The sequence below is a fragment of the Bacillus cereus group sp. BfR-BA-01309 genome (assembly GCF_022664315.1).
Taxonomy (GTDB): Bacteria; Bacillota; Bacilli; order Bacillales; family Bacillaceae_G; genus Bacillus_A; species Bacillus_A mobilis.
Genome location: NZ_JAKUHE010000013.1, coordinates 57,672 through 115,342, shown reverse-complemented (window position 1 = coordinate 115,342; position 57,671 = coordinate 57,672). Strand labels below are relative to the sequence as shown.

Here is a 57,671-nt window from a genome sequence, read left to right as displayed (position 1 = left end):
CTTACCTGGACGAGAAAGAGATGACCGAGATAAACGGTCTATTTATTTTACAGATCCAGATGGTCACAAGTTTGAGTTTCATACTGGTACTTTACAAGATCGTTTACAATATTATAAAGAAGATAAAAAGCATATGACTTTTTACTGATTAAAATAACTAGTAAAATACTAGCTTTTCACACTTCTGATAATGAAGATTATGTAAATGTATAAAGGTAAAATAATGATTAAACAGATATATAAGGTACCAATACATTGCTATAAAAATAAGGTTTTGCACTATCCATAAAGCCAAAAAGACGTTATCCTTTCTGTAGAATTATAGGAAAGGATGGCGTCTTTTATGAATCTCTTAATTCAAGATGAGTTACAATCATTTGCGAAAGAATTACAGCGATATGTTACACCTGTATTTTTTAGAAGAACTTGCAAGAAAAATCGGATTTATAAAGCGAAAACGTAAGTTTTCTGGTTCAGACTTAGCTACCATTTGTATTTGGATCAGTCAAAGAGTGGCAAGCGAGCCTTTAGTGCGATTATGCAGTAGACTTCATGCAACCGCAGGCACTTTACTCAGCCCTGAGGGCTTAAACAAACGGCTAAATCGAAAAGCGGTTTTGTATTGACAACATATTTTTTCTTTACTATTACAACAAAAAATATGCGAACAAACACAAATTTCTAACCAACTTTTCTCGTATTTTGAGCGAATTCGTATCCTAGATGCCACTGTATTTCAAGTACCAAATGTTTTAGAGAATGTATATCCAGGCTCTGGAGGCTGCGCCCAAAAAGCTGGAATCAAAATTCAATTAGAATATGATTTACATAGTGGGCAATTTCTTAATTTCCAAGTGGGACCGGGAAAAAATAATGATAAAACATTTGGTACGGAGTGTTTAGATACCTTACGACCAGGAGATTTATGTATTCGTGATTTGGGTTATTTTTCATTGGAGGACTTAGATCAAATGGATCAACGAGGTACATACTATATTTCTCGTTTAAAACTAAATACGAATGTATATGTGAAAAATCCAAAACCCGAATACTTTAAAAACGGTGCAATAAAGAAACAATCGGAATACATACAAATCGATGTGAAACAGATTTTGAAACAACTACAGCCTGGAGAAACATTTGAATTAAAACATGCGTATATTGGCGATAAACAACAACTGTTTGCACGTGTTATTTTTAATCGATTAACAGATAAGCAACTTCAAAAACGACGAGCGAAGATCGAGGAAAAAGAAAAATCTAAAAATAGAGCGTACTCAGAGAAAAGTAAAATGATAGCGGGATTAAACGTGTACGTGACGAATATACCTTGGGAATGGGTTCCGATGGAACAGGTACATGAGTTATATACTTTACGTTGGCAAATAGAGATTGTCTTTAAAACATGGAAATCACTCTTCAAAATAGACCATTATCGTAATGTAAAACAGGAGCGATTAGAGTGCCAACTATATGGGAAGCTAATCGCTATTTTCCTATGTTCCTCTACAATGTTTAAAATGCGTCAACTTCTTTTACAAAAGAAGAAAAAAGAGTTAAGTGAATATAAAGCGATTGGTATGATTCAGGATCATCTATCTCTTTTGTATCAAGCCATACAGAGAAACACCCACGAAATAACAAAGGTCCTAATCCGCCTGTTCCACCTCCTACAGAAGAATGGGCGCAAATCTCACAGATATGAGAAGAAGACTGTCCTTGATATCATGGGTGTTGTCTATGAGTATAATGGATTGAAAAAACAAAAGAAAGTTGCATAATTTAAAAAATGCAACCCGTTAGGGTTTATTTGGGATGCGTATTTTTAAGAGTATGCTTGTATTTTAGGAATGTTTTGATCCGATGAGCCGAAAGCTCAGGTTGTTTTCACCCTTAAGTTGATGGGCATGTATGGTGACCCCAATTAGATCTTTCTAATAAAAATTTGTTCTGTAAAAAGGTTTCAAGCTTACTAAAATCTGTAGAAGAATATAATAAACTCATTCCATTGATGAATTCATGTTCAACTCGTTTCTCTCCCTCATTGGGGAGACAATGATGTGAATCCTTATATAACTGAAACATATTCCACGGTACTGCATCGGAAACATCAAATTTACTTTGTAATTTTGAACAAAGACCTTTAGTTGCTCCATCCTGAACAGGAAAAGCGAAGTTTTTATAAAGTACAGCTGTTTCAGCAGAATAGTTATCCACTTTGGTTGAGAAGTAACTTACGCCATCAAAAAATTCATCATATCTTATAAACTGCAATAATAGTTGTGGGATAATATATTCTGGTTTGAATGTGTTAGTCGTATTTTTTACACGTACAGAACATGCTGCCATTAAAGGCCAAATAATTAGATAAGAAATTACTTCATTTGGTTCATTTAACCTATCCGCCAAAAAGCGTTTTTTCATAATTGTACCGTGGTCGTAGAATTTCTTAATTATCTTCTCTATAAAAACAACAGGTGGTGTAGATAAATCTATATAACTTATATCATCTGATTTAAATACTGAAGTCTGAACCGTATTTAAATCAGGTTTATTAAGTTCTTCCCAGCAGGTTAAAGGTGAGCTTCCTAAATAGATACAAGGTAACCCAGGAATACTGTATCTATTTGTGCTGACTATTCCCCGAAGTTCTAACGGAATATGAAACATTTCTTTACTTGTAAATACATGCTCGCATTTTATAGAGGAATTCATTGTCAAAGTTTTGGAGTGTTTTTATATCATTAAAATGATTTGGCTTAGATACATTATTTTTTAAAACCCTATAAAATCCATTAGAAGCCTTTGAAGGAAAACCTTTATAATATTCTTGTAAGGAATAAATAATTCCTTCACACAAATTCTTTGCATGTCTTAAATCCTTTTTGGTAATGACTGTTTCTAATGTTGCACTGCAAATATTCTCTAACCCAGAGATATAAGTATTAAAGCAATCTTTAAGATACTCTATAAAGTCTTCATTCTCCCTTGTTAGAGGTAATTTTCCAACCTGATTATACAAATCAATAATAGGTAGTACTTCTAAAACCCAGTTTCTTAAACTAATAATTTTTTTAGCGTCTTCCGAGAAATCTGCTAGTGAGAATTCACTGGCTTCCTTTTCATTAAAAGGATAAAATTTAAATTTCTTAGGTTCGTTTATTTTTTGTAATTCTTCATATAAATTAAATGCAATATTTACATCCTGTTTACTAATATTAGTGTCTTCTTTTATTTTTTTTAGTTTAACTGCTTTCTCTATTAAATCTGTTCTTAATTTCAAAATAGTAATCACATCACTTTTCAAACGAAAATAATTAATTTAGGTTTTACACTTTCTCAATATTACGGTATCAATTTTCTTATATAATTAAATTATTCTCTTTATTTATTTTATGTATCTGTTCCCTTTGAACCCTGCTATTATAGGGTTCCTTTTTTATAATCATATATTTATTAATTAATTTATCGATTTCCTGACTTAAATGGAGGACTTTCGTATGACTAAAACCATGTTTTTTTACCAGTTCAACTAATTGTAATTTTTTATTCTCTATTAGATCATTTAACATCGCCACTAACATAAACTTTTTTCTTTAACACTCCCCCTGAGCAAAATAAAAAGAGCTGCTCCCAGCTCTTGTATAATAAAACCTTTATTATTGCAGTGTAAAATTTTCCATATTCTATTATAAATGAATATACATAAACCCAACAACAATAATTTTAGTATATTTAGAAATAAAAAAGCAGCAATAATTCATTACTGCTACAACTTCTTTATAAATTCGTTATTAATAAAAACATATTCTTCTGGTTCATCAGCTTCACCATACCAAGCCTCCAGCTTTATAATATGTTCTGCTACTTCTTTTAATATCAAATTCATAAATAATGAAATAGGTGTCGCATTAAATTCTGTATCTCTGTAATTCTTTAAATTGGCTATAAAAGACCATTCATTACCTTTCAAATTTGTATAATAGTCATTCTCTTCTTCCCAGTTTCCTACGTGCCACCTCATATATAGAAAATCCTCTTCTGCTAATGCTTCATTTATCTGTTCCTTTGTAAATGGAATGTCTTTACTACGATTAACTTTTATATATTCTTTAACAAATGGAAACTTTAAGGCTGCTTCTTCCCAGCTTCCTGTATTTATTAATTCCACCAATTCTTTATATTCATCCTTTATAATTACTTTACCTCGAAAGGCTGTATACATTTCAAAAGACAATTTTATCACCTTCTTAAATTCATTATGAATTTAATTAACATATATACTTAACTACACAATAGATGGTTTTAGAAATCGTACTACGTTTCCTTTTTCACTAAATTCACTCTCATTGTTACAATTTTTCGAGGAGAGATCCACTATATAGCTCTCTGAAATTTTAAAAGTTCTTTCCTCATTAAACATTGTCAAAGGAACTGATACTCCAACATTATTATCTAAATGACTTAATACCATTACTGGTATAGTTTCTCCTTTTAATAAATCAACATATGAGGTCTTAACTTTATAATAATGCCCTTCTAAAAAATGCATTTTTCCGTTTATTAAATCCACTGCAACTCCATTATTACAGTATGCTAAGCTTTGATTTGAAAAATGGATGTCATCCGATACTTTAATAAATTTCATCGTTTTATTATCAAATATATAGTAACCCTCTCTTACTACAAAGAGATTATGCGGATTAATAAACTCTAGCAAATAATGCGTAATTTCAAAGCTAGTATCCCCCTCAATCATTTCTCTGTATTCTACATAAAGTTTCTCTAATTTTTTAAATGTACTTAATTTGATCCCCTGATTTGGTCTTGATGCAAGTGTTAAGTCATCTAATACCCATTTAGCCACGTATGTTGACGTTGGAATCATTTACAATATACCCCCTTCAAAATTCTATATATGAACATATAAACTATTTAAATTTAATAAATTGGGCTCTACTTAAAGTATAGGCAGAATCTATTTGATAACTAAGATAATTCTCTAACTTTTTCATATTTACTTCCTATAAATTATATTTATCAAACTCTAAAACGAATTCTTTATAATTAATTTACATTTTCAGAAATTTGAGATATTATTTGTTATATACACCTTTTTTATTTTTTAAATCAATTTCAATACACACAAGCCCTTCGGGTTACTTGAAAGAAGAATGTAATGCTAAATGCATTGGTTCTTACTATCCAGTATCCTTGAAGGGCTTTTTGTATTGTCTAAAAAGGAGAGAATAAATGAGTTTTAATGAATTCGTATTAGATCAATGCGGTAAAACATGGCCAGAATTAAAAAATGATGCTCTTACTGAAAATCAGGATCTAGCACATGAAGACATTCAAGAAGTCATTTCAAAACAATACCTACTTTTAAGAAATGACTACGAAGAATTCCAATTAGAAACACAGTAAGAAAATATTAAACGCATGTATGCGTAATGAACAGACTTCTCAATTTTGAGGAGTTTTTATTATGGAGGGAGTTAAGATGAATAATTTTATTGAGCCGCTAAATGAAACTTACTGGGACAGTTGTTCACTTCACGAAAATGCTGAAATTCAAAAGTTCTCTAATAACAAAATTGAATTTACAAAAACGATGCTTTTTTTAGATTCCTATAATCGAATCTAAAAGAAGAATCCAGAAGTTTTTACTTTTATGATGGAAATACTCTCTTCAAGTCTCATTAAAGCAATATATCGTTTTATCGCTCCGAAACTTGAAGAAAGAAATCTTCTCGAAAAAACAGAAGTACGTCATAAATTCCAAAATACGCAGCAAAAGTCAACTTTCTATTTCAACAGTAAGATAGGGCAATATGAATTGAGTATTAACTTTGAAAGTATTACATCAATTAGCATGTACTTTGGAAGTCATGTATTTGACGATATTATTCTGCTAGACAGACAAATTCACTTTCTGTTGGACCAATTTTCAAATTCAGCAGCAAGTCATTATGAAGATGATAGAAATATTATTAAAGATAATAAGGAGGAATTATAATATGTTTGAAAATAATAATGAGTTATTTAGTTTATATTTAAATGGTGAGTTTCAAGGGTATTTGAATAGCGAAGATTATCGTCAAATAGCTGCAGCAATTCGTGTTTATGGAATGAAAGGAGATCTGATTATTACTTCTTTCATGGATACTATGGTTATTTCGACAATAGGCATATTTTTAGATTATTGCTTACCCGAAATACGCCAACCATTAATGCAGGAACTAGTGCCAATGCAACAAAGTCCAGAGACTCCGGAACTAGTCCTTCTTGGAAATATTCAATTTTACGCTCAAGATGATGAAACAATTGAAGAGTTTGCTGAATTTTTATTAGAACGAGTTAAAGATACTCCGAATTATCCAGATGGGTTAATTCAGGGTGTTATATATGGAGTTGTTATTCCTGTCGGGATGGAATCAACTAAAGAATCCATAATAGAAGACTTAAATGAGCAACTAACTATCAGTAATTAGGACCTGGGTAAAAATCAAATTTTATAGTTTCAAAATGGGGTTATATTCAATTGGAATATTCCCCTTTTCTGCTTTAAAAAATAGTCAAGGGGGTACTTTTATGATAGTGGCATTTGCATCTAAGACAAGTAATGTTGAACGGTTTATAAAATCATTACCAAATATAAAGTCAGTAAAAATTACTGACAATTTACTCCTTGAAGAGGATTTTATACTCGTTACTTACACAACAGGTTTTGGTCAAGTGCCACAACTTGTAGAAGACTTCTTAACTAAGAATTCTAAGCACTTACGAGGCGTTGCAGCAAGTGGTAATCGCAATTGGGGAGACATGTTTGCAAAGAGTGCAGATGTTATCTCTAATAAATACAACGTACCCGTATTAATGAAATTTGAGTTATCTGGAACGATAAATGATCACAAGAAATTTGAATCTATTTATTCACAGATTGTATGACGGATATTTAAGAATTAAATCATGCAGACCAGGAGGAATAAAAATGGCAAGTATTAATGGAATCGAAATCAAGACTTACACAATTAAACGTGGACATGAGGGTGAACCACTTCAACAAGCAGTGGTATATATAGATGGAAAAAAAGCTGGGTATATATCTGATGGTGATTGGGGCGGCCCAATGGTATTGAATTTAGTAATTATGATTTAACCGTTATTAAGCAAAGATTATTTGCATATGCCAAACATGAAAATTTCATTTCCAGTATGTCTGGTGATATAGAAATGCTATTTGCACTACTACTCGAATATGTAAATTTAGAAAAGGTATATAAAAAAATTAGTAAAACGAATAAGGATTTACCTTTATTAGTAGTTGGTCTCCGAAAAAATTATTTAAAAGGCTGGTCGCTGAAGAATGAGTTAGTATATTGGCAATTAGAGAATAATGATCGAAAAAAATTAAATACCTTTATAAACAAAATAAAAAAGAGTAAAGGTTGTTCTGAAGTAATTATGTTTCAAAAATAAAAAGATTTCCATATAAACACTCATGACTTTATTCGTATTTAAGAAAATTTACTTTTACTTATTAAAAGTAAATATATCCTTTTTTAGTTTAACTTTGATGAGATTTGAATTTTAAATACTTGGATAAAACTTCTGATTCACCAAAATAATTGAGGTGAATCAGAATTATATTAAGGAGGTCCTTCATGTTTAATTTAGTTAATTTAAAATCCCAAACTCCTACTATGAACTTTCCAAAAATCAAAAAAGGTACGGAGTATATACAGATAGATATGGAGGTCTTAATGAACTCTCTTCAGCCAGGACAAACGTATGAAATATCCGACGCTTATGTAGGGATGACTGATAAAGTACCAACTCGTGTGATTGTTCATCGACTAACAAAAAAACAACAACAAAAACGATTACAAGATCAAGCTGTAAGAGAAAAAAAGAAAGGAATGAAGTATTCTCCTCGTAGTAAACGACTCAGTGGTATCAATGTATATATGACAAACACCCCTACAGATATTGTCCCGATGGGACAGGTACATGACTGGTATTCTTTACGTTGGTAAATCGAGATTTTATTTAAAACGTGGAAATCATTCTTTCAAATTCATCATTGTAAAAAGATAAAATCAGAACGATTGGAGTGCCATTTATATGGTCAATTGATTGCCATTCTACTCTGTTCTTCTATCATGTTTCAAATGCGCCAATTACTCCTCATGAAGAAAAAACGAGAGCTTAGTGAGTATAAAGCAATATATATGATTAAAGATTATTTTCTTCTTCTATTTCAAACTATTCAAAAAGACACCCAAGAGCTATCAAAGGTGTTACTTCGCCTGTTCAATCTCCTACAGCAAAACGGACGGAAATCTCATCGGTATGAGAAGAAAACAGTCTTTGATATATTAGGTGTCGTTTACAATTGTACCCTGTCTGATAATCAAGCGGCCTAATTCAAAAAATGAAACCCGATAGGGTTTATTTCGCATGCAAATCTTTAAATTCCTTACAGTTGGCCTTTAAAAAAAGAAACAAGCTCTACTATAATTGAAGTTGTATTTTCTTAGCTTGATAGCGATGTGGCGATACCCCTTAGTAAAATAAGTGCTTCAAAATAATACCATTTAAAATACCGGTTCTTATTAGAACCGGTATTTTTATTATGTATTCAGCTTTAGGATCCATTAATTATAGGATTGCCTATAGATATAATACACTCCCCTATAGTTAGGTTACTTAGATTTTTTCAATTCTTTGTTTGCTTTATCAATTAACTTAGAAGCAGTCTCTAATCTTTCAACCCCAGCATCAACTTCATTTTCTTTACCCTTATCTAAACCTTCTTGTATGATTGCCACTCCATCTTTTACATGAATCATCGCTACACCTACATTATGTTGTACTGGGTAATCTTTTTCTTCATACTCTAACTTACTTAATTTGTCCACTAACTCTAAATAAGGTTTAGATACTTCTTTTAACTTTTCTGACTTTTTCTTCATTGACTTGCTACTTTTTACAATACCGTCTATTTCTTCAGATTGTTCGGAGAAATCTTTCATTAAATATTCTAGGTTCTTACTGAAGTCTTCTTTTTTATTTTGTTTAACAGAAGCTTCCATTGCTTCATCTTTCTTAACCTTTGTCTCACATCCAACTCCAGTTAACATTAACATTGGAACTACTAAAAAAGATAAAATCTTACGTTTCATTGACATATACCCCTTCCCTAAAAAAATGTAAGTAATTAACATATGAAACCATAACATAAATTACGAAAATTGGATATAAAAAACAGCTATTTTCACGATAAATTTTGATTATTCTAATAATTATTATAAAATGTATTACAAATATAAAATATCTCGCTCTATATACTTTTTTAATTATCCTTTATTTAACTTCTAAAGTTTAGTATTTTGTTACTTTTTTATGCTCCATAGGATACCATCAGCTTTTTGCAAAATCACCTACGCTATGCGGAAAAATAAAATAAGCAGTCCATATGAACAGCTTATTTAAATAATGTTCGTTATTGGAAGTCGTTTTAAAATTCTACATGTTTACTTTTTTATTGTTCTTACGAATAAACCACAACACCACCGTTAAAAATAATAAAAAAATCAGTAAAAAGAGCGGTATTTTTTGAATAAATAAAAATCCTTTCCAAAAATCTAACTTAGTACTATCAGGAGAATCTGTTGCCATCACACCTATAAAAAAAGACAACGGAATAGTAAGTATATTTATCCCTAAACCAATCATTACGAATGATAGATTTTTACTCCAGATTTTTGGTAATGCTGCCATAATAAATAAAACTAATGCGATACCAATTATAAGAAACAGTGACCCTAAATAAAATCCAAAATAAAATACAATATCCATAATAAATCCCATAATATCCCTCCAAGACTTTAATTGTACCATCAATAAGGGGAATTTTGGTTGAATATGATATTCATAGAAAGGTAACATAACGCAATATTATCGATAGCAAGAAAAAGGTGGATCCCTCCTCAAAAAAGGCATCCACCTATTCACTATTTACTTCTATACTTGTTTTGTTTTCTTTGTTAGTGCAAACTTCAAAAAAGCTGCAAGTAGTAGGAGCAGCGGTATTCCCTGAATAAAGAGAAATCCTCCCCAAAAATCAAGTTCAGTACTATTTGGAGAATCTGTTGCCATCACACCTATAAATAAAGCGACAGGAATTGTGCATAGATTTACGCCTAAACTGACCATTATAAATGTTAGATTTTTATCCTTTGTTTTTGGTGAATCAGAATTGAAGAATGAGAATACTGCTATTCCGATTATAAAATACAGTACCACATAAAGTTGATTAAGATATCCCATAATATTCCTCCGTTATCCTAATTGTACCATTAGCAAGGACAATATTGTGTAAATTTAGATGAATAGGATATTCATCCAAATTTAACATAACGAATATGTACAGAGATAGTAAAGTTGTTTAATTTACAATAAAGTCGTTTAATTGTTTCGTTAAGATTGTAAAGAAGTGTACTTATGCCAACGTGGCAGTTTAGTTGAATGAAAAATGTTATAATATTATTAAATTTTAAGAAATGTAGGGTGAAAAATGAAGAGTATTACAAGATTGATTCATTTCATCTTAGTAAGTACACCAATCCTAATTCTTAGTGGATGTTTCTCTAATTTCTCTAAAGATGATCTGAATCAACCAATACAAGAATATTTAAAAACAAACTATGGAATACAAGTTGGTTTTTCTGTTATTCAGACAAATAATAATTGGTTTGAAGGGATTGACCATCAAACTTATGTAGAAATGAAAAAGCCATATCGTACTTATCCGTTCCTAATGATTGAAAGAGGTACTTTAAAAATTTTAAATGATCACAGTGACGATATCTATCTTGAACAATTCAAAGGTGCATATATTGAGCAACATCCAGAAGTAGTTCAAGTAATGAAACAGATTATTAAAAAATATGGGTTAGTAAAATATTCCAATAAAGTTATCCCAGAAGAAAATGGTTCCATTCGTATATTTCCTTACGACAACATTGGGGTAAATGTATATAATCACCAAGACCTACTTGATAATTTTAAAAAGACCCAAAAGATAGATACTATTGAACTTTTACCTAAATTAATACCAAGTGACCTACAAGATAAAAATCGTAATGGCATGTATCTAGGTGTGGTGAATTTTCTATTTGAATTTGACATGAATAAAAATAAACATCCTATTCCAAAAGCCAAAGATCTAATTGAGGGCTTTCAAAAAAGTGGAATATTAACAAAAGGGATATACAGTATCGAAATGAAAGTAGATGATTCAAATCCTGATCACTTTCCCCACTTTATAGAACCAGAATATGATAATATTGCTTTGTTTGAAGTCGATGGAAATGGTAAATATACTATAATTGCTACTCCTAAAAGTGAGGATTTATATGATACTTACTATTATGGTGATTACGCAGCAAAAAAAAATATAGAATAGAATTTTAGGTTGAATTATCACAAAGGATTATTCACTTAATTCGGTAGCATGTAGTCTATTAAAAAGTACAATCTTTTCTTAAAACACTATAGAAACAACTATATTTTAACCCCGTCCTTAAATTAGAACGGGCTATGCTTGTGTTTGGTTTTAAAAATTTAGTAGATTTATTGTCCTTTTACACTTTAAATTAGAAACTGCTGTATCACAAATAAAAAGGATCCGATATGAGTATCAGATCCTTTTTCTCTTAGTATACTTATTTCACTGCCTCTTTCAATTCTTTTCCAGCTTTAAATGCAGGTGCCTTTGAGGCAGCAATTTGCATTTCTTCACCTGTCTGCGGGTTACGACCTGTTCGTGCAGATCTTTCACGTACTTCAAATGTACCGAATCCAAGAATCTGTACTTTCTCTTCATTTGCAAGAGCTGTTGTTATAGCTTCTAATACAGCTTGTGTCGCTGTCGCAGCATCTTTTTGCGTAAGTTCTGCTTTATCGGCAACTGCTTTTGTTAATTCTGTTTTATTCATTTTCTGCACCTCTTTATATATAATTTGGGATTATTATAACGTTCCTATACTCCTAGTGCAATTATTAATAACATATAAAGAAAGCTCCACATCACCACCGAGCAATAAAAAACAAATAGCCCAAATCGAAATTATAAGCCGTTTTTTCAAAAATACATGGAATCTTTATCCTGGTTTATTATAAAATTCTTAAGTTGATGGGAATGGATTAAGACTATGAAATATCATGCTATCGTATCAAATAACAAACATTAAATGGACTTTAAATTTAATTCTCAGCATATCTCTTTTTTACAAGATCTTCAATGTTAATTGCTTTTTTGATTTCTTCTGATGATAACCAGGAAATATAATTTGTTCCATTCTTATTGGTTAAATAGATATTATATTTTTTATTATATAGTTCTTCCTTAAGGATTGTGGTTACCTTGATTAAATCCTCAACTAAAGGTGGATTGTATTCTAATTCATTACTACTGGTATTAATAACCAAATTCACTTTATATGTCGGCCCATCGCCATCAGGCATATTTGAATAAGTAATACCTTCAATTGCAAAACGATCGTTTTGAATTTCATGTAATCTTTCTTCTACTTTTGTTTGAGTTTTAATCCAATTTTCCAAATAAATATCAATGGCATTGTTCATTGTTTTTTTCATTGCTAGTAACAGTTCTTCTTTTGTTACCTTTTTTTGCACATCTTTAAAAGGTTCACCTAAAGATTCACCAGTATGATCCTTAATTTCAATCTCTGCTATCTTTTTATTATTCTCCTGAATGAGTTGAAATAGAGCATATAAACGATTTAATTCTACTGAATTCAATTGGCTAAAGTCAATCTCGTTACTCATTTGCAAAGTTAATAATAATTCATTAGTTGGTTTTCCTTCATCTGGATCTTTACTATCTAAAATATATTGAAGAGCATTTTCCGTTTCAGATTCCACGTAGCCTAGTTTTTTCATTTCTTCTAGAGTTGGTTTAAACTTCTTATATTCCTCATATGTTTTTTTTCCATATTGGTATTCATCACCTACTGGATTTGAATAGAGGAGACCTTGTACCTTGACTCGGAATTTTAGATATTTGTTATTTTTTTCTTGCACAGTATGGTAGGTATTACCACCATTATTTTCATTTATCGAGCTCCAATCTGTTACAACAACATCAATACCGTGTTTTTCTTTTATATATTCTTGTATCTCGGCTCCATTTTCTTGATTACAACCACTTAGACATAAGAAACATACTACTAGCAATATTACATATTTCAAACTTTTCATATAAGTACTCCCTACGTAAGATATATTCTTGAATGTGCAGCACACTGCAAAACCTTCTTTTCTTTAGTCGTATACTTTAACTTTTATATAGTTTGAATCTTAAATCATTTAAGTTCCTGACGTTTCCAACTATATTGCTTGAAGCATTACAGTATTAAAATAAACAACTAATTTATTTTAAGGCCTTTCTCAATTCTATAAGCATATGGTTCATAGGGCTCATATCTAATACGTACATTCATATCATGATATCTATTTTACTATAAAATTTGGTTATATTATTAAAATATTCCTTTTTTATTTATTTGTCTCGCAGTATAGATGTTCCTTCTACTTCAATGAGGGAGGATTTATGGAAAGACCTTATACAATCTCAAATTATGCACTATATATAAGAAGAAAAATATGACCCAAACCATTACATTATGAAAGGTGTATATGCGCATAACTACATTTAAAATCCCCGATGATAATATTATACTAATATCAACCAAGAAGAATCCAACAAACTATAATTAATCAATACATTTTCTTTCATAGCATGTCAACGTAAAAAAAGACACTTTCTATTGTGTCTTTTTTTACGCTTTGAGATAAATACATTGAATCAATACTTATATTTAATTGGTTTTTAAAACAATTTTAATAACCATCTATCTGATATATGATAAATAGTTATTATATTTTTAAAGTGAGAATTAAAAACCTTATTAACTTTATACATCTATTACTTAATTATTAACTACTTTTTTTACATCCTCTACACTTACTGAAGTTGCTTCCGCTATGATTTCAACTGAAACACCTAAATTGAAAAAGTTTTGGATTAAATGAACTCTTTCTTGTTCTCTTGCTTTTTGATCAACCTCTAATAATTGTTGTAATAAATCTGTACTCATTATAAACACTCCTCTTAAATTTTTTAATAAAAAACCCTTAATTAACCTGGTTCTCTGTTTACATAGAACGTTTTTAAATAATAAAGAAGAGCTGGTGGATAAATCCACCAGCTTTCCTTTTCCTGCTATTCAATTAGAAGCTAACCGTCGCTGCTTCCTCTCCTGAACTAATCATTCGTTGTTCAATCTTTCCTAGCAGTTCCTTTATCTTATCTGAATAAAGTTTGACTGCTTTCGTAGATTGAGCATTCTTAAGCTCTTCTGTCCATTCTGCTAAATCTTCTTTTTCTTGATCATCTAGATAATCAAAAACTTCCTTTCGAGACATCGGGCTCACCTCAACTCAACTCACTTTATTTGGCCGTTACATAACCAAATCTCCTCATCTCTCTATTTCTATTTATACCAGATTACTCCTCTATTATTCCTTATTCTTTTTTTCGAGTTCGTTCAATTTCTTTGAAATCGACTGAACCTCGTCGGTTTTTACTTGTTCCGTTGCCAAGCGATTGTGCAGCAGGAAAGCTTGCCCTGAAATCCCAGCAAGAATACTCACCTTAAGAATATCCATCATTGTTTCAGGGTTAAACATTGCAAAACCAACGAGTGAAGCAATACTTCCTACAAACATCTCTCCCAAGAAACCCGGGTGAAATGCAAGCTTGCTCTTACGAGGCAACAAAAACTTTTTGTTTGTGATGTAATGACTAGCCAATCCTGAGATCATACCAGCCACAACTGAAACAATTACTGTAACCAACATAATATGCACCCCTTTTCGAAAAACTTTTGACATTGCAGCAGCAGTTTCTATTTAATAATTAGTTGCTATAACATAGCATCACCCCTTTCAGGCAAAAACAAATAACCTTCCAGGAAAATGAATTGTTTACACAATGAAATAAAGTAACATAAAGTTCCTTTTTGTGTAATTTCATTAACCCGAAAGGTTATAAGTAATTAGTGATATAAAAAAGAAAAAGAAAAAAATGCAACTAAATTATATCACATTGAAGTTTATTTTATCTTTAAATTCAGAAAATTTATTTTGTTATTTAACTTTCTCAGTTAACAAATCAAATTCTTTGATATCTTTACACTTTCTAATAATTCTAAAGCCTGATGGTTATTTAATTTTTTCAATCTCCCATCGATTATGCTATAGATTACACTACAATTTTTATAAAATCAGCCACATCTGATTCTCAATTATTCATTTCTAACAAAGAACTCTCGAATTCTTTGTAATTAAAGACGGCCACTTTGCTTATTATTTTCATAGTCGATATATCCACCTTTCTTAGAAAATAAAAAAGACAAGGAATTAATCCTCATCTTTTTCATAACTGCAGTTAATTTTTCTCTTCATAAACAACTATAACGGTTACAAGTGGTTGGCCTTGATCATTTCCACGATTAATGATCCCACCTGGTTTTATTTCTTTAACTATTTTTCCGTGATTAGCACAATACTTCAAAAAACTATTCACTTCTTCATCAATTCTTAATGCATCAGCAATAACAGTTCTAATTTGCAACATAACATATTCCTCCTAATAATTTATTATTTTAAATATGTAATCTCAGAAATTCGAAATCCATCTATTTCTAGTACATATTTAAATTCCAGGATTAAATCGTTTTGTTTTACCAAAAACAATCCTTTTTTTACTTTTGTAACAGTTCTTGGTTTTTCATAATTAAATAGACTTGGTTTACTTTTATAAGTAACTTTGTAGTTCTTATTTGCACTAAAATAGTCTGATGTAAATTCATCAGCTAATTCTGCAGTAGTTACATGATTTCCTAAAAACATTTCTAGTTCTTTTTTATTTTGATAAATGGTTAAGTGGCCGTTCTTATCAATATCATCAAATATTAATTTGAATTGCCCTCCTAAGTCATTAATCACATTTTGCGATAATTCTTTTTCAAACAAATGATCATATTGAATTTTTTCTTTCAAATCTTCTACTTTGATTGGAGTTAAAGCTTCTGTTTGAGGTTCATCCTTTATAAAGGTGTTATAAAAAACAAACATCATAGCTAAAACGCCTAACACTAAAAATAATCTCTTAATCTTCATAAAACCTTCATCCTTTCACAATGTGATGTTCTCCAAAAAACGCAAAAAAGCCCTTTTCGGAGTTATATTTAAAAAGAAAGTAAAAGTAAAAAACTTAAACTATCTTTGAAAATCGAAACCCCGAAAGGGCTATAGTAGTTATAGATATAAAAAATTGAAATTAAAAAAGGTATACTTAATTTTAACAAATTACAGCTGCAAAAACAATAACATTCAGAATTTTCAATCTATTAAATCTATGATATGATAAATATTATAAACCTTTAGAATGGAGTTTGATCTTAAATTGAAAAAACGTCTAATTTCTGTTTTTCCAATATTAATATTTATAATTGGCGTTACCTTACTTTTACTAAGACAGTTCGTTTTTTTTCCATATAAAGTTTCTGGAGTATCTATGGAAAACTCCTTATTTAATAATGACAAGGTTTTAATTAATCACTTCACCCATTCAATAGAAGATCTGCAAAGATTTGATATAGTTGTTGTTAATTCCCCCCTAGAAAACACTTCTAATAATAAAACTATTATAAAAAGAGTAATTGGTTTACCTGGAGATACAATAGAATATAGATCACAGCAGCTTTATATAAATGGACTTGTGGTAAAAGATCTATACGCAAAAGGGAAAACTGCTGATTTTTCATTAAAAAACATTTACGGTTTCGATAAGGTTCCGAACGATACAATTTTTGTATTAGGAGATAATCGCGAGGAAAGTTTAGACAGCAGATTTAAAGAAATAGGCTTTGTACCTTTGAATAATATAGAAGGCAAGGTGGTTCTACGCTATAAGCCCTTTGACAGACTTGATAAGTTTTAAGAAAGCTTTATTGTAGCAACCCTTATAAAAAAAGAATCCCAACTAATAGTGTTGAGATTCTTTACTTTTACTAAATTAACATTTTACTAAGGTCTTATTTAGCTACATCATTAGAATTTGATGCAAGCAATCCATTCCCCTGCTCTTTAGATGTTGTTTCTGCTGTTTTCTGCTCTGGTTTCTGCTCTGGTTTTTGTTCTGGTTTTTGTTCTGGTTTTTGTTCTGGCTTTTCTTTCTCAAGAACTACCACATTTACTGTTGCAGTTGAGCTGTTTCCTGCCTTATCGGTCGCCGTTACTTGAACTAATATAGCACCTGGCTTACTTGTATCATATGTTCCTACAGTTACTACTGGATTTGAATCTTTATTATCTTTTACACTCACTAGACTTCCTGGACTCAATTTATCTCCCACAGTTACGGTTACACCTTGTTTCGCTGTTATCACTGGTGCTTCCGTATCCTTCTCTTCTTCCTTTTCTACTACTTTTACTGTTACCGTTGCAGTTGAGCTGTTACCCGCATTATCAGTTGCCGTTACTTGAACTGATAAAGTACCTGGCTTACTTGTATCATATGCTCCCACTGTTACTACCGGATTTGAATCTTTATTATCTTTTACATTCACTAAACTTTCTGGACTCAATTTATCTCCTACATGTACGGTTAAACCTTGTTTTACTGTTATTACTGGTGCTTCTGTATCTTTCTCCTCTTCTTTTTCTACTACTTTAACTGTTACCGTTGCAGTTGAGCTGTTACCCGCATTATCAGTTGCCGTTACTTGAACTGATAAAGTACCTAGCTTACTTGTATCATATGCTCCCACTGTTACTACTGGGTTTGGATCTTTATTATCTTTTACTTCTACTAAATCTCCTGCATTTAAGCTATCTCCTACATAAACAGTTACACCTTGTTTCACTGTTATTATTGGTGCTTCTGTATCCTTTTCTTCTTCTTTTTCTACTACTTTAACGGTTACTGTTGTACTTGAGCTATTTCCTGATGCATCTGTTGCCGTTACTGTTACTTGAATTTCTCCTGCCTTACTTGTATCGTACGCTCCCACTGTTACTACTGGGTTTGGATCTTTATTATCTTTTACTTCTACTAAATCTCCTGCATTTAAGCTATCTCCTACATGTACAGTTACATCTTGTTTTGCTGTAATTACTGGTGCTTCTGTATCCTTTTCTTCTTCTTTTTCTACTACGTTAACAGTTACTGTTGTACTTGAGCTATTTCCTGATGCATCTGTTGCTATTACTGTTACCTGAATTTCTCCTGCCTTACTTGTGTCGTACGCTCCTACTGTAACTACTGGGTTTGGATCTTTATTATCTCTTACGTCTACCAAATCACCTACATTTAAGCTATCTCCTACATAAACAGTTACACCTTGTTTCGCTGTAATTACTGGTGCTTCTGTATCTTTCTCTTCTTCTTTTTCTACCACGCTGACGGTTACTGTTGTACTTGAGCTATTTCCTGATGCATCTGTTGCCGTTACTGTTACTTGAATTTCCCCTGCTTTACTTGTATCGTACGCTCCCACTGTTACTACTGGATTTGGATCTTTATTATCCTTTACTTCTACTAAATCTCCCGCATTTAGACTATCTCCTACATAAACAGTTACACCTTGTTTCGCTGTAATTACTGGTGCCACTGTATCCTTTTCTGGTTTTGTTGTACCACCATCGTTACCATCTCCACCCGTTGGTGGTTTTGTACCGCCTCCACCATCGTTACCATCTCCGCCTGTTGGTGGTTTTGTACCGCCTCCACCACCGTTACCATCTCCGCCTGTTGGTGGTTTTGTACCGCCTCCACCATCATTACCATCTCCGCCTGTTGGTGGTTTTGTACCGCCTCCACCATCATTACCATCTCCGCCTGTTGGTGGTTTTGTACCGCCTCCACCATCATTACCATCTCCGCCTGTTGGTGGTTTCACTTCCTCGCCACTAGTGTTACCAGAAGTAGGTGGCTTTTTATCATTATTAATTGGAGGTATTGAGTTATCTGCAATAGCTACACCATCATTAATATTTAGATCGCCACCAAATACAAAGTTCTTACTATCCTTATTATCCGAGACAGAAGGATTGTTTGTTGCTGATGCTATTGAAGTATTTAAATCTGAAAAACGATTATTTGATTTATCACCGTCAATAACTGACGCTAAGTTTCGATCAGAGTTTATAGCTGCGGTTGCAATTGAATCAGTTAAGTCATCAAATTTCTTTTTGGTTTTGTTATTTTCAATGATACCGGCTAAATTTTGGTCAGAGCTTCGTTTTGCATTATCAATGATTTCATCAAAATCATTAGTATTTAGATTTTCAGTCTGTTCATTCTTACTTTCTTCTTTTTTCTCATCTTTTTTCTTTTCTTTTTCATTATCCTTTTTCTTTTTAGATACTGATGCTGTTTTAGTGCTCTTCTTCTCAGAAGAAAACAGTGAGCAGCCTGTAACTACCCCAACACTTAAGGTAGTTACAGTAGTCGTAAGTAACACTTTCTTTAAAATTTTCGAATAATCTAAAGGCACAATCAATTCCTCCCTATTACCTAACCTGCACTTATAGTTGCTACAGAAGTAGCAGAACTATTAGGTGTAGAATTATTAATTTTTTCGAGTAAATCTTTATTTCCAACCTTTTGAGCAAACTTTTTAGCTTCCTCAGATTTATTTAATTTCAAATAACTATTAACAATAATTCCTTCTCTTCTGCCATCTAGTGGCACTTGATCTCTTAATTTGATAACTTCTTCATGTTTGTTATCTAATGCAGCAATTTCAAAATTAATTAGTGGATTTTTTGTTTTTAATTCTTTTACTTTTTTCAAATTATCTACAGCTATATAATATGAAACTACTGATTCTGCAAAATCTTGTTCTAAGTCAATTGCCTTCTGTGCTTTACCACTTAATAGATACGTAAATAAAACCGCCTTTTTATCTTCTTTTCCTAATTTTTTATAATCGACTTTATCAAATTCCAAGGCAGCATCTTGATATTTTTGAACTGCAGATAACCTTAACCCATTTATTAGATTCGCATTAACTTCTAAACTATTTACATTATTTGCAGATGCAGCCTGTGAATTTTTCATATTGCTAAAGGCAAAACCTGCTACTACTAATAAAACAATTGATGCGACTCCTATAATAGCGTACTTATATTTTTTCATATTATTTAAGATTCCTTTTTTATCGATTGCGACTTTCTCTTCTTGTTCAAATTTAGTTTCATTTTGTTGATTTCTTTCATTATTTAAATTAATTTCATCACTTTCGGTTTCGCTTTTAGCTACAACTATTTTTTGTCTCTTTTGTGCATCTTTTATTTTCTTTTCTTCCTCTAGTCTTCTTTTTCTTACTTCCTCAAGTTTTTTCTCTTCTTCCTTCCGTTGTGCTTCTGCCTGTTTTCTTGCTTCTTCCTCTGCTTTTCTACGCGCTTCCGCTTCTGCTCGTTTTCTTGCTTCTTCCTCTGCTTTTCTACGCGCTTCCGCTTCTGCTCGTTTTCTTGTCTCTTCCTCTGCTTTTCTACGCGCTTCCGCTTCTGCTCGTTTTCTTGCCTCTTCCTCCGCTTTTCTACGCGCTTCTACTTCTTCACGTTCCCTTGCTTCTTCCTCTGCTCTTCTTCGGGCTTCCGCTTCTGCCTGTTTTCTTGCTTCTTCCTCTGCTCTTCTTCGGGCTTCCGCTTCTGCCTGTTTTCTTGCTTCTTCCTCTGCTTTTCTACCCGCTTCTACTTCTGCCTGTTTTCTTGCTTCTTCCTCTGTTTCTTTTATTTTTAAATCATTTTCAGAAGTGCCTGCCTGTTTTTGAATTGTAGTAATCCAATCAAGAGCTGGGTTACTATTTGAGGATTCATTTTTAGGTAAATTTACATTTACACTTTCTTCACGTTGGTTCTGCGGTTGTTCTGAATGCTCTTGTTGTATTTGCTCACTTACTGGATCTTTATAGACATCCTCATACTGTTCTTCTTCCTCTGCTAGTAATCGCTCTCGTCGTTCTTTTTCTTGTCTGATTCTTTCTTTAATTACGTTTTTTTTCTTATTATTTTGCATATAACAACAATGGCCTCCTTTCTATCAGTACCTCATTAATGAGAGTAATTAAATTATTTATCCTTCATAATTAATCATGAGATATTTCCACAAAAAAACTAAGGAAAAATAAAGATAATATTATTTTTTTAAGCCTGATAAATCAAAAAAAGGATAAATGGGCTGCACCCGTTTATCCTTCTCTTTATTTTACATCTATTAAGTTTATAGTCCATGTTATCCCCTTAATACATCACTTTATTTCCAACTTTTAGATAGAAAAAGATAAAGAACAATTATAACACTTAATGTTCAGATATATAAAAATATATATTTTTACGCCATATTAAGTTCAGTCATAACTTTCAACTTTTCATGTAGTAGATTAAAAATTTCATCTTTATAGTCACATTTTTTCAATTTTTTAATTGCTTCATCCTTTATTTGTGACACTCTTTCAGTTGTTATCATAAGTGCCTTTGCAATTTCTTTATGCAAATACACTTTACCATCTAAAAGACCAAAACATAGATTTAGCACCATCTTTTGTTTTGGGTTTAATACTTCATCAAATATTAACCATATCTCATAATTTAAATCTTCAATTACCATCTCATTTATTGAAGGAATTGTTGAATTATCATCATAGAATGGATTTGATATACCTATATCTTCATTTATTGTATCTATATCTAAAGTCATAGTAGTAGCTCGCTTATAATATACGTTGTGCCTAATGAACGCTTCGCTAGTTACATCTAACTCTTTTACAACTTCCTCCACCGAAGGGGTTCTGTTGTACATTTGTAAATATTTATCTTCTAACTCGACATATTTTAAATTAAATTGATTCACATAATTAGGTATTTTAAAAGGCCCAGACTTTTTTTTACATATAATTCCTAACATACTTTTTTGTATCCACCAATAAGCGTATGTGGAAAAGCAATAGCCTAAAGCCGGATTAAAATCTTCCATTGCCCGTAACATTCCCTCATTTCCTTCTTGAACCAGATCATCAAACTCTATATCAGGGTGCTTATTTTTGTACTTTCTTGCAATAGAGAATACTAGTCCTACATTCACATAAAACAAATAATCACGTAGATCCTTTTCACCATGCTTGTACCGCTGAAATAATTTTAAACTTTCTTGTTTTGGTAGTATCTTATAATCTCCTATTTCCTTAATTTCAAAAGCGTTTCCTTCTGGATAAGCCATTGGCTTAATACTTCTTGCAGTAGAACCTTGTGTTATAGTTTTATGTAATGACTCATCGCGATTCAAGCTGCTATATGATTGATTCATACCTATTCTTCCCTTCTCATTTTTAACGAATTGTTTCTAAAAACATCTTTGTCTCCTTTTGTAGGCTACTAATCAACTTACAATTCCTTGCACATGTATTGGCCACTTCTTTATGTGCTTTTGTTTTTCTCAATTCTATATAAATATCGCATCCTTTGCAGATGCTACTAATACCTTCCATTATTTCTAATTGTCTTCTTCTTTCATATAAAAACTGCTCTTTCGTTTTCTTCTCGCTTACTCGTCTCCCCATTCGTTTCACCTCGTATACATGAATAGTATTATTTGGTAATTAAAAACTACTATTGATATTACATAGATACGAAACTCCATCCTAAAACTTTTCCAAATTTATCCTGTATGTATATGATATAGGATTATAACAAAATTTAAAACTAATTGTTCTAAAAATTTAAAAAACACCGAGATATTAAAATATCCATCATTTCCTTATGATTAAACTAATTATATTTATATAAATCTTGATAGTCATGAAGGTTTATATCCAACTTAAACCTTCATAACTATCAAGAACACGTATGAAATAATAGATGTTTTGTATTCTTCTATACAAAACATCCGTTTAGAAAGAGTAAAAAATAGATTTACCTTTAAAAATTCCAAATTTATATTTCCTCGAATCTCATATGTAAATTTTGTATAATTAACATAGAAATTTCAATTTTATAAAAAACAATCATTCTAGTTATGGTATAGAAAAGTAATTAATCATTTCTATCCCGTTTTAATATGTTTTTTAACTTATTTTAATTAAAATAGCGTTTATCTCACTTTCGCTATTGCTGGAATATAATCGTTTAGCAATAAATCATCTAACCCCTTTCCAAGTTTAATATCCCAACTTGCATAATTAATACTTATCCCTTCTTGATAAAGCGTTTGCGCACATTCTAATAACGACCGCTGAACATCTGAATTTGTAATCATATCCATATCTAAAGCGAACGTCGCCTGTTTAACTCCCATTTTTTTTAATGGTTCAATTAATATTCTCCATACTTTAACCCCGGGTATTGATACAACTGTGGTACCATACATTGCTTTTTCCTCATTTGTTAGAAGCTCGTCTAAGTTTTCTGCAGCAATATCAGATTTTAGACTACCTTCTGAAATCCATACATTATCCTTTTTTATTAATTCTCCACGTTCCCAACTTTTCAGCTCTCGACTCGGTACTGCTACATGTATTGGCAATGGATTCCCAACTCCTGTTCCATGAAATCTCCCACCTGAGCTGATCCAAATATATTTACTTTCTAACTTTAATTGTACTTCACCTAATTTTTCACCCTTATAATTAATTTCATACCATTCTTTAACATCGATTTTACCTTTAAATATAGACTCTATCTTCCCATTGATTTTATAGGTCACCTCTATGGTATTGGGTTGCTCAATAACTTCTGCCTTAAAGCTTGGATTATGATTTTTTACAACTGTCATATATTCAGGATTATCAATTCTACATTGAAAACCGCATATCTGATTATATATATTTCTCTGCGGTATTAATAAAGAATCTCTCCTTCCTGCAAACGTGAAATATCTTCCATCCTTTGTTTCATTTGCATAAAATCCTGGAATTCCAACAATATAACTTGTTTTCCCCCTTACTTTTTTTATTAGCTCTTTCGTAGTATCCCAAGGTTTAAGAGGAAAACTTTTGTAATTCCTAATATTTATTACTTCTCTTGTAATCCTACGTTTTGATCCCCTTAACATTTTAATATGTTCATCTCGCACGTCTAGAAATTCTAGGAATAAAGTGTAAATAATATCAAGGGTGTAATCACTTTTCTTCCTACGTTCTTTAATTATCTGATCTTGAGAAAAGTCATATCCCCGTTTTTGATCTTCAGCTACTATATGTAAATAGCCTGCTTCCCCGAATTTTGTTTCTGATGAAATTCGTCCGCATATTATTTTGGTTTCAGAATCATTAACCATGCACCATCCTTGTTTACCACATATAGGGCATGTTGTTCTATAATATTCAAACCATCTCTCATTACTCCCCTTATTCATGCTTCTCACTGGTCTTAATACTCTACTTGCTGCTAACTTTTCAATTGACATCACATATCTCCTTTTCCCTTAATCAAATAAAAAAGCCCTTTGGAATACGGAGGTTAAATACCACACAAACGTGTAATTTAATCCGTAACCCGAAGGGCTTTATGTAATCAATAGAAAATAAAAAAAATTACAATTTATAATAAGAATATACTAAAAATTCTTAATTTAATCAAATAATCTCAAGATTTTATTAAACTCCACACCATAATTATACATGAGCATCTCACTCCTTAACCCCTTTTGGGCTCTTTGAAGCGAGAACTTCTTCAGGATCAGATGCTATTTTAGCAATCTATATTTACCAAGCTATAAGGATTCCCGTTTTTAACGGTTCATTAATGATTCTCTGCTGAATTTTTTTGATACAGTATATTCCCTACTAACCAATTAAATGCGCTATTAAACGCATTACTGTTTACCATAATATATTCTTTGTAAACAATCATATAATTATCAATCTCATGTCAATATCCACAGAAAATCAATACATCTTACCCACACTTGACATTGACATGTCAAGTGAGATTAACATGTTAAATGAAGTGCACCAACTTTATCACTAGTATTAACCGATTAACATTAACAAGCGGACACTTATCAAAAATGTTTATACCTATCTAAACTTCAAGATCTATATTAGTTGAACATGAGTCCATTGCAACAGATTATACGGAATTATGTTAATTAATAAACTAGCACTGAAAATACTTCAATGCTAGTAAGATATAAAAAGAAACAACACAAAACTATCAATCTCATGTTGATACCTATGAAAAGATAACCGTTTTTTAACCTTTCATTTGTTATTAACATGTTAACTGAGATTAACATGTTAAATGATTAATTTCTTTTGTTATCAATATCATTCTGATTAAGATTGACATGACATTAACAATCTTGTTTCAAAAAAGAAAAATATTTATTAATTTCAAGATTTCAAAGTCTATATCGGCTGCATTTGTCTTCTTTGGTAGTTTTCTCGAAGTGTATCTAGTGTCAATTCATCCTAGAAAATGTTTCGACACTATCAAAACATAGCTAAAAATTCAATCAAGTAATAAATGATGACTGCAATTCAATGATTTTTAACCTTTATTTATCATTGACATATAGTTAAAAAACAACACATAGAAAGTAACACTATCTGTATTGTTAATCTTATATCAACAATTTGTATTTAACATTAACAATTAAGTGGTAGAAATACGCAAAAATACAGATCTCGAAGACCCAAGATCTGTATTGGTTAAAAATTTATCTACCACAACTGATTTCTATCGAAATATCAAAAAACACTCTAACAGTACTATAATCGTGATTAGGGAGTAACGAAAATTCCATACAATTGATAGTTTCTTATTAGTAACATCAAAAAAGTCAATAGTTTTCCCTTTGTTTATCATTTACATATAATCTAAGATTGACATGTAAAGTGCTTGTTTTCTTTTGTTATCAATAGTTTTCTAATTGATATTGACATGACATTAACAATAAGTCATCAAAAAGAAGGAGTGTTTATGGTCTTCAAGATTTCAAAATCTATATTGGTGGGAATTTTCTTCTGTGATGGTTTGTTCGAAGCGAATCTAGTGACGAAAGGAATTCAATGATTTTCATCCTTTGTTTATCATTGACATATAGTCTAAAAGTAAAGCGTAGAGAGAAATACTATCTAAATTGTTAATGTTATATCAACAATTTTCGTTTAACATTAATATGATATTAACAATTTAAAAGTTGAAATGCGCATAAAAACAGCTCTGTGGATTTCAAAACCCGTATTAGTTAAAGATTTATCTACCACAACAGATTTCTATTAAAAAACACTCTAACAGAACTAAAGTTATGGTTAGAAACTAGCAAGAACTTCATACAATCGATAGTTTCTTATTAGCATCAAAATATAACAGTTTTCTCTTTATTTATCATTGATATATAACCTGACATTGACATATTAACAGAGTTTGTTGTCCGTTAATAGTAGTGTCATATCAATTACCATTAACGCGTATTGACATAACATTAACAATTGTTGATTCTACCGTTAAGAATATACATACAAATAGAGTTTTAGGTTCTACATCTAGTAAGAGGTCTTTTTTATCGTAAAGTCCCCTGGATAAGTCGGGGAAGATATCATTCTTGAAGGCATTTTGATAGTAGTCAAAAATAATAAATCTCTTTTTGTTACTTCCGATCTAACAGTAGCAATTGTATGAATCAATTTTGATTATATAGAAATCCCTTGTAAAGGGCGGTGCCTCCTATAAAAATGAGTTTATATCAAAAGTAATTCAATAACCTATAATAACCTTCATGTTCATTCTAAAGACTTACTGGAGCCAATAAACCATACATTTCTTAGCTTTCTACCACCGAGTATCATAAATTATTATAAATATAGCCCTTTATTCATTATTAGTATGGGCTTTTCGTTCTACATTTATACATATTTTATAGCTTTTAAATCTTTAAGTTTAATGCTATATCCTTATAATTTATTTACAAATCACTAATATTTTCTTATCATTAATATATTGTAGACTAATTTGTTAATTTCATAGCAACAATAATCATTAATAACTAACGGCTTATTAACAGGACATTAACAATAGTTCATTTAAAAGCCTGATTTATCAACTTCATATCAACAAGTGATGCTATATATATCAATGATACCTTTCATGTGAATGTCAATCGATAAAGGTATTGAGGTTTATATCGTCGAAAGACACTTAACATGTTAATCTCACTTTATATGTTAATTACATTTTGCTATGGCCATTATATTTTAAGGAGGTATAACGATGATTGAACAAGATAACAAAAATACAACTGAACATATGGAGTCCAATAATACAAACTCTAGTCATGAAGATACTTTTGAAAAAGCTTGGCGAATAACAGAGTTTTCTAAATTAGTAGGCCGACATCATAACACCGTATACAATTGGTTCAATATCCTAGAGGAAAAGGGGTTACACGGAACATTAAGAACCAATAATACAAACGAAAAGCTATATAACACACTGGATTTAGACATAGCTTTATTTATCAAACTAAAAAGGGATGAAAAGTGGTCGCTAGATGCAATTATTGAGCTTTTACCACATCAATTTGAACTAAGACCAGTTTCTCCAGAAAATCAAACCAGTGAAGTCTCATCCCAATTAAACATGCAGGAAGCTGCAGCGACTATTGAAAAAATAGTAGAGCAAAAAATTCAAATGCATTTACAAAACATTGAATTAGAGTATCAAGGAAAGTTTGAAGATGCTATACGTGCGGCGCTTCCTGAACCAGAAGACCCTGAGAGGTTAAAAGAGCGCCAAAGACAAGAAAGACTAGATAATATAATTATTCAACATAGAGCGCGTACAGAGTTAAGAAAACAAGCTGAAAAAGAGTGGAATACACAGCCAGAAGAAACTCGTATTAAAAAAGTTGGTTGGTTTAAAAAAGAGGAAGATCTTGCGAGAAAACAACTTTTCATAGAAAACTATATTGATGAGAACATGATTGAATACATGCAAAATGTAATGAAAACAGAAAAATAAGCCTGGAGAATTCCAGGCTTATTTTTTATTTTGATCCGAACATCTTATCAGGATCCATAAATGCCGCTAATTCTTCATCATTTAGCGTTTGTGGTTCTTCATCTTTTTCTGGTTCTAATTCAAAGTAATCACCAAAGTTAATATTGAAATCATCGTCCGAGTCTTGCGCTTCAATAGTAGTAATTTGAGACTTTGTATATTGAATTTGACTTTGTTTTTCCTTGAATTCATTATATTCTTCTACTAATCCTTTAGATAATCGAGATGGTAGTGCATCTGTCTTATAGAAAGTATACACGCTACCCATAAAGTCATTTTTACTAACTAAATAACCATTAAAAACAGTTCCATTGATTGGTAGTTTATTTGTCACTTCTACTTTTGCATCATCCATAAATGAATCATCAAGGTTCTTCTGTTCATCTAAAATTGCTAACATCCCAAAATGATGTACCTTTGATGCCTCTAAATCTCCATTTTCATTTGTCTTCATCAGGTCAATAGGGTGATGGAATGAGCTTCCTTTCAATGATTCTGAGAACATATCTACAATTTCTTTACTGTTTTCAATTTGATTCATATTACGTGAAACCTTATTAATTACTAAACAGCCTGTTCTTTCTAGTAAAATTCGTTTAAAGTCCTGAGAATCTAGAATTACTGATGTTCCTGAACCATTTGCAGCTGTATTTAACTCATGAATAATATCTCCAATACGCTGATTTGCATAGTCTCGTGAGTTTCCAATGCCTTTTTTCTCATTCTCGTTTAATCCCTTAAACTCATCATAGAAATGTTGGTTATCTGCAAATACAACAAAGGCAACGCCTTTCGCTGGATCATTAGCTAACTTCCAAATTTCTTGTGAAAATTTATTCACCTGTCTTAGTACATCCGGTCCATCTGCTCTAACCGGAAGTGTAACCACAATACCCATTTTAATAAAATCTTTACGTTCAATCGCATTATTGAAAGCAATTCTTGCGTACTTTTGTTGATTTTTGATTAATTCTTCTCTAGGAATTTTCATTGCCATACTTTTAAGTTCTTCAGCTATTACAGGTTTATTATGAAAAGCAGAGAATTCTTCAATTGCTTGAATGATTGTAGATGTACCTGTACCACCACCTAAACCTGCAAAAAATAGCACTAACTCATCAGTTGGTCTAACACGTTCCGTTATAAATTCTTTTAGTTTATCCTTAGCTTCTTCATTTGATTCTAACACCTTTACAGCACGCTCAGGATTCTTACCCAAACCACCTAATTTTAGTGAGACTTGGTTGCTTTTTGGCACGTTTTTCAGTTCTGCTAAATCCCCATCATTACTATTCAATGCTAGGCAATTATACACTGCTGTACCGTCTGTATGCTTATACTCAGCAAACTTATCTACCATTCTAGTTCCAGCTTGACCAAAACCAACCATAGTCATTTTCACTGCTACTTCGTTTTTCAGAAAGTTTTTTGCCATTATTTTATCTCTCCCTTATTCTCATTATTTTTTTTGCGTTTGCTTAATTCAACTAATACTTGCTGCCCTCTAATAGTTGAAATTAAAAACTTATACGGATGCATAATTTTTTCTGTTATTAATGACATTGAAGCTAAAGTAGCAACACTACCTTCCGCTGATCTTCTTGAAATGTTAGTTCTTTCAAGTTCTAATGAATAGGATTTACCCTTAGGTTTCTTTACTCTCCTATCAATAACAACACTTTCTACTATCTCATTTATTGAAATACCTCTCATATATTTTGTTTCTTGGTATTGTTTGTTTACTTGAGATCCTATGTAATGAAATACATTGTAGAGTATTTCGTCTTCTTCAATAATGTCTGCAAACATTTCCACAGCTTCTTCAGTAAATTTGTTTTGTTTATATTTTTCACTTAATACCTCGTTCAAGTTGTTCCCCCCTTAAAACGTTGGTTAATTATTCCTAAAAATATATTACATCATTGCAAGACGTATATCAAGTCATTATATATAAGACTTATATCGAGTTGTTATATATAAGGCGTATATAAGATGCACAAAATGTAAAATTGAACTAATGTCTTATATACCAACAATAATTATATAAGACGTACATAAAAGTCGTTCATATAAGCAGTAAACAAAACATGTTAATATCAGGTTTCATATAACTAACAATAACTATTAAATTATAAATATGAGTGCAGTATTTATGTATATTTTTATCTAGAATTATAATTCTGATATATAATACTTCTAAAATAACATTCTATTATCATGGTCATTATATTTATACACCTTATATACACGAACTACATATACGACGTATAGAAAAACACTTATTATTAAAGGTTTTATATACTTTCATATCAATTTCATGTCAATAAAATATTACCAAGAAATTTCGCACATCCTATTTGAAAGACTTACATAAAAGACTTATAAACAAGACGTGTATATACCCCTAAAAAAAAGAGTAATACTTCTTGAGTATTACTCTTTTAACTATATAGTTTTATATAACACACTTAGTTTATTAAACAGATCTTTATGATCCCGCTTCTTTTTTAATAACTCATTTTTCTGTTGGTTGTCTACAGAAAGGAAAGGGGATGTCAATGTCATGTTATATGTAGTTATTTCTTTTATTAATTCGGAAGTTATTTCTGAGATTTGTAGGAATAGCACATAAAATTGTGATTCATTTTCATTCATTTCATTCTCTTTGAAATTAAGTTCTACAAACTTGTCAGTATAACTTGTCAATTTCATATCAATATAATCGCTATAACTAACATGTGAAGTCATTATGTCATTAAACTCAGCCACACTTGTTAATCTCTTTGTTAGGCATAGATTTACTAAATAAATCCTGTATACTGCTTTAAATGAAATAACATATTTAGCTCTATTTTTTATTAATTGGATGTATTCACCGTATTTATTGATTAAATACCTTAATTGATTAGATTTTATCCTCAAAATTCTACTAACTTGTGTGGTATTATACGTTTTATAAGGATCTAGAGCTGCAAACCTTGGTGGAATAATCTCATGTTCGTTACTTAACGTGTTAGTTACTTTATTATAAAGAAAGTCCGTTTCAAATTCACTTTGTATTATCTTTGTTATTAACCCATATTCTGTGTTCCAATTCCGCATATTTTCACCCCTTAAATCAAATTGTAACATGCAAAATATGAAATATACACAATTTTCATTTACTTTATTATGTTTATTTACTTATTTCTTTTATGATGTGAATTTTCCTTCTGATTAACAAATACCGCAACAGAATTAAATGCAAGTATATATAATACATAGCTTCATCTATGCAAAAGTATATTCACTGTACATTTTATCTATTTTTGATACTCTACACATATATGACGGAATACATATGACGAATCCTTTTTTATCATTAGAGTTCGTCATATGTCCTCTTATCACTGTCGAAATACATATGACGAACTCTAATAGCAGATTTTCACTTGATAACATTAGATTTTATTACGCACACCTGACGAAATAATATGTATTTTTAAACCAAGAGTTCATAAGGGATAATGGGTTACTTTTTTGCAAATTTCAGTTAAAATATACACTAATCATTTTTATGTTCTGAACTGCTTAATTTATCCAACATTAATTACTTTCATTTCATGACAATTGCACCCGATCTTATGCAGATTTCCGTATATTATTTCCATATCAAGGGAGTGTGTAAAATTGAAAAAATCATTTGATCATGCCGTTAAATATATCGTCGGAGAGAATGATCGTGGAGTTTATTTTAATCGTTCTGACATTTTTACAGTCTTATTTTTATATGAACAACGAACAGTATCTCAAATTCAATTACGAAAATTTTACGAATTGATAAGTGGGGGACCTATAAGTCGAACCACATTTTCATCCAAGTTAACAAAGTGGGCAAAAATGAAATTAATAAAAAAAGAAAATATAAGTGTGAGAAAAAAGCGCGGCTTTACATTGGATTTCGTTTCTATAGCTTCAAAAGGAGCAGAAATATTACATCGTTTAAAATTAATTACTGATTGTAATACCTCGTTTGTTACCAAAAGGCAATATGAACACAATATAGCTATTACACAATTTGTGCTAAATCTACTTGAAGCAGAATCTCAAAATGAACATACCGGTGCAATTGTAGGTGGTAATGGCGATTATCTTTTTCCATTAAACTCAATTGTGAAGCAAAACTTACATTTACCCAACCTAATGTATTCCAATTCAAATAATGTTTACTTTTTATACGAAGATGAAGAGTATCGCGAAATGTTTCAGCCAGAACTTCAACCCGTTTCCTTCCAACCAGATCTACCTCAACTCGTTTATTCATTTCGTCCATCTAAAGAGTTTTATCCCGATTCAAAGGGAAACCCTTTAATCATTCCTGATTGGGTTCTTACATGTAACGATTCTATTATCAATATTGAAGTTGATACAGGAACAGAAAACATTCCATTTCTAGAAAACAAACTAAAAAAATATCTTGATATCGCTGCTTCTAATCCGTCTAAACGGTTTTACGTGTTATTTTCAGTAATCGATGATTCTTATCATACAATTTCTACTTACAAAAAAAGAACTGCACGTGTAACAAATTTAAAAAAGGCTTTCAGCAATATACCACGTTTAAGTGTAGTGAATAACCTACATGTTTACGTATGCAATATGGGTGGATCAGAACTTGTAATAAACAATATTCTTCAAGAAATTCGCGAAATTAATAGTTTAAGCAAAAGTCATCTGTTCAAAAAAATCACTGAACGTTTGAACATAAATTCTTCTTTCCCTTATTCGGTAGAGTGGATATCTAATAAAAACGAAATGCAAACGAAAGGGATTCAGCACTCAAAACTACTTGAGCTAACAGATGACATTTTGGTATTACGAAAAAAAGCACCTGATGAAGAAAAAAAATCTTTAGATTACTTAGAAATATTGTGTATATTAACAATACTTAAGGTAGGGGAGGTTAACACACACTTAAAATTACAGCAATTATCAGGATTGTTGGCCATGCAAAATCAACACCGAACACTAAACCCAATTAAGATTTTGGGGATATATGGAGCGGATGAATTAGAGCATGGGCAGCAAGCCATTTTTACTGATTTGTATCACAATTCCATAGCACCAGAGAATATATTATTGGCTACTTCTGCTGAATTGCTTAATTTCACCGCTGCTTTTTATTCGTTAAAAGAGAGGGTGAAACAAGAATTTGGAGAATGCAGTTCAAAAAAATGCTGAACTCAATCATGCACCAGGTAATGGGGAGGATCCAAAAGCCGGAAAGAGCAAAAAAAATTCCTATACAGTTACAATCGACATTACAAAAAGCTGGAAATATCGTTTAGCAGCCCGCTCATCTTACTATGTTGTGACATTACTACTTCTGCTAGCTTGGTATTTTGCTTTTAGAGGAATATATAAATACGCTTCTTTCTGGTCAATACAAATGGGGGCTCCATTACCTACTTTAAGTATCTTCGGTAATCCGTTTGAAACTAATTATTACATTGAAACCTTTTTTAGCTTTTGGATTTTAATTTATACTTGGCAACTATCAACCAAGGTTAAGACCTATCAGGAGATAAAGCGTAGATGGTTTATTTTCTCGATGATGTTAATTGGTATAGTTGCCCAGTACTTATGGGCATTTAGTGTCCCATTAGCTAAGATATTTATTCCATTCTTACATTCGAAAGCTGGAGAAGTTTCACTACATGACAAAGGATTAGAGGATACTATACTTTCAAACTTTAGTAATATCATGCACCTTGTATTTGCTATACCTGTAATTATTATTATTCTCGTACTCTTATGGCTCTTTAAGATTTTTTATGAACATAAAAAAGAGCTTTTAGATGAATTCGGAAAATGGGAATACGTATTTAAAATACCTGGTTGGATGCTTTCCTTTTTGAATGATGATCGTCAACGAAAACTTGCTACTTCATTACACAGATTTTTCACTGAAAAAAATCCATCAAAATTGCCAGAACCCGATATCTTTCTTGGTCCTAACAGTGCTACACGGGAAATGGCAGTAATACAAGGCAAGTCTTTAACACTTAATATAATGATCATCGGTAACATTGGTACAGGTAAATCAGCTGCACTAGGTTTACCAATTGCTAATCAAATTCTTGACTATATGGCTTCAATGATTAATAACTTTAAAACCTTATATGCAAGAAAAGATTATCATTCAGAGGATGTAAAAGGAACGCAGGTAAATGGCCTTACAGTTATCGAGCCATCTAATGACTTCTGCGAAAAGGTATATAACTTGGTATTGGCACACAAGATTCCCGATAGTGTTATTTTCTATTTAGATCCAACAAATCCTGATACCCCTTCAATAAATTTCGTACGTGGTCCAGTTGATAAAGTTGCTGAGATGTTATGTTCAGTATTAACGGGGCTCTCTGATAATGGAGCAGGAAATCCTTTCTTCGTTCAATCTGAGCGTTCCCATCTTAAACAACATATTTACTTGTTAAAACTCCATGATTCAAAATTTGAAGCTAGATTTGAACATTTAATTGATATGTATAATGATGCTAATCTCGTTTTTGAGATGCATCTCAAGTTAAAAGGGCGACTTCCAAATGATATTGAATCTATACCTGATAGAGATGAGAGAAATCATTGGCGCATAATGAAGCAAGTTGATGAATGGTTTGATTTAAATTATGTGCCTGAAATTTCTGGCGGTCGTGGGGGAGGGGAAGTTGTTTATCATACTGAAGGGAAATACTATGGGCAGCCAAAGATTATCGATAAACAAGAAACCTTCGTTCGTGGTTTACGAAACACATTAAATGATATTTCAGCTCAACCTCTGCTCCGTCGTGTATTATGTGGTCCATCAGATTTTGACTTTGAAAAGCATTTGGAATTTGGAGGCATCCTTTTAATCAATACTGCGAAAGGGGAACTTTCTGATTTATCTGATGTATTCGGTAAATTATGTTTGTATGCCGTGCAGAATGCCGTTTTCCGTCGTAAGCCTAACGTATCTCCTTACCATCCTGTTTTAGTCGATGAGTTTGCTGATTACATTTATAAAGCATTTAAAAGTTTTCCTGCTCAATCACGTAAATATAAAGCCCCTTTAATTGTTATTGCACAAACCATTAGTCAATTAGCAATTGAACATGGCCCAAGATTCATGGATATCCTGTTAGGTACATTTCGTAATAAACTTGTTTATGGTGATGTTACTAATGAAGACGCTAAATTGTTTAGTAAACTTATGGGTACGAAAACAATTTATGAGGCACGTGAAGGTGATCAAGAAATTGATATGGTAACAGCTGAAACGAAAACACAAAGTACCCGTAGAACATCCTACTCTTATTCAAAAACAGAGGTACCCATTCTATCTGAAAATGATATATTGATTCAAAAAGCATTCCAGTGTGCTGCTAAAATTGTAAAAGATAACGCCCCACAAGGTGGAATACAAGTAAATGCAAACTTTGTTCCTTCTATTGAGTTTAAAACAGCTAAAATTCAAGTTGATGCAGAAGCAGCTGCTTATTGGTTGAAAATTCGAGAAGAGTCATTGAATGCGGAAATGAAATATGATGATTATGTCACAGATACAGATGTTGATAGTGAAGAAAATGTAATTGAGGAATTGAGTACACCTACAACAGTGCCGACTGCAGTAGAAGGTTGGTTACAGAAGTTAAATCCTGATACTTATGATTATTACAATAACGAAGATGATACAGATAATGAAGATGAATTAACAAATAATCAACCTGTGCAAGATAACTCCAGAAAATCTGCTCCAAGACTTGAAAAAGGGGAAACTATAGCATCAATTCCTACTTCTAATAAAACAGAACACGCAAAAATTAATGAAGTGATTAATGTGCAAAAAGAGAATGTACCAGATAGAAGTAAACATAGAGAGCCTATTGAATTTATCGAGAAAGCACCAGCTATTACTGAAACTCCAATAGAAGTGCCAAGGGCGAAGCATACACCACAATATAGAGAACCTGCTTACACATCAACTGTTATCCATAATCAGCAGGAACAGGAAATTCAACGAACTGCAGAAATCAATGGTAAAAATACAACATCTAACTTAACAATGCAATGGTTACAACAAATGGCTGCCACTGTTCTTCAAGAAGAAGAAAATACATTACCTTTTGATGAAATGGAAGGTGGCTCTCGTCTTCACAATCGTAAAGTAGCAGAAGTAACCCCAGAAAGTGCGGCAATTAAGGATAAACTCAGTCAATATATCGAAGGTGACATTAATCATGATTGATGCACTCAGCATATAACGAATATTTATAACGGTAAAAAGGTGTGGGTTGTATACTCATACCTTTTTATTATTTCATATTCCACTTTCCGCAAGAAGACCATTTCTTTATGCTAAAATTTAATTGAGTTTGTGTAGAAGCAAAAAATGGATTAAATATTAAGGGTTGGAGGAATGACATTGGAAATAGCTAAATTAAATTTGCCCATTGATAGTATGCACTTTTTACTTAATCATCAAATTAAAGGAAATGAATTCGAATGTCTCAATGTAGAATTTTACACCTATTCAAATGGTTTTCTTTTAGATGTAGTGGAATGGACAAAACAAAATGATTTTTCTCTACCGATATTGGATAAAGAATATACAGAAGCGTTTTTAGCGAGTTTAGAGAAGTTTAAACCATACCTTGTTATTGGGAGCAATATAGACTCAGGCAATCTAATTACTATCTACCAACCCACAGGAGAAATATATGAGCTAGAACATGAAATTACAGAAAGAGTAGAAAGATATTTTGTTAATTCTTCTATAGAGAAAATGCATTCGTGCTTCAATTGCTTTAAAAAGTATTGGGTTCAGCTATTAGAGCAGGGGCACTACAAAGATTGTGATCTAATAAAGACTTTTCATGATTTGAAGAACAAATTGGTGGAGCTTGATAATAACATATTAATTAATGATGATAACTACAATAGACACTTTTGGAATTGTTTATATCATGGCAATTTAAACTTTCTTTTGGAAAAGTCAGACGAGAAATAGATTATCTTTAATTGAGATACTTACTGGAGGAACGTGTTCAATACTATGGGAGATATTTTGTTAAAATGTAAAATCAAAATTGTGATGATTTTCACTTAAACAAACGGGGCAGGTTAGTTTAAATTCAATTAAAAAGACAATAACAAAAAGGAAGGGCAACAGACTGCCCCTTCCTTTTATAATTCAGGTAATGAAACCCTTGCAATAACACTTTCGTCTTCAGTTAAAATCAAAATTTGATAATTGGCATCCACATCTCCGTCACCAAATTTCTGAATAAAGGCTTTTCGCAATTTTTTTCCCTGCTTGCTTTCTTGTTCGGCATCTACAAACACATTAATATTCCCTGCATAATGCTCATCCGCCTCAACCCTATACTCCATATTGAAATCATCGACCAACACGGGGTCAATCATGGCTTTAAGGTCAGTATCTATGAAGGTTCTTGCTTTTTCGATTCTCCTATTGTCTTTCTCAATCGCCTGGTTTGCTGCCTCCTCCAACTTAGCAGATTTTTTTTCTTTAGCGGCTTTCTCTTCTTCTGTTAACTCTGGATTTTGAATGTTATACAGCATGTCTTCCAGGTCGTCACACACAACCCCAGGACTCGAAGCATTTGCAACCATTTCATCTATGCTGGCGTTTGTGATCCCAGCTTCTTCCAACTGGTCCCATTCCTTGTCAAGAAACCCGCACTTACCATATTTGCTGTCATAGATGACATTGCTTGCTTTCTTTGTTACAGCTCCTGTCTCTAATTGAAGATAAACCAAGGGCAATAGTACTGCTGCTACAACTCCGGCAATGATTAGCTTTGTCGATTTTCTCAAGTTGACCCGTCCTTTTATGTGAAATATTTGCAATAAAGAGCATAATTAGCATAAAACATTGGAAGCCGCATATCAATTAAAAATTTAAGCAAAAACAAACCAAGGCTCAATTCATTTCCGATCCGCTTGACTTGCATTTCTCCTGTAAAGTATAGAAACGCATAAATGTACTACGTGTTTGAATCTTGATATACGAATAATCTATTGCTACATAGTCTTTTAGAAGGGGACTTTATTACTGCTAGAAACTTTTTAGACTATCAATGGATTCTCAATTACCCGTCATGATGAACGGAAGAATACATATGGCTATTACCCTGAAGAAAAATGACTGAGGTGTTTTCTTTCTTCAACAACGGACAAAGCATTCCTTTAATGCTTTGTGAACAATTACACTTAAACAAACGGGCGCGATTGTTGAACAAAAAATAAAGGGTGATACATATTACACATGACTAATATGTATCACCCTTTATTTTTTATGACTTTTTGTGTTTTAGGTATTGATAATAAATTTAAAGGTATCTGCTTCTCTTTACATTGATTCTATAATCATTTGTCTTTCATACCACTTGTTTAGTTTTTCATTAACACTTTTTGAAATACGCTTCATTTTGTTATTACAGAATCTTGATAGCGTAGCAGGGGATAGACCTATTTCATCAGCTATTTCACGCATTGTTTTATTTTGATGCATATGCTGATACATAATTTTTTCTCGTATCATATCTTCTGATCCTTCAGGAGTTTGTTTTACAGTCTCTGCAATATAATGGTCCTCCGGATTCTCTTGCATACCTATTGCTTTTTTCTTTACCATACTATCTATATTATTCATCAATTCTTTTGGTGGTAAGATAATGATTCCTAATTTTGAATAGTAATTCTTAAACCAATTACGTTCTCCTATCTTTGTTTCATCCAATTCCTCTGCATACGCCCAATGTGAAATTACATTTTCTTTTTCTAAATCAATTAAAACATTTTCTAGTTGTTCACGAATTCGAGTTGGGCGACCCTTTATGGTTGTAATACCCATTACAGATAGTAAACCTTTTTCTCCACCAATGGAGTATGGTCTTTTTAAAGTACTGTATTGTTGACGGATTCGCCACTGCCAGGATAAATAACGTATTAAACGTTTATGAAACTTGTGTCTATAGCTATTATACTCTAATGCTTTTTTCGATAATAAAGCAGTTGTGCTATTAGATCCATACAAATAACCTGATAAGAAACTACCTGGCTTAATCTTACAGGATTCTATTCCCATGTATTCATTAGTATTCTTATCTCTCCATAACACTACAGAATCAAGTACGAACAGCCTTTTGATTACTTCACGTTTCATTTCGAATTGTTTCCCAGTTTCTGCTTGATCGTTCAGTACTACAACTTCATTATCATCATTCAAATAAATAAAGATACTAGCTAAAGCTGCAATACGTTGTGCTATTTTTATCTTATCTTCTGCGCGATAATACTCTACACCGTTTGCAGATGCTTTTGGCATATTGCACAATTCCAATACGTTTTCATAACTAAAATCTATGAATTCGTCTGGAGATTTAGCTTGATTTAACCACTGAATTGTAATGGTATCCAAACAATCTGCTGTAAGGTCATCCATATTACTAATTACTCCATCAACCAATATAGACCATCTTTCTGCTTCGTTTGTGTTAACTAGTCTCAAGTCTTCATCCTTATGTGAGGATAGTTGTGCAACTCCACTTGAATTTTTCGTTTCTAATGGCAATACCGGTTTTGCTACTGCTTCATCTTCCTCAAAATGATTTTTTGCTATTCCATCACGTAGTTGATAATACATTGCGTCATTGGTTACAGGATAGTAATCATCCGATATATCTTCTATATGTTCTGTTACCTGACTATCTTCAAAAATTGAAATTTGAGTTGGTTCAACTGCTTCAACTTTTTCTCCAAATTCTTGTTCAATGATCTTATCTAGTACATTTTGAATCTCAATTTTATATTTATCCAGATTGGCATAAATGTTCAACAACGATATTCCTTGCTCTTGTTTTTGACCTAACCAAGAAACAAGCGTTGAAAAGGAAGGGGACATATTAGCAGATGTTACTAATTTATCGTGATTCTCTTGTACTTCTTTATAATATTTATTCCATTTGCCCCATAACTGCTTATTTTCTTCATAAATTGGAGCAGCAAGTAGGAGGGCATCACTGAACAATACTAATACTTTTTCCATATTTAAGTACCTCCTAACAATGTAATAACCAATATAATTTAAATCCTAACACTATGAAACGTCATAGCTATATGATGGCTACATAACCTTTAAGTTGAAATGTTATCTGAATAATCCGCGCAATTATTGATTTTTACACGTTTTATTATGGATCATTTAAATTATCTTTACTTGTCTTTAATTATATAAAACTGTTTCTATTTGTAAAATCATTACTTTACAATACAATTTCAATTTTTAAAAGTTTTTAATGCTCAAATTCAGTTACTGTTACATTTTTAACATCTATATTTTTGATTCAAAAAGTTGTAAACCCGAGTGGTAAATATGTTGATGTAAGTCCTTGGATATCGTATTTTTCAGTTTTCCATTCCCTAAATCTTCTTCATCAACAATAATAGTTTTTGGTGCGAATCGATTTGTTAGCTTGATAATTATGGGGCTTTCCTCTAAAAGAACCAAAGCAAGCAATAAAAGCGCTTGCATAATTAAAAATCCGAGTTATAATACTTGTATACAAGTATACTTGATTAACACGAGGTGAGTTTATGACGAAATCAATGGAATTTCTTTATCCTGAAAAATGGCTTTCAAAAGCTTCTACAGGTGATCGTGTTGCGAGCGAACTGAGAATGCGCATTATTGCAGGTGAAATTGAAAGCGGTACCATCCTATCGGAAAATAAATTAGCTGCCGATTTTTCTGTAAGTCGGTCACCCGTTCGTGAAGCATTAAAAGTACTAGCTTCTGAAAATATTATTCGCTTAGAAAGAATGGGCGCAGTTGTCATTGGTTTAACCGAGAAAGAAATCGAAGAAATATATGATGTTCGTTTACTTATAGAAACGTTTATCTTTGAGCGACTTGTAAAGATGGACACAAATGATTTAGTAAGAGAACTAAATAAAATAATGGAAATGATGAAAATCGCCATTAAATATCATGATTCTGATGAGTTTTCTTATCAAGATCTCTTATTCCATGAAACGATTATTCGAACCATTGAGCATTCCTACATCCTGATGATTTGGAATAATTTAAAGCCTGTTATGGAAAGCTTAATCCTTTTATCAATGCGTACTCGTTTCAAGGAAAAGTACGAAGACTTTGAACGGGTTATTAAAAATCATGAGCTTTATATAAAAGCAATCGAATCCAAAGATCGAGCCCTCATGATTGAGGCCTTACATCAAAACTTTGATGATGTTCAAGGGAAAGTTGAAGATCTCTGGATGTCACAACAAATGTTATCTAAAGGAGTAGAGCAAGGACATGAGTAGCTATATGTTAGGTATAGATATCGGTACAACAAGTACGAAAGCAGTTTTATTTACTGAAAAAGGCGAAGTCATCCAAACCGAGAATATTGGTTATTCACTTCGCACACCGGATATATCCACAGCAGAACAAGATCCAGAAGAGATTTTCCAAGCTGTTTTACAAGCGATATCAAATATATCGAAACAGCATTCAGATAAAAAACCATCGTTTATTTCATTTAGCAGTGCTATGCATAGTGTCATTGCTATGGATGAAAATAATCAGCCGCTGACACCTTGTATCACCTGGGCAGATAATCGTAGTGAGGCATGGGCACATAAAATCAAAGATGAACTGAATGGCCATGAAATTTATAGACGAACAGGAACACCTATTCACCCAATGTCACCATTAAGTAAAATTACATGGATTGTGAATGACCATCCGGAAATTGCTATTAGAACGAAAAAATATATTGGAATCAAAGAATATATCTTCAAACAATTCTTTGATCAATATGTTGTCGATCATTCCATCGCTTCATGCATGGGTATGATGAACTTAAAAACGCTAGATTGGGATGAGGAAGCTTTAAAAATTGCAGGTATAACATCAGCTCAATTATCTGAACTCGTACCAACCACTCAAATATTTAGCAACTGCAATCAAGATTTAGCCCAAAAGATTGGTATCGATCCACAAACACCGTTTGTCATTGGTGCCAGTGATGGGGTGCTTTCTAATCTAGGTGTGAATGCAATTCGAAAAGGTGAGATTGCTGTCACAATTGGGACAAGTGGTGCTATTCGGACCATCATTGACAAGCCACAAACAGATAAAAAAGGAAGAATATTTTGTTATGCCTTAACGGAAAAGCATTGGGTAATTGGTGGACCGGTAAATAATGGCGGAATGGTCCTTCGCTGGATTCGTGATGAACTTGCTTCATCAGAAGTAGAAACTGCGAAAAGACTAGGAATTGATCCATACGATGTATTAACTAAAATAGCTAAACGCGTGAGACCTGGTGCAGACGGATTATTATTCCATCCATACCTCGCAGGTGAACGTGCACCATTATGGAATCCAGATGTACGTGGCTCCTTCTTCGGTTTAACGATGTCACATAAGAAGGAACATATGATTCGTGCAGCTTTAGAAGGCGTTATATATAATTTATACACTGTATTCTTAGCGTTAACCGAATGCATGGATGGTCCTGTAACCCGTATTCAAGCAACAGGCGGCTTCGCAAGGTCTGACGTTTGGCGACAGATGATGTCCGATATTTTCGCATCTGAAGTCGTTGTTCCAAAGAGCTACGAGAGCTCTTGTCTAGGTGCATGTATATTAGGTCTCTATGCCACAGGAAAAATTGATTCTTTTGAAATCGTTTCCGAAATGGTTGGCAGTACCTACAAACATACACCGAAAGAAGAAGCAACAAAAGAATACAGACAATTACTGCCGATATTTATTAACCTATCAAGGGCGCTAGAAGACGATTATACACGAATTGCAAATTATCAAAGAAATTTAATAAAGTAAAACTTTCATCAGTAATCCCCCACGCCTCGCTTCTATCTAAATCTCGAGGTGAGGGGGCCTTACTGCCCACGAATAGCGGGATAAATACAAATACAGCTAAGATTAAGGGGGAACTATGATGCCATTAGTCATTGTAGCAATTGGGATTTTAGCATTACTTTTACTGATTATGCGCTTTAAATTAAATACCTTTATTTCATTAATCATTGTATCGGTCGGGGTTGCTTTAGCACTTGGAATGCCACCAGAAAAAATTTTTAAAACCATTGAAGCGGGATTAGGCGGAACACTTGGTCATTTAGCACTCGTTTTTGGACTTGGTGCGATGTTAGGTAAGTTGCTTTCAGATTCTGGGGGCGCACAACGCATTGCCATGACCCTTGTGAAAAAATTCGGTGAAAAGAACATTCAATGGGCTGTTGTGACTGCCTCATTTATTATCGGCATTGCATTATTTTTTGAAGTAGGATTAGTATTATTAATTCCGATTGTATTTGCGATTTCAAGAGAATTAAAAGTTTCTATCTTATATCTCGGTATTTCGATGGCAGCAGCTTTATCTGTAACACACGGATTCTTACCGCCACACCCAGGACCAACTGCTATCGCTGGTGAATTGCATGCAAACATCGGTGAAGTATTACTTTACGGTTTTATGATAGCGGTTCCAACAGTTGTGTTAGCTGGACCTGTATTTACTAAACTTGCAAAAAAACTAGTACCTGAGGCGTTCACAAAAACTGGTAATATCAAATCCTTAGGTGAGCAGAAAGTATTTAAACTGGAAGAAACCCCCGGCTTTGGAATCAGTGTGTTTACTGCTTTACTGCCTGTTCTCCTAATGGCAGTCGCTACAATTATTACTTTGCTGCAAAAAACAATGGGATTCACAGATAATAGTTTACTAGCAGCAATCGAGTTTATTGGGAATGCGGATACAGCCATGTTGATATCCTTACTAGTTGCGATCTATACAATGGGATTGGCAAGAAATATTCCAATCAAAAGCGTGATGGAATCTTGTACAACAGCGATTTCAAATATTGGGATGATGCTCTTAATTATTGGTGGAGGCGGAGCCTTCAAACAAGTATTAATTGATGGCGGCGTTGGTAACTATGTAGCCGAATTATTCAAAGGAACTTCATTATCACCGATCTTACTCGCATGGATTATCGCTGCCATCTTACGTATTTCATTAGGGTCTGCTACGGTTGCTTCATTAACAACTGTCGGTTTAGTGATTCCGATGTTAGGTCAATCTGATGTTAACCTTGCTTTAGTTGTCCTTGCAACAGGGGCTGGTAGTTTAATTGCTTCACACGTGAACGATGCTGGTTTCTGGATGTTCAAAGAGTACTTTGGTTTAAGCATGAAAGAAACATTTGCAACATGGACTTTACTTGAGACTATCGTTTCTGTAGCCGGATTAGGATTTACTTTATTATTAAGTTTATTTGTATAGATCTTTCTACACAATAAAAGGGATACGGAAGCTGTTTAATGTGATTTTTCATGATTGATTAATAAGGATGAAAATTTCTCTTTATTTTTTAACTTGATAGTGATGTGCCGTGTCCCTATAACCTTTTGCACGAATACTGGCGGGGCCTATTGAAATGAAAAAGATTGATTATTTGATTAAAGTGTTATTTTAGGTATATATACTATAATACAGAGTAACATACATGGAAAGGAACGATGGAATATGGCAAAGTTACAAATTGGAGTTGTTGGTGTGGGCGTTATGGGAAAAAGCCTGGCACTTAACTTTGAAAGCAAAGGGTATTCTGTTGCCCTATATGATATTTCAAAGGAAAAAGTTGATGAAATCATTGAGGAAAACCGTGGTAAAAACTTAGTTGGTACTCATATAGTTGAAGAGTTTGTTAACTCACTTGAATCACCTAGAAAGATTTTATTAATGGTTAATGCAGGGGAAATTACAGATAAGGCGATTGATTCTCTAGTCCCTCACCTCGATAAAGGTGATATTTTAATTGACGGTGGTAATACATACTTTGTCGATACAATTCGCCGAAACAAACGTCTTGCCGAAGAAGGAATCAATTTCATCGGTGCAGGTGTGTCAGGCGGCGAAGAGGGTGCATTGAAGGGACCATCTATTATGCCAGGCGGACAGAAGGATGCATACGAAAAAGTAAAGGATATGCTTGAAAACATCTCTGCAAAAGTGAATAACGAGCCTTGCTGTTCTTATATCGGACCTAATGGGGCAGGCCACTATGTAAAGATGGTTCACAACGGTATTGAGTATGGCGATATGCAATTAATTTGTGAAGCATATTTCTTCTTGAAACAAACACTTGATTTGACTGCAGAAGAGTTCCATGAAATATTCGCTGAATGGAATAAAGGTGAACTGAATAGCTATCTAATCGAGATTACAGCCGATATCTTCAAGAAGAAAGATGAAGAAACTGGTAAGCCATTAGTGGATGTTATTCTTGATACTGCAGGACAAAAGGGTACAGGGAAATGGACAAGCCAAAGCGCACTTGATTTAGGTATCTCTCTCCCTATTATCACGGAATCTGTATTTGCACGTTGCATTTCTGCTTTAAAAGAAGAGCGCGTGAACGCAAGCAAAGTTTTATCTGGCCCTAAAGATAAAACAGCAATTGAAGTTGAAAAAGCTGAATTAATCGAAGCAGTGCGCCAAGCTTTATATATGAGTAAAATTTGTTCTTATGCACAAGGATTCACGCAATTGAAGGCAGCTTCTGAGGAATATGATTGGAACCTTGATTTTGGCAGCATTTCTATGCTTTGGAGAGGCGGATGTATTATCCGTGCTGCCTTTTTACAGAACATTAAAGAGGCTTATGAGACAAACACTGATCTACCGAACCTTTTACTTGATCCATACTTTAAAGAGATTGTAGAGTCATATCAAGGCGGATTACGCCAAATTATCTCAATGGCGGTACAACAGGGCATTCCGATACCTGCATTTTCAGCAGCAATTTCTTATTATGACAGCTATCGTACTGCCAAACTACCTGCAAACTTGTTACAAGCGCAGCGCGATTATTTTGGAGCGCATACGTATAAACGAGTGGATAAAGACGGTACATTCCATACAAAATGGATATAAAATAAGAAATGGACTAAGATTAAATTCTTAGTCCATTTTTCATCTCACAATTCACAGGCTATAAGACTCCCACTGATGGAAGTTCACTTTAAACGGATGAATGAATAAAAGTGCGTTTATTTTTCCCATTTAGATGAAAAACCACATAACCTCTAAGTTGAAATGTTATCTGAATAATCCGCACAATTATTGATTTTTACACGTTTTATTGTGGATCATTTAAATTCTCTTTACTTGTCCTTAATTATATAAAACTGCTTGTATTTGTAAAACCACTACTTTACAATACAATTTCAATTTTTAAAAGTAAATTAGTTAAACACACTGATTTTTTGCTTAACGCCTAGATAACTTGTTACTTTAAGCCACACCTTAAATACCCCAGCTGCTTCTTATTTGAAATCACATAGCCTTATCATGGCTATAAACTCTTATTTGAAACTGCATAGCCTTATCACGGCTATTACTTCTTACTTGAAACTTTATAGCTTTATCATGGCTATAGACTCTTATTTAAAACTACATAGCCTTATCATGGCTATTACTTCTTATTTGAAACTGCATAGCTTTATCATGGCTATAGACTCTTATTTGAAACTGCATAGCCTTATCACGGCTATTACTTCTTACTTGAAACTTTATAGCTTTATCATGGCTATAAGCCCTTACTTGAAACTTTATAGCTTTATCATGGCTATAAGCCCTTATTTGAAACTTTATAGCCTTATCACGGCTATAAGCTCTTATTTGAAACTACATAGCCTTATCATGGCTATAAACTCTTATTTGAAACTGCATAGCTTTATCATGGCTATAGACTCTTATTTAAAACTACATAGCCTTATCATGGCTATTACTTCTTATTTGAAACTGCATAGCTTTATCATGGCTATAGACTCTTATTTGAAACTATATAGCCTTATTTGAAACTACATAGCCTTATCATGGCTATAAACTCTTACTTGAAACCACATAGCTTTCTCGTGGCTATTACTTCTTATTTGGAACTACATAGCCTTATCATGGCTATTACTTCTTATTTAAATCTACATAGCCTTATCATGGCTATAAACTCTTATTTGAAACTGCATAGCCTAATCACGGCTATTACTTCTTACTTGAAACTTTATAGCTTTATCATGGCTATAAGCCCTTATTTGAAACTGTATAGCCTTATCACGGCTATTACTTCTTACTTGAAACTATATAGCCTTATCATGGCTATAAACTCTTATTTGAAACTACATAGCCTTATCGCGGCTATTACTTCTTACTTGAAACTATGTAGCTTTATCGTGGCTATTACTTCTTATTTGAAACTATGTAGCTTTATCGTGGCTATAAGCCCTTATTTGAAACTGTATAGCCTTATCATGGCTATTACTTCTTACTTTTAATAATGAATAGCTATATTGTGGTTACAATTTCGTAATTTATGAAACGTTATAGCTATATGATGGCTACAACTTTAAAAAAATGAAACGAGAATATCCTGAAAATCATTTGACTAAAAATTTTTTTATTCTATGTAAATTAGTAATAAACGTTGATATAAAGCCATTTCATTAAATATGAAAGAAAACACGCTAAAATCATTATAGCTATATGATGGCTACAACTTCCACTTAACAACTTCAAACAAATCTATATATACCAAGGGTTACAGCAGTTTTCATACAAAATATAACTTGTTTTAAAACATGAAACGTTATAGCTATATGATGGCAGGAAACATGAAACGAACTGAAACGTTTATAGCGATATGATGGCTACAACTTTCACTTTAAAAATCCAAACAGCCTATATGTACCAAGGGTTACAGCAGTTTTCAATAAAATATAACTTGTTTTAAAAACATGAAACGTTATAGCTATATGATGGCTACAACGTTCAAACGGAATTGGATGAAAACCCTATAAAATCAATGGTTTCGGAGGATTTCTCCCACTATATACTACGTTTCATATTCAAAAAACTTCATAGCCCTATGGTGGCAACAAACTTTTTTTCATGAAACGTCAAACCCCTTGTCGCACAAGGGATAGAGGCACGTTTCATTTTTTTGTTTTTTCTCTTAAAGGGACAGATTTCACCAGTATTCGATTTGATATAATCAAAAATGATAATCTATATCTAATTGTGGGGAAAACTGCAACTTAATATATAAGGAGGTGAAAAAGATGGCAAAACCTTTCGTTATAAAGAACAAACGAAGTTTAAATGGTGAAACAACAACACCGGTAATTGTAACAATTAAATCATGGCAAAAGTTAGTAGAAGCTTTAGAAGGTAAGTATTATAGTTTTAAAGATACTTATTTAGAAGACATTGTGAATTCAATGTCCTATGAAGAACGAATTGCAGATGAAGAGGGGTTTGTTGCTAAGGCAAAGCCATCTTTTTCACTGAAAATGAAAAAGATTGTAGATAAAGTAAGTGAATTTGATAAAAACGAAGGCAGAAAACATAAGCTATATGGAATTACAAATGCTGATTTAGAAGTATTTCTATTTCTTCATAAAAAATGTAATACATATGGTGAGCTTTCGCATGTATCGATCCACATGCTTTGGGAAGATTATAAAAATTATAAAGAAGCATTTGCACATATTCACCACTCACAATTTTATGTGGCTTTGAAGAAATTAAGCTTCCATAACATCATTACAATCGAAAATGAGTACAGTGGTAAATATAAAATCATCTTAAATGATTTTATGAATAAGGAAACAAATAAAGCAAATGCATATACATTTATCAGCCCGATCGTATTTACAAAAGAATTCTTTGAGTTATCTATTGCAGCTAAGAAACTATTCATGGATGTAGCAATGCAGCAGAAACGCGAAACTACCCTGAAACGTTCTTTATTCAAAGTTGACGAACAAGGAAACTCAACACACTTTGGTGGTATGTATCGTTACTTACATAAAAAATACCCACATCAGATTCGTGCTGTACTTGAGGAACTAGAAACAAAACTATCTGCTACCGGATCTCCTTTATTTAAAATTTGCAAGTTAGAAAAAGGGAAGAAGAATAAAAAGCAATACACAACATTGCATTTATCTGTCCACCCTGATTTCTTATGCACAAAAGAAGAAGGAGCAGAATACCGTGATCCATTTACACCACGAGATACATATAAGCGTAAAGCTAAATTTATAGAAAACCTGTTAGTTGAAATGAATATTGCTGAATTTGCCAAGGATATGAACCAATTCATTAACGTTTTAAAACACTCTTGTCACCGTCAAATTCGCCAAGTTATTCGTGGCTTGCGAGAAATGATTGATCGACAAGAAGGATATCCGAAAAAGCTTGTTTATACACTAAGTAAATTATTAAAGCAGTCTTCTCAATATCGTGTATTAGACACAGCTGCTAAAACTGGAATTTATCCTTTAATTACACACAATGTACCTAAACATGATCAAGAAGAGGCCATTTTTAAATTTGGTACTCATTTTGCTATATACTCTTTACGCAATGTTCAAAAGCTATTCCGTAAAGCGCATGACCTGCTTCATGCGAAATATGCTGTACCTGTAACCTTAGATGCTTACCATCGTAATTACATGCAGTATCAAGAGGAATCACTATTTAGAAGATATGCTTATGAGCAAGGAGTAAATATTAACGCATATACAGCATTAGAAATTAAAATTCGCGAACTCTTAAAGTCTAGTGGACATCAAGGAACTAACATGCCTAGTGATATTCGTGAACTGTTCATTGAAAAAATTGATAAATTGCCGAAGGAAAAGATTCGTGTAATTGAGGTCCTTGAAGACTTTGATTTAATTCAGTTTCTACAGTCCTTAGAAGCATATTACCGTTCAACAAGTGAAATACCATATACGGTTGATCAGCTGCTTCCAGCAATGTAAAGATACAGCTCTCTATTTTTGAAAAAACAAAAGTGGAGGGCTATTCGTGTTGGAGATACCCTGTGAAATACATTACTTTAAATAAAACAGAGAGAAGGTTTTCAATTTTAATGATCACGTCTCTCTATTTTTTATGCAATTACATACATTGCACGTAAATCAAAATGAGATATTCACAAATTCTGATTTTTTAAATCTGAATTTTCAATTCTTTTGTGTCATTTCATCTACAAAAAAGCAGAAATATTTTTATATAATTCTGTTGATATCTTAATAATTTTGACCTGATGTGTATAAGATAAAGCCTTAAGTACTGTTCTTATCATGTTCTATCTCTAAATCTACTTAAAATCAGAAAAAATTCTGTTAGTTATGTTTAAAAAGTGGATTCTGTTCCTAACTTTGGTCTATTTGTTAATAAATTGTGTGTAGTTTTTAAGAAATGTGGAAAACTTGTTCATAAATCAGCAAAATTTGCATTTATTATTTATTCATTCACTCGCATCAAATTAACGATGATTATATGTAGTTTTTATATACCTACTTTATGATATTTTGTAGTTATTAATCATCATCCAGCTCATTAAGTACATTCCCAGTATTTACTTTTTATGATTTTTTATGGCTAGAGTAATGATGAACCCTTAGCACAGCAATGTTTTAAGACGATTTTTTCTCTGTATAAAAGTTTTATCTTTTTTCTTTATATATATTAAAGATCTATATTATATTAGGTTTTTATATTGTTTAATACTTACTATAGAGTAATAAATCCTGTGTAAAACCAATTTCATTTCTTAATGGAATTGGTTTTTTTATGTACTTTAATAAACATTATATTTAGTTTTAATCATTCTAAAAAATTCTGATATAAAACATAATTTTTTTTTATTTCTCTTAGATTTCCGAAAAAAGTAAATCATACTTAAAGTAGATAGTTGATTAGTGGAAATTACAATGAACTTTGTAATCTCCTAACCATTTAAAAAGAGAGGTGAAGACATGGTAAAAAAGAAATCCCAGGAAAACGTCGAAAAAAAGAAATTTACATTCTTTAAACAAGCAAAAAATAAAACAACCGAAATATTAGATATGCAACAAGAAAACTCAGAAGCACTTAAAGAAAAGAAGAAACGTAAAACAAGGGAGAAAGTTCCAGCAATAACAGGAAGAAAAGTAGGAAAGGTTACATTTTGGTTTGTAATGGGATTTGTGGTTGCGGGAAGCTCCCTTTCATTTATCCAACTTGCCGGTCCTCCTAGAGCAGTAGCTGTTCAGGAAAAGAAAGAGGAACCTGTAAAAATTAAAATGTCAGAAGCAGAATTAATTGCATACGCGAATAATTTTGCTGCTAATTATTTTAATTGGAAAGTTGATATGAATGTAGCTGAAGAACGAAAAAAACGATTAGAGAAATTTCTAGTTGAAGGATCCGATGAGCAAGGTGGATTAAATAGAGATACTTTAAAAAACGCTTCTAGTACTTTAGTTAAATCGGAAGCAGTAGAGGTCCGACAAAAAGGAAATGAAGCAGAAGTTACATTAAAAATCATTCAGAAACTAGAACCTGTAAATAATCCTGCTCCTGGAACAACACAAGCTCCAGACACACCAAAGGAACCAAAAGAAGTTACAAGGTACTTCTCTATACCGGTTTTAATGGAGAAAGGGAAGATGGTAGTCCCTAACAATCCTACAATCGTTCATGGAGAGAGAGGAAAGGCACCTTATAAAATAGCCACTTTCAAATCAGAAGGACGAGAAATTAATACAGATGCAGAAATTAAAAAAGTAGAACAATTTTTACAATCTGTATTTAAAGTGTATACAGAAGGAACACCAGAAGAAATTGCTTACTACTTTGAAAAAAGTAATATAACAAATGGACTAAAAAGTATTATGACATTTAGCAAATTAGAAAATCTACGAATTTATGAAGATAAGGATAAAGGATATAGAGTCTTAGTTGATGCTAAGTTAAAAGACAATGATAGCAGCTTAGAGTACACATACTCATATGATTTAAATCTTGTAAATAAAGATAACAAATTTTCAATTAGCTCTATGAAGAAATTTGAAAACACATTAGAGAAAGTGGAGGGTAAATAATTATGGAGCTTTTGGGATTAGATACGGTTGCTCAGCAATTACCTGCTCTTACGGATGCAGCGGTCTTAGGCAACATTAATTTTGGAGTGAATGCAAAAAACTGGTTAGTAGCTCAGTTAGGTCCCATTTTTTTAGTTGTAGCAATCATCGGTGTAATAGTTTTACTTGTAAAAAGACAAATGGCTGGTCTAATTGGTTGGTTAGTACTTTGTGCGATTGTATCTGTGTTTGTATTCACTCCAGATGTATTCAAAGACCTTGGAACAAAATTATATAATTTATTATTTAAATAATCATTTGTAAAAATTAGAAATTTTAAGGAGTTGGTATAAGTGACTCAGAAACCGACTCGCAAGGAAGTAAGGACTTACAACTCTATATGGGATATTCCTAAGAGTTTATATGGGATAAGGGATATAACACTCCCTTTCCCTGTACCTTACAGACAGCTGGGGATTTTTGTTGGAACACTATTAATAATAATATTCTTAGAACAGATTTTACCATTAGGAAACAACGTCTTTTTTAAATATCTAATATTACCTGGTGGTATAGCGTACTTCTTTGGAAATGTAGAATTGGATGGAAAAAGTCCACACAAATTTATATATCGATTTTTTGTATTTACATTTGAAAAAAAGAAGTTGAGTCGTTATAAAGATACAACTGGTAATATTGGAAGCTATCAATATAAGACGGTAGTAAGATTTAAGGATGATTCAATTAAGAAAAAGTAATTAATTAATCTATACGGAAGAATTAGTTTAGTCTCATATTCTTCTCTAAGGAGGCACAAATGAATCAGGTTGAATTTCCAGTCAAATATTTTCATGATAATTTGATTTTTAACCAAGATGGTTCTTGCTGGGCGTATTATGAGGCATACGGGATTCCTTATGAATTTAAAGGAGACGATGATAAAAATACGTTGTTTATGCGACAACTCGGCTTGTTTTGGAATTATGAAGAAGAAAAACATCTATTAATGATACCTGTTTATCAGAATTTCAAAGAAAAAGCCGATGAGTTTAAAGAAACAGTAAGCGGTGAACTAAAAGAACTAGCAATCGATCATACTGATGACGTTGTCCATGAGTTAGAAAGAAAATTTGGTAAAAACGCTGTAGAATATCGTTATTTTATAGGTGTGAAATTAAAAGTAAGACACATACAAGAAGGACTTAAGGAAATGCTTTACACTGCATTTCATACCTTTAAAAACACTGCAGAACAGTTTGGATTACTTGGTGATACCAAAATACTAAAAACTGATTTGGAGATGTATAAACGGGAAGCTAGCGCCTTTAGAAATAAAATAAGAAAACATTTAGCGGTAAGAAGCTTAGAAACAAATGAAACACAATGGATTGTATTACGCAACTTCTATCGTACATTGGAAGCACCTGTTACAGCAGGATGGACACCACCAGTGGTTGATGATGATTCGGCTATCTTTCCAAATCAAGAGAGTTTATTACGTTTAACAGAATCCGAAGTAGAGGTTAAAGGAAGACATATTGAAATGTCCCAAATTGGCTCTGATGGGTTAGAGTATCCAGCATATATGAGTTTCTTATCAGCATCGAAGATTCCATACACAATGGAATTTCCAGACCAAGAGTGGATGTATATGATCCAAAATATAGATTTCCCAATCGAACTAAGTGTTCGTACAGAAAATATTAACCATCGTAAAGCTCTATCTAAACTAAATAAAAAGAAAAAAGATTTAGAAGATCAAGAAGCACATGCAAGGGAAAATGCACAAACCGTTGGGTTAAACGTGTATGAAGGTGTTCAAGAGGCTACTGAATTACAAGCGCTTATACAAAAGACACGTATGCCACTGGTTAAAACATCGGTATCTTTCTGTATATGTGCTGAAGATTTAGATACAATGCGTCGAAATACGAATTCACTTATTTCTATTTATAGAGAGATGATGATTGAACTAGTTAGACCGTATGGAGACCAGTTCCTACTGTTTAATGAATTTATCCCTGGTTCTAGAAGGTATGTGAATGATTATATACACTTTATGGAACCTGGAGTGTTGGCGGCCGGAATGTTTGGTGCAACACAAGATTTAGGAGATAATATCGGATTTTATATAGGAACAACTGGTATTTTAAACAAAGCAGTTTATATGACACCTTCTCTTGCAGCGACAAATACCGTTGCAAATCAAAAAACAAGTGCACTTTCAGTTGCAGTAACAGGAAGTACTGGTTCTGGTAAATCATTTGGAACGAACTTAATTGTTTATCTAGCAGTACTAGGGGGAGCTCAAACACTGATAGTCGATCCGAAAGGTGAGAGAGGGAACTGGACAGAAGATTTACACGGCTTAGAAGGTAAGGTAAACGTAATTACACTCGGGACTGATAGGCGAGATGAAGGGAAATTAGACCCATTTATCATTCATAAACATAGCCGAAAAGATGCGATTGAGTTAGCGATGACAATTCTTACTTTCATTACAGGAATTAAACCAGATAACTCGGAGAAATTCCCGCGCTTAGCTTCAGCCGTAGAATTCGTAGCAGGAATGGAAGAGCCGTGCTTAACAGCTGTATCTCAATATCTTGAAGATAGTGATGATAAAGTGGATCAACAATTAGCCGCTCATATTCAAGCATTTGAGAATTTATCATTTGCACACTTAATCTTTGGTGATGGAACAAATAGAGATATTGAACTTGATACAGCAGTAAATATCATACAAATTCAACATCTTGACATGCCAGATATTCAAAAAGATCCGAAAGATTATACCTTACAAGAAAATTTATCAGTTAGTATGCTGATGTCTCTATCTTCATTTGCAAGAAAATTCTTTCAAAAAGACCCTACTAAATTCAAAATTGTTTTATTGGATGAAGCATGGGCAATTATGGGAACTTCTCAAGGGCGAGAGTTGGCTCGTAAGCTAGTTCGTGAAGGTCGTGCTTTAAACTCTGCAGTATATTTTGCAACTCAAAGTGCAAGTGACCTTGGGGATGAAACATTTAAGAATAATATCGGTATGAAGTTCTCATTCCGTAATACCGACAGTAAAGAAATATCTTCAATCTTAGATTTCTTTGGATTACCTGATAATGAAGAAAATCATGCGATTATTACTAATTTGGAAACAGGACAATGTTTATTCCAAGATATTCAAGGAAGAACAGGTGTTGTCACAATGGATGTAGTGTTTAAGGATTTATACGATGCATTTGATACAAGACCAAATGCGAGAAAGAATTATAGAAAGTCAAATGATGATGAAAAGCAGGAAGGTAATGCAACCTTTGTCGAAGAAGGGGGAGAAAAAATAAATGTAGGAGTGAGTTAACATGGTAAAAACTAAACTAAAAAAATTAATGCTATCTAGCCTATGTGCTGGCGCTCTAATTTTGAGCGCAGCATGTGGAAATAGCGAAACAAATGTAGGAGAAGAAAAAGATAAACAGGGGCACACTCCTAGAGAAATGATGTTGGACTTTGTAAAGGCCGACTTACAACATGATAATAAAACAATTAGAAAAGTTATCGTCGATGGAGATAAAAATACAGTTTTAGATCCGAATCAAGGGCCACAAAATAATTTATCTTACAAAGACTATACAGTAAAAGAGTATGTGGTAGATAAGGATACAATTATGTATAACTTTATTTCAAAGAAGCCCCCTAAAAACATCGATAAAGCAGTGAAATGGGTAAGAGTAGTTCGTACAGAGGATGGATTCAAAGTTCGAAGTTATTCTGGCCCTCAACGAAATGAAATTGATGAAGTAGCAAATACTAAACCGACAAATGAGTTTAGTTCGAAAGATTAATAGGTTTCCCATAAAAGGGGGAGTAACATGTAATGAAAAAGTTTATTACCCTATTGTTATTAATTTGTACTTTGCTTTTAGCATTTAATTTACTTTTTAAAGCTGCTCCAGTATATGCAGAGGAAGAACCCAGACCTTCTCTTATAGATGATATCATTCCAAAGAATAAGGAAAAATTAAAATATGAAGAATACCCTGCAAGTAGCTATGGAATTGACATTTATACACCAGAAGGTGGATTTGGTGAATCTCTTAAGTTTTGGAAATGGGGAGACAAAGTAAAAGAACAAATGGTGGCTGTGTTATTTAGTCTTGTAAGTATTGGATGGACCATTAACCTTGCAGTTAGTACTTTTGTTACAAGTATGGTCGGCCAATCTATGAGTCTCAATATTGTAGCTGATGTAGGAGATAAATTAGGCGATGTAATATCTAAAGCAGCAGGGTTCAATGGTTCTTGGGGGAATGGAATATATAGTGAATTAATTGGACTCATGTTAGCTTTATTAGCCTGCTGGGTTATCTGGGTAGGTTTTGTACAACGACGCCAGTCAGAGATGCTAGGAGGATTGTTAAAGGCATTAGGAATCTTAGTTTTCACTTTAGCTTTTTTCGCAAATTCAAGTTATATTATCAAAGGACTGAACACTTTCTCTGAACAAGTAAATAAAACTGTTCTTGATTCCACTCAAAGTATTAGTGGAGCAAGTCAAGGGTATTCAAGCGGTGTCGATTCCATTACTGATTTAACACACACTCTATTAATAAAACAACCTTATACATTACTGCAGTTTGGTACAACAGATATGAAGAAAATCGGTGATGAAAGAATTAAGAAAATGTTAACAACAACAGGAGCAGATGAAAGGCAGGATCTATTAAAAGAGGAAGTAGAACAGAAGAAAAATATAATATTAACTTTGGATGCTACTTTTGAGCGTGGCGCTTTAGTATTACTACTTTTCTTAATCAATGGACCTTTATGGGTTGTCTTAGGCTTATGTAGTATGGCGATGTTATTTTATCAATTAATGTTTATCATCGTAGCGCTAATGTCACCAGTAATGTTATTGATGGCATTAGTACCTGCATGGACTGGGACAGCTAAGAGATTTTTATCTGAATTGTTCCGAACGCTGCTTATGAAAGTTGCAATTGGTTTTCTTATAACTTTAATGTTTTGGGTTTCTTCAATATTATTTAGCGCAACTGATAAGTATGGTTATTTAGTAGTTGCTGCATTACAAGTACTTTCGTTCTTAGGTGTTTGGTTATATCGTAAAACTATTTTCGATGCTATTACTTCAGTACCAGCAAGTGCAGGAGCAGCACGCGCATCAGATGCTATGAGTAATATTAGGCAGAAATATCGTGATGTTAGACGTGGATCTAAGACAGTTGGAAGAGGTGTAGCAGTAGCTGGCGCCGCGGGTCTTGCAAGTGCTGCGGTGGCAGGAAAAGTGGGTAAATCAGGCTACAGTAAGTTTAAACAGTTGAAAGAAAACTATGCAGATAGAAAAGAAAAGGTAGCAGATGGTAAACGCAAGGAAAAAGAACAAATGCAAGCAGAAAAAGAAAAAAATATAAATCAAATGAAAAAAGAAGAAAATTTAGGTGTTCGCGATAGAAAAGGAAATCAGGAGCAAGAAAGAGTTAAGGAAGAAGTAGCCGCA

Annotated in this window: 44 protein-coding genes and 5 pseudogenes (2 of these 49 cut by a window edge); 25 read left to right on the top strand and 24 right to left on the bottom strand. The window is 32.6% G+C overall.

The features are described 5' to 3' along the window. Together fosB and MR115_RS22400 are read left to right on the top strand one after the other, a co-directional pair. On the top strand, positions 1-148 hold the final stretch of the coding sequence (gene fosB, locus MR115_RS22405; protein WP_242242834.1) for a FosB family fosfomycin resistance bacillithiol transferase. It extends 269 nt beyond the left edge of the window; 148 of the gene's 417 nt are visible here — the last part of the coding sequence; the start codon falls outside the window, past its left edge; it ends in the stop codon at positions 146-148. 195 nt (positions 149-343) lie between these two features. Continuing rightward, positions 344-1,781 (top strand): annotated as a pseudogene (locus MR115_RS22400) (IS4 family transposase). A gap of 112 nt (positions 1,782-1,893) precedes the next feature. On the opposite strand, the pseudogene MR115_RS30100 reads toward MR115_RS22400, so the two are convergent. The 4 genes and pseudogenes from MR115_RS30100 to MR115_RS22375 all read right to left on the bottom strand — a co-directional run bounded on the left by MR115_RS30100 (position 1,894) and on the right by MR115_RS22375 (position 4,888). Then, positions 1,894-3,322, bottom strand: a pseudogene (locus MR115_RS30100) (hypothetical protein). A gap of 40 nt (positions 3,323-3,362) precedes the next feature. Continuing rightward, complete coding sequence (locus MR115_RS22385; RefSeq protein WP_242242848.1) at positions 3,363-3,572, bottom strand: aspartyl-phosphate phosphatase Spo0E family protein; 210 nt, start codon at positions 3,570-3,572, stop codon at positions 3,363-3,365. 197 nt (positions 3,573-3,769) lie between these two features. Beyond that, the gene (locus tag MR115_RS22380) at positions 3,770-4,225 is read right to left on the bottom strand and encodes a hypothetical protein (protein ID WP_242242847.1); all 456 of its coding nucleotides are present in this window, start codon (positions 4,223-4,225) and stop codon (positions 3,770-3,772) included. Positions 4,226-4,288: 63 nt separating this feature from the next. Further along, positions 4,289-4,888 (bottom strand): hypothetical protein, encoded by a 600-nt coding sequence (locus tag MR115_RS22375; RefSeq protein WP_062821186.1) that lies wholly within the window; start codon positions 4,886-4,888, stop codon positions 4,289-4,291. 365 nt (positions 4,889-5,253) lie between these two features. Between MR115_RS22375 and MR115_RS22370 the strand changes: the two genes are divergently transcribed. From MR115_RS22370 to MR115_RS22335, 6 genes and pseudogenes are all read left to right on the top strand, one after another. After that, positions 5,254-5,427: a hypothetical protein gene (locus tag MR115_RS22370; protein WP_242242831.1), complete on the top strand. Its 174-nt coding sequence runs from the start codon at positions 5,254-5,256 to the stop codon at positions 5,425-5,427. Between the two features lie 76 nt (positions 5,428-5,503). Continuing rightward, positions 5,504-6,019, top strand: a pseudogene (locus tag MR115_RS22360) (hypothetical protein). Between the two features lies 1 nt (position 6,020). Then, entirely contained in the window at positions 6,021-6,494 is a 474-nt protein-coding gene (locus tag MR115_RS22355) for a hypothetical protein (RefSeq protein WP_000462737.1), read from the top strand. A gap of 100 nt (positions 6,495-6,594) precedes the next feature. After that, on the top strand, positions 6,595-6,951 hold the full coding sequence (gene nrdI, locus MR115_RS22350) for a class Ib ribonucleoside-diphosphate reductase assembly flavoprotein NrdI (RefSeq protein WP_242242828.1): 357 nt from the start codon (positions 6,595-6,597) through the stop codon (positions 6,949-6,951). Positions 6,952-6,994: 43 nt separating this feature from the next. Next, positions 6,995-7,482: pseudogene (locus tag MR115_RS30095) on the top strand (hypothetical protein). Between the two features lie 236 nt (positions 7,483-7,718). Beyond that, a pseudogene (locus tag MR115_RS22335) lies at positions 7,719-8,429 on the top strand (IS4 family transposase); the annotation flags it as partial. Between the two features lie 279 nt (positions 8,430-8,708). Here the strand turns inward: MR115_RS22335 and MR115_RS22330 are convergent. From MR115_RS22330 to MR115_RS22320, 3 genes are all read right to left on the bottom strand, one after another. Continuing rightward, on the bottom strand, positions 8,709-9,194 hold the full coding sequence (locus MR115_RS22330) for a hypothetical protein (protein WP_242242825.1): 486 nt from the start codon (positions 9,192-9,194) through the stop codon (positions 8,709-8,711). A gap of 337 nt (positions 9,195-9,531) precedes the next feature. Continuing rightward, positions 9,532-9,864: a hypothetical protein gene (locus tag MR115_RS22325; RefSeq protein WP_242242846.1), complete on the bottom strand. Its 333-nt coding sequence runs from the start codon at positions 9,862-9,864 to the stop codon at positions 9,532-9,534. A 165-nt stretch (positions 9,865-10,029) separates the two neighbouring features. Then, on the bottom strand, positions 10,030-10,335 hold the full coding sequence (locus MR115_RS22320) for a hypothetical protein (RefSeq protein WP_242242824.1): 306 nt from the start codon (positions 10,333-10,335) through the stop codon (positions 10,030-10,032). Between the two features lie 247 nt (positions 10,336-10,582). On the opposite strand from MR115_RS22320, the gene MR115_RS22315 reads away from it, so the two are divergent. After that, positions 10,583-11,473 carry a hypothetical protein gene (locus MR115_RS22315; protein ID WP_242242823.1) on the top strand — a complete coding sequence of 297 codons (891 nt, stop codon included), beginning with the start codon at positions 10,583-10,585 and terminating at the stop codon, positions 11,471-11,473. Positions 11,474-11,732: 259 nt separating this feature from the next. Here the strand turns inward: MR115_RS22315 and MR115_RS22310 are convergent, their stop codons facing one another. The 7 genes from MR115_RS22310 to MR115_RS22280 all read right to left on the bottom strand — a co-directional run bounded on the left by MR115_RS22310 (position 11,733) and on the right by MR115_RS22280 (position 16,275). Continuing rightward, the gene (locus tag MR115_RS22310; RefSeq protein WP_242242822.1) at positions 11,733-12,005 is read right to left on the bottom strand and encodes an HU family DNA-binding protein; all 273 of its coding nucleotides are present in this window, start codon (positions 12,003-12,005) and stop codon (positions 11,733-11,735) included. A 268-nt stretch (positions 12,006-12,273) separates the two neighbouring features. Then, positions 12,274-13,290 carry a hypothetical protein gene (locus MR115_RS22305; RefSeq protein WP_242242821.1) on the bottom strand — a complete coding sequence of 339 codons (1,017 nt, stop codon included), beginning with the start codon at positions 13,288-13,290 and terminating at the stop codon, positions 12,274-12,276. Positions 13,291-14,021: 731 nt separating this feature from the next. Next, complete coding sequence (locus tag MR115_RS22300) at positions 14,022-14,189, bottom strand: hypothetical protein (protein WP_242242820.1); 168 nt, start codon at positions 14,187-14,189, stop codon at positions 14,022-14,024. A 133-nt stretch (positions 14,190-14,322) separates the two neighbouring features. Continuing rightward, positions 14,323-14,517, bottom strand: a complete 195-nt coding sequence (locus MR115_RS22295; protein ID WP_000087398.1) for a hypothetical protein — start codon at positions 14,515-14,517, stop codon at positions 14,323-14,325. Positions 14,518-14,610: 93 nt separating this feature from the next. Beyond that, a complete protein-coding gene (locus tag MR115_RS22290) occupies positions 14,611-14,952 on the bottom strand; it encodes a DUF4257 domain-containing protein (protein WP_242242819.1) in 342 nt (113 codons plus the stop codon). Positions 14,953-15,541: 589 nt separating this feature from the next. Beyond that, the gene (locus MR115_RS22285) at positions 15,542-15,730 is read right to left on the bottom strand and encodes a hypothetical protein (RefSeq protein ID WP_000939330.1); all 189 of its coding nucleotides are present in this window, start codon (positions 15,728-15,730) and stop codon (positions 15,542-15,544) included. A 23-nt stretch (positions 15,731-15,753) separates the two neighbouring features. Continuing rightward, a complete protein-coding gene (locus MR115_RS22280; RefSeq protein WP_242242818.1) occupies positions 15,754-16,275 on the bottom strand; it encodes a peptide ABC transporter ATP-binding protein in 522 nt (173 codons plus the stop codon). 286 nt (positions 16,276-16,561) lie between these two features. Between MR115_RS22280 and lepB the strand changes: the two genes are divergently transcribed. Further along, positions 16,562-17,098 carry a signal peptidase I gene (gene lepB / locus MR115_RS22275; RefSeq protein WP_242242817.1) on the top strand — a complete coding sequence of 179 codons (537 nt, stop codon included), beginning with the start codon at positions 16,562-16,564 and terminating at the stop codon, positions 17,096-17,098. 94 nt (positions 17,099-17,192) lie between these two features. Here the strand turns inward: lepB and MR115_RS22270 are convergent, their stop codons facing one another. From MR115_RS22270 to MR115_RS22250, 5 genes are all read right to left on the bottom strand, one after another. Next, complete coding sequence (locus MR115_RS22270) at positions 17,193-19,655, bottom strand: DUF5011 domain-containing protein (protein WP_242242816.1); 2,463 nt, start codon at positions 19,653-19,655, stop codon at positions 17,193-17,195. 20 nt (positions 19,656-19,675) lie between these two features. Next, complete coding sequence (locus MR115_RS22265; protein WP_242242815.1) at positions 19,676-21,181, bottom strand: cell envelope integrity TolA family protein; 1,506 nt, start codon at positions 21,179-21,181, stop codon at positions 19,676-19,678. A gap of 315 nt (positions 21,182-21,496) precedes the next feature. Beyond that, entirely contained in the window at positions 21,497-22,468 is a 972-nt protein-coding gene (locus tag MR115_RS22260) for a sigma-70 family RNA polymerase sigma factor (protein ID WP_098832381.1), read from the bottom strand. Between the two features lie 22 nt (positions 22,469-22,490). Continuing rightward, a complete protein-coding gene (locus MR115_RS22255; protein WP_098832380.1) occupies positions 22,491-22,721 on the bottom strand; it encodes a hypothetical protein in 231 nt (76 codons plus the stop codon). Positions 22,722-23,251: 530 nt separating this feature from the next. Continuing rightward, the gene (locus tag MR115_RS22250; RefSeq protein WP_242242814.1) at positions 23,252-24,565 is read right to left on the bottom strand and encodes a DUF3854 domain-containing protein; all 1,314 of its coding nucleotides are present in this window, start codon (positions 24,563-24,565) and stop codon (positions 23,252-23,254) included. A 2,807-nt stretch (positions 24,566-27,372) separates the two neighbouring features. On the opposite strand from MR115_RS22250, the gene MR115_RS22245 reads away from it, so the two are divergent. Beyond that, positions 27,373-28,122, top strand: a complete 750-nt coding sequence (locus MR115_RS22245; protein ID WP_242242813.1) for a MerR family transcriptional regulator — start codon at positions 27,373-27,375, stop codon at positions 28,120-28,122. A gap of 25 nt (positions 28,123-28,147) precedes the next feature. Here MR115_RS22245 and MR115_RS22240 read toward each other — a convergent pair whose 3' ends face one another. From MR115_RS22240 to MR115_RS22230, 3 genes are all read right to left on the bottom strand, one after another. Then, the gene (locus MR115_RS22240; protein WP_098562077.1) at positions 28,148-29,596 is read right to left on the bottom strand and encodes an FtsZ/tubulin family protein; all 1,449 of its coding nucleotides are present in this window, start codon (positions 29,594-29,596) and stop codon (positions 28,148-28,150) included. Beyond that, positions 29,596-30,030, bottom strand: a complete 435-nt coding sequence (locus MR115_RS22235) for a hypothetical protein (RefSeq protein WP_242242812.1) — start codon at positions 30,028-30,030, stop codon at positions 29,596-29,598. Before MR115_RS22235 ends, MR115_RS22240 begins: the two co-directional genes overlap by 1 nt. Before the next feature lie 576 nt (positions 30,031-30,606). Continuing rightward, the gene (locus tag MR115_RS22230; protein WP_242242811.1) at positions 30,607-31,293 is read right to left on the bottom strand and encodes a hypothetical protein; all 687 of its coding nucleotides are present in this window, start codon (positions 31,291-31,293) and stop codon (positions 30,607-30,609) included. A 537-nt stretch (positions 31,294-31,830) separates the two neighbouring features. On the opposite strand from MR115_RS22230, the gene MR115_RS22225 reads away from it, so the two are divergent. The 3 genes from MR115_RS22225 (at position 31,831) to MR115_RS22215 (ending at position 37,189) form a co-directional block, all read left to right on the top strand. After that, positions 31,831-33,381, top strand: a complete 1,551-nt coding sequence (locus MR115_RS22225; RefSeq protein WP_242242810.1) for a replication-relaxation family protein — start codon at positions 31,831-31,833, stop codon at positions 33,379-33,381. Beyond that, positions 33,353-36,427, top strand: a complete 3,075-nt coding sequence (locus MR115_RS22220; protein ID WP_242242809.1) for a type IV secretory system conjugative DNA transfer family protein — start codon at positions 33,353-33,355, stop codon at positions 36,425-36,427. Before MR115_RS22225 ends, MR115_RS22220 begins: the two co-directional genes overlap by 29 nt. A gap of 171 nt (positions 36,428-36,598) precedes the next feature. Then, the gene (locus tag MR115_RS22215; RefSeq protein WP_242242808.1) at positions 36,599-37,189 is read left to right on the top strand and encodes an SUKH-4 family immunity protein; all 591 of its coding nucleotides are present in this window, start codon (positions 36,599-36,601) and stop codon (positions 37,187-37,189) included. Between the two features lie 176 nt (positions 37,190-37,365). On the opposite strand, the gene MR115_RS22210 is transcribed toward MR115_RS22215, so the two are convergent. After that, positions 37,366-38,019 carry a hypothetical protein gene (locus MR115_RS22210; RefSeq protein ID WP_242242807.1) on the bottom strand — a complete coding sequence of 218 codons (654 nt, stop codon included), beginning with the start codon at positions 38,017-38,019 and terminating at the stop codon, positions 37,366-37,368. A 535-nt stretch (positions 38,020-38,554) separates the two neighbouring features. Continuing rightward, on the bottom strand, positions 38,555-40,252 hold the full coding sequence (locus tag MR115_RS22205; RefSeq protein WP_242242806.1) for a helix-turn-helix domain-containing protein: 1,698 nt from the start codon (positions 40,250-40,252) through the stop codon (positions 38,555-38,557). Between the two features lie 548 nt (positions 40,253-40,800). On the opposite strand from MR115_RS22205, the gene gntR reads away from it, so the two are divergent. From gntR to MR115_RS22150, 11 genes are all read left to right on the top strand, one after another. After that, positions 40,801-41,532, top strand: coding sequence for a gluconate operon transcriptional repressor GntR (gene gntR, locus MR115_RS22200; RefSeq protein ID WP_000167473.1), 732 nt, complete (start codon positions 40,801-40,803; stop codon positions 41,530-41,532). Continuing rightward, positions 41,525-43,060, top strand: a complete 1,536-nt coding sequence (gene gntK, locus MR115_RS22195) for a gluconokinase (RefSeq protein WP_242242805.1) — start codon at positions 41,525-41,527, stop codon at positions 43,058-43,060. Before gntR ends, gntK begins: the two co-directional genes overlap by 8 nt. A 118-nt stretch (positions 43,061-43,178) precedes the next feature. Then, the gene (gntP, locus tag MR115_RS22190) at positions 43,179-44,525 is read left to right on the top strand and encodes a gluconate permease GntP (RefSeq protein WP_242242804.1); all 1,347 of its coding nucleotides are present in this window, start codon (positions 43,179-43,181) and stop codon (positions 44,523-44,525) included. A 243-nt stretch (positions 44,526-44,768) separates the two neighbouring features. Next, a complete protein-coding gene (gene gndA / locus MR115_RS22185; RefSeq protein WP_098858613.1) occupies positions 44,769-46,178 on the top strand; it encodes an NADP-dependent phosphogluconate dehydrogenase in 1,410 nt (469 codons plus the stop codon). 2,180 nt (positions 46,179-48,358) lie between these two features. Further along, the gene (locus MR115_RS22180) at positions 48,359-50,068 is read left to right on the top strand and encodes a hypothetical protein (protein WP_242242803.1); all 1,710 of its coding nucleotides are present in this window, start codon (positions 48,359-48,361) and stop codon (positions 50,066-50,068) included. 1,002 nt (positions 50,069-51,070) lie between these two features. Next, positions 51,071-52,177 carry a conjugal transfer protein gene (locus MR115_RS22175; RefSeq protein ID WP_242242802.1) on the top strand — a complete coding sequence of 369 codons (1,107 nt, stop codon included), beginning with the start codon at positions 51,071-51,073 and terminating at the stop codon, positions 52,175-52,177. 2 nt (positions 52,178-52,179) lie between these two features. Next, a complete protein-coding gene (locus tag MR115_RS22170) occupies positions 52,180-52,470 on the top strand; it encodes a hypothetical protein (protein ID WP_242242801.1) in 291 nt (96 codons plus the stop codon). A 39-nt stretch (positions 52,471-52,509) separates the two neighbouring features. Continuing rightward, on the top strand, positions 52,510-52,914 hold the full coding sequence (locus MR115_RS22165; protein ID WP_000192353.1) for a TcpE family conjugal transfer membrane protein: 405 nt from the start codon (positions 52,510-52,512) through the stop codon (positions 52,912-52,914). 59 nt (positions 52,915-52,973) lie between these two features. Then, complete coding sequence (locus tag MR115_RS22160; protein WP_242242800.1) at positions 52,974-55,514, top strand: ATP-binding protein; 2,541 nt, start codon at positions 52,974-52,976, stop codon at positions 55,512-55,514. 1 nt (position 55,515) lies between these two features. Next, entirely contained in the window at positions 55,516-55,998 is a 483-nt protein-coding gene (locus MR115_RS22155) for a hypothetical protein (protein ID WP_047956870.1), read from the top strand. A 32-nt stretch (positions 55,999-56,030) separates the two neighbouring features. Beyond that, on the top strand, positions 56,031-57,671 hold the 5' portion of the coding sequence (locus tag MR115_RS22150; protein ID WP_242242799.1) for a CD3337/EF1877 family mobilome membrane protein. The gene runs 726 nt beyond the window's last position; 1,641 of the gene's 2,367 nt are visible here — the first part of the coding sequence; it begins with the start codon at positions 56,031-56,033; the stop codon falls past the right edge of the window.

Bases quoted from the DNA above. Each gene is read 5' to 3' on its own strand.
- MR115_RS22250 (WP_242242814.1), bottom strand. From the start codon at position 24,565: ATGTCAATTGAAAAGTTAGCAGCAAGTAGAGTATTAAGACCAGTGAGA.
- gntR (WP_000167473.1), top strand. From the start codon at position 40,801: ATGACGAAATCAATGGAATTTCTTTATCCTGAAAAATGGCTTTCAAAA.
- MR115_RS22255 (WP_098832380.1), bottom strand. From the start codon at position 22,721: ATGGGGAGACGAGTAAGCGAGAAGAAAACGAAAGAGCAGTTTTTATAT.
- MR115_RS22205 (WP_242242806.1), bottom strand. From the start codon at position 40,252: ATGGAAAAAGTATTAGTATTGTTCAGTGATGCCCTCCTACTTGCTGCT.
- MR115_RS22325 (WP_242242846.1), bottom strand. From the start codon at position 9,864: ATGGATATTGTATTTTATTTTGGATTTTATTTAGGGTCACTGTTTCTT.
- MR115_RS22305 (WP_242242821.1), bottom strand. From the start codon at position 13,290: ATGAAAAGTTTGAAATATGTAATATTGCTAGTAGTATGTTTCTTATGT.
- MR115_RS22285 (WP_000939330.1), bottom strand. From the start codon at position 15,730: ATGTTGCAAATTAGAACTGTTATTGCTGATGCATTAAGAATTGATGAA.
- MR115_RS22175 (WP_242242802.1), top strand. From the start codon at position 51,071: ATGGTAAAAAAGAAATCCCAGGAAAACGTCGAAAAAAAGAAATTTACA.
- MR115_RS22370 (WP_242242831.1), top strand. From the start codon at position 5,254: ATGAGTTTTAATGAATTCGTATTAGATCAATGCGGTAAAACATGGCCA.
- MR115_RS22180 (WP_242242803.1), top strand. From the start codon at position 48,359: ATGGCAAAACCTTTCGTTATAAAGAACAAACGAAGTTTAAATGGTGAA.
- gndA (WP_098858613.1), top strand. From the start codon at position 44,769: ATGGCAAAGTTACAAATTGGAGTTGTTGGTGTGGGCGTTATGGGAAAA.
- MR115_RS22375 (WP_062821186.1), bottom strand. From the start codon at position 4,888: ATGATTCCAACGTCAACATACGTGGCTAAATGGGTATTAGATGACTTA.
- MR115_RS22380 (WP_242242847.1), bottom strand. From the start codon at position 4,225: ATGTATACAGCCTTTCGAGGTAAAGTAATTATAAAGGATGAATATAAA.
- MR115_RS22230 (WP_242242811.1), bottom strand. From the start codon at position 31,293: ATGTTACAATTTGATTTAAGGGGTGAAAATATGCGGAATTGGAACACA.
- gntK (WP_242242805.1), top strand. From the start codon at position 41,525: ATGAGTAGCTATATGTTAGGTATAGATATCGGTACAACAAGTACGAAA.
- MR115_RS22160 (WP_242242800.1), top strand. From the start codon at position 52,974: ATGAATCAGGTTGAATTTCCAGTCAAATATTTTCATGATAATTTGATT.
- nrdI (WP_242242828.1), top strand. From the start codon at position 6,595: ATGATAGTGGCATTTGCATCTAAGACAAGTAATGTTGAACGGTTTATA.
- MR115_RS22310 (WP_242242822.1), bottom strand. From the start codon at position 12,005: ATGAATAAAACAGAATTAACAAAAGCAGTTGCCGATAAAGCAGAACTT.
- MR115_RS22280 (WP_242242818.1), bottom strand. From the start codon at position 16,275: ATGAAGATTAAGAGATTATTTTTAGTGTTAGGCGTTTTAGCTATGATG.
- MR115_RS22300 (WP_242242820.1), bottom strand. From the start codon at position 14,189: ATGAGTACAGATTTATTACAACAATTATTAGAGGTTGATCAAAAAGCA.
- MR115_RS22385 (WP_242242848.1), bottom strand. From the start codon at position 3,572: ATGTTAAATGATCTAATAGAGAATAAAAAATTACAATTAGTTGAACTG.
- MR115_RS22320 (WP_242242824.1), bottom strand. From the start codon at position 10,335: ATGGGATATCTTAATCAACTTTATGTGGTACTGTATTTTATAATCGGA.
- MR115_RS22315 (WP_242242823.1), top strand. From the start codon at position 10,583: ATGAAGAGTATTACAAGATTGATTCATTTCATCTTAGTAAGTACACCA.
- MR115_RS22260 (WP_098832381.1), bottom strand. From the start codon at position 22,468: ATGAATCAATCATATAGCAGCTTGAATCGCGATGAGTCATTACATAAA.
- gntP (WP_242242804.1), top strand. From the start codon at position 43,179: ATGCCATTAGTCATTGTAGCAATTGGGATTTTAGCATTACTTTTACTG.
- MR115_RS22290 (WP_242242819.1), bottom strand. From the start codon at position 14,952: ATGTTGGTTACAGTAATTGTTTCAGTTGTGGCTGGTATGATCTCAGGA.
- MR115_RS22215 (WP_242242808.1), top strand. From the start codon at position 36,599: ATGACATTGGAAATAGCTAAATTAAATTTGCCCATTGATAGTATGCAC.
- MR115_RS22155 (WP_047956870.1), top strand. From the start codon at position 55,516: ATGGTAAAAACTAAACTAAAAAAATTAATGCTATCTAGCCTATGTGCT.
- MR115_RS22295 (WP_000087398.1), bottom strand. From the start codon at position 14,517: ATGTCTCGAAAGGAAGTTTTTGATTATCTAGATGATCAAGAAAAAGAA.
- MR115_RS22245 (WP_242242813.1), top strand. From the start codon at position 27,373: ATGATTGAACAAGATAACAAAAATACAACTGAACATATGGAGTCCAAT.
- MR115_RS22240 (WP_098562077.1), bottom strand. From the start codon at position 29,596: ATGGCAAAAAACTTTCTGAAAAACGAAGTAGCAGTGAAAATGACTATG.
- MR115_RS22265 (WP_242242815.1), bottom strand. From the start codon at position 21,181: ATGCAAAATAATAAGAAAAAAAACGTAATTAAAGAAAGAATCAGACAA.
- MR115_RS22170 (WP_242242801.1), top strand. From the start codon at position 52,180: ATGGAGCTTTTGGGATTAGATACGGTTGCTCAGCAATTACCTGCTCTT.
- MR115_RS22355 (WP_000462737.1), top strand. From the start codon at position 6,021: ATGTTTGAAAATAATAATGAGTTATTTAGTTTATATTTAAATGGTGAG.
- MR115_RS22330 (WP_242242825.1), bottom strand. From the start codon at position 9,194: ATGTCAATGAAACGTAAGATTTTATCTTTTTTAGTAGTTCCAATGTTA.